The sequence below is a fragment of the Streptomyces roseolus genome (assembly GCF_014649855.1).
In the GTDB taxonomy this organism is placed as follows: domain Bacteria; phylum Actinomycetota; class Actinomycetes; order Streptomycetales; family Streptomycetaceae; genus Streptomyces; species Streptomyces roseolus.
In genome coordinates this window covers 115,344-171,958 of the sequence record NZ_BMTV01000014.1, presented here as the reverse complement: position 1 = coordinate 171,958, position 56,615 = coordinate 115,344, and the positions used below count along the sequence as shown (strand labels likewise).

General features: G+C 72.1%; 51 protein-coding genes and 6 pseudogenes (2 of these 57 cut by a window edge). 20 read left to right on the top strand and 37 right to left on the bottom strand.

Translation table 11 applies throughout. From position 1 onward, the window contains the following. From IE245_RS18675 to IE245_RS18660, 4 genes are all read right to left on the bottom strand, one after another. A protein-coding gene (locus tag IE245_RS18675; protein ID WP_189948951.1) for a 6-pyruvoyl trahydropterin synthase family protein crosses the window boundary here: on the bottom strand, positions 1-288 show its 5' portion. The gene continues 90 nt to the left of window position 1, outside the view; only the first 288 of its 378 coding nucleotides appear in the window; it begins with the start codon at positions 286-288; its stop codon lies off the left edge, out of view. A gap of 55 nt (positions 289-343) precedes the next feature. Next, positions 344-3,028, bottom strand: a complete 2,685-nt coding sequence (locus tag IE245_RS18670; protein WP_229851378.1) for an AAA family ATPase — start codon at positions 3,026-3,028, stop codon at positions 344-346. A gap of 108 nt (positions 3,029-3,136) precedes the next feature. After that, positions 3,137-3,565: a hypothetical protein gene (locus IE245_RS18665; protein WP_189948949.1), complete on the bottom strand. Its 429-nt coding sequence runs from the start codon at positions 3,563-3,565 to the stop codon at positions 3,137-3,139. Positions 3,566-4,314: 749 nt separating this feature from the next. Continuing rightward, positions 4,315-4,704, bottom strand: coding sequence for a hypothetical protein (locus IE245_RS18660; RefSeq protein ID WP_308436619.1), 390 nt, complete (start codon positions 4,702-4,704; stop codon positions 4,315-4,317). A 9-nt stretch (positions 4,705-4,713) separates the two neighbouring features. Here IE245_RS18660 and IE245_RS37735 point away from each other — a divergent pair, with 9 nt between their 5' ends. The 3 genes from IE245_RS37735 (at position 4,714) to IE245_RS18650 (ending at position 10,036) form a co-directional block, all read left to right on the top strand. Then, a complete protein-coding gene (locus IE245_RS37735; RefSeq protein WP_268256567.1) occupies positions 4,714-8,610 on the top strand; it encodes a DUF6531 domain-containing protein in 3,897 nt (1,298 codons plus the stop codon). An 86-nt stretch (positions 8,611-8,696) separates the two neighbouring features. Further along, a complete protein-coding gene (locus IE245_RS38090; protein WP_373305347.1) occupies positions 8,697-9,368 on the top strand; it encodes an RHS repeat-associated core domain-containing protein in 672 nt (223 codons plus the stop codon). After that, entirely contained in the window at positions 9,365-10,036 is a 672-nt protein-coding gene (locus tag IE245_RS18650) for an Lsr2 family DNA-binding protein (RefSeq protein WP_189948946.1), read from the top strand. The genes IE245_RS38090 and IE245_RS18650 overlap by 4 nt, the downstream gene beginning before the upstream one ends. Here the strand turns inward: IE245_RS18650 and IE245_RS18645 are convergent. The 7 genes and pseudogenes from IE245_RS18645 to IE245_RS18615 all read right to left on the bottom strand — a co-directional run. Continuing rightward, positions 10,008-10,961, bottom strand: a pseudogene (locus IE245_RS18645) (transposase); the annotation flags it as partial. The gene IE245_RS18650 and the pseudogene IE245_RS18645 overlap by 29 nt on opposite strands. A 229-nt stretch (positions 10,962-11,190) precedes the next feature. Next, positions 11,191-11,316, bottom strand: a complete 126-nt coding sequence (locus tag IE245_RS37730) for a hypothetical protein (protein WP_268256566.1) — start codon at positions 11,314-11,316, stop codon at positions 11,191-11,193. A 118-nt stretch (positions 11,317-11,434) separates the two neighbouring features. Beyond that, entirely contained in the window at positions 11,435-13,126 is a 1,692-nt protein-coding gene (locus IE245_RS18640) for an RICIN domain-containing protein (protein WP_189948938.1), read from the bottom strand. 394 nt (positions 13,127-13,520) lie between these two features. Then, entirely contained in the window at positions 13,521-13,832 is a 312-nt protein-coding gene (locus IE245_RS18635) for a hypothetical protein (protein ID WP_189948936.1), read from the bottom strand. 133 nt (positions 13,833-13,965) lie between these two features. Continuing rightward, positions 13,966-15,213 (bottom strand): annotated as a pseudogene (locus tag IE245_RS38085) (IS256 family transposase); the annotation flags it as partial. A gap of 139 nt (positions 15,214-15,352) precedes the next feature. Further along, complete coding sequence (locus IE245_RS18620) at positions 15,353-15,739, bottom strand: hypothetical protein (protein ID WP_189948934.1); 387 nt, start codon at positions 15,737-15,739, stop codon at positions 15,353-15,355. A gap of 204 nt (positions 15,740-15,943) precedes the next feature. After that, complete coding sequence (locus IE245_RS18615; protein ID WP_189948932.1) at positions 15,944-16,408, bottom strand: hypothetical protein; 465 nt, start codon at positions 16,406-16,408, stop codon at positions 15,944-15,946. Between the two features lie 904 nt (positions 16,409-17,312). Between IE245_RS18615 and IE245_RS18610 the strand changes: the two genes are divergently transcribed. Then, positions 17,313-17,936: a hypothetical protein gene (locus IE245_RS18610; RefSeq protein WP_189948930.1), complete on the top strand. Its 624-nt coding sequence runs from the start codon at positions 17,313-17,315 to the stop codon at positions 17,934-17,936. Then, positions 17,933-18,070, top strand: a complete 138-nt coding sequence (locus IE245_RS18605; RefSeq protein WP_189948928.1) for a hypothetical protein — start codon at positions 17,933-17,935, stop codon at positions 18,068-18,070. The genes IE245_RS18610 and IE245_RS18605 overlap by 4 nt, the downstream gene beginning before the upstream one ends. 146 nt (positions 18,071-18,216) lie before the next feature. Here the strand turns inward: IE245_RS18605 and IE245_RS18600 are convergent, their stop codons facing one another. The 4 genes and pseudogenes from IE245_RS18600 to IE245_RS18585 form a co-directional block, all read right to left on the bottom strand. After that, positions 18,217-18,576: a hypothetical protein gene (locus tag IE245_RS18600; protein WP_189948919.1), complete on the bottom strand. Its 360-nt coding sequence runs from the start codon at positions 18,574-18,576 to the stop codon at positions 18,217-18,219. 138 nt (positions 18,577-18,714) lie between these two features. Continuing rightward, entirely contained in the window at positions 18,715-19,023 is a 309-nt protein-coding gene (locus IE245_RS18595) for a hypothetical protein (protein WP_189948917.1), read from the bottom strand. Positions 19,024-19,025: 2 nt separating this feature from the next. Beyond that, positions 19,026-19,595 (bottom strand): hypothetical protein, encoded by a 570-nt coding sequence (locus IE245_RS18590; protein WP_189948915.1) that lies wholly within the window; start codon positions 19,593-19,595, stop codon positions 19,026-19,028. 168 nt (positions 19,596-19,763) lie between these two features. Then, positions 19,764-20,009: pseudogene (locus IE245_RS18585) on the bottom strand (transposase); the annotation flags it as partial. Positions 20,010-20,068: 59 nt separating this feature from the next. Between IE245_RS18585 and IE245_RS18580 the strand changes: the two are divergent. The 3 genes from IE245_RS18580 (at position 20,069) to IE245_RS18570 (ending at position 22,578) form a co-directional block, all read left to right on the top strand. Then, on the top strand, positions 20,069-20,554 hold the full coding sequence (locus IE245_RS18580) for an NUDIX domain-containing protein (RefSeq protein ID WP_189948913.1): 486 nt from the start codon (positions 20,069-20,071) through the stop codon (positions 20,552-20,554). Positions 20,555-21,320: 766 nt separating this feature from the next. Continuing rightward, positions 21,321-21,779 carry a P-loop NTPase family protein gene (locus IE245_RS18575; protein ID WP_229851377.1) on the top strand — a complete coding sequence of 153 codons (459 nt, stop codon included), beginning with the start codon at positions 21,321-21,323 and terminating at the stop codon, positions 21,777-21,779. 373 nt (positions 21,780-22,152) lie between these two features. Then, positions 22,153-22,578 (top strand): helix-turn-helix domain-containing protein, encoded by a 426-nt coding sequence (locus IE245_RS18570; protein ID WP_229851376.1) that lies wholly within the window; start codon positions 22,153-22,155, stop codon positions 22,576-22,578. 43 nt (positions 22,579-22,621) lie between these two features. On the opposite strand, the gene IE245_RS18565 is transcribed toward IE245_RS18570, so the two are convergent. The 5 genes and pseudogenes from IE245_RS18565 to IE245_RS38080 form a co-directional block, all read right to left on the bottom strand. Then, the gene (locus tag IE245_RS18565) at positions 22,622-23,149 is read right to left on the bottom strand and encodes a hypothetical protein (RefSeq protein WP_229851375.1); all 528 of its coding nucleotides are present in this window, start codon (positions 23,147-23,149) and stop codon (positions 22,622-22,624) included. 517 nt (positions 23,150-23,666) lie between these two features. Next, entirely contained in the window at positions 23,667-24,053 is a 387-nt protein-coding gene (locus IE245_RS18560; RefSeq protein ID WP_189948909.1) for a hypothetical protein, read from the bottom strand. Positions 24,054-24,525: 472 nt separating this feature from the next. Continuing rightward, positions 24,526-25,281, bottom strand: a complete 756-nt coding sequence (locus IE245_RS18555) for a DUF3560 domain-containing protein (protein ID WP_189948907.1) — start codon at positions 25,279-25,281, stop codon at positions 24,526-24,528. Positions 25,282-25,377: 96 nt separating this feature from the next. Beyond that, positions 25,378-26,061: a hypothetical protein gene (locus tag IE245_RS37060; RefSeq protein WP_229851374.1), complete on the bottom strand. Its 684-nt coding sequence runs from the start codon at positions 26,059-26,061 to the stop codon at positions 25,378-25,380. A gap of 41 nt (positions 26,062-26,102) precedes the next feature. Then, positions 26,103-26,402, bottom strand: a pseudogene (locus tag IE245_RS38080) (LPD29 domain-containing protein); the annotation flags it as partial. A gap of 264 nt (positions 26,403-26,666) precedes the next feature. Here IE245_RS38080 and IE245_RS18545 point away from each other — a divergent pair. Together IE245_RS18545 and IE245_RS18540 are read left to right on the top strand one after the other, a co-directional pair. Beyond that, positions 26,667-27,311, top strand: a complete 645-nt coding sequence (locus IE245_RS18545; protein WP_189948903.1) for a DUF6461 domain-containing protein — start codon at positions 26,667-26,669, stop codon at positions 27,309-27,311. A gap of 91 nt (positions 27,312-27,402) precedes the next feature. Continuing rightward, a complete protein-coding gene (locus IE245_RS18540) occupies positions 27,403-28,653 on the top strand; it encodes a HEAT repeat domain-containing protein (RefSeq protein ID WP_189948901.1) in 1,251 nt (416 codons plus the stop codon). 77 nt (positions 28,654-28,730) lie between these two features. Here the strand turns inward: IE245_RS18540 and IE245_RS18535 are convergent, their stop codons facing one another. Beyond that, entirely contained in the window at positions 28,731-29,789 is a 1,059-nt protein-coding gene (locus tag IE245_RS18535; RefSeq protein ID WP_189948899.1) for a DUF6292 family protein, read from the bottom strand. 1,064 nt (positions 29,790-30,853) lie between these two features. Here IE245_RS18535 and IE245_RS18530 point away from each other — a divergent pair. Beyond that, a complete protein-coding gene (locus tag IE245_RS18530) occupies positions 30,854-31,291 on the top strand; it encodes a hypothetical protein (protein ID WP_189948897.1) in 438 nt (145 codons plus the stop codon). Between the two features lie 586 nt (positions 31,292-31,877). On the opposite strand, the gene IE245_RS18525 is transcribed toward IE245_RS18530, so the two are convergent. From IE245_RS18525 to IE245_RS18510, 5 genes and pseudogenes are all read right to left on the bottom strand, one after another. Further along, on the bottom strand, positions 31,878-32,810 hold the full coding sequence (locus tag IE245_RS18525) for an anti-sigma factor RsbA family regulatory protein (RefSeq protein WP_189948895.1): 933 nt from the start codon (positions 32,808-32,810) through the stop codon (positions 31,878-31,880). Beyond that, on the bottom strand, positions 32,807-33,100 hold the full coding sequence (locus tag IE245_RS18520; protein ID WP_189948893.1) for an STAS domain-containing protein: 294 nt from the start codon (positions 33,098-33,100) through the stop codon (positions 32,807-32,809). The genes IE245_RS18525 and IE245_RS18520 overlap by 4 nt, the downstream gene beginning before the upstream one ends. A gap of 141 nt (positions 33,101-33,241) precedes the next feature. After that, positions 33,242-33,589, bottom strand: a complete 348-nt coding sequence (locus IE245_RS37055; RefSeq protein ID WP_373305346.1) for an STAS domain-containing protein — start codon at positions 33,587-33,589, stop codon at positions 33,242-33,244. 43 nt (positions 33,590-33,632) lie between these two features. Further along, positions 33,633-33,907, bottom strand: a pseudogene (locus tag IE245_RS37050) (SpoIIE family protein phosphatase); the annotation flags it as partial. 122 nt (positions 33,908-34,029) lie between these two features. Then, on the bottom strand, positions 34,030-35,451 hold the full coding sequence (locus IE245_RS18510) for a serine/threonine-protein kinase (protein WP_189948891.1): 1,422 nt from the start codon (positions 35,449-35,451) through the stop codon (positions 34,030-34,032). A gap of 404 nt (positions 35,452-35,855) precedes the next feature. On the opposite strand from IE245_RS18510, the gene IE245_RS18505 reads away from it, so the two are divergent. Then, entirely contained in the window at positions 35,856-36,320 is a 465-nt protein-coding gene (locus IE245_RS18505) for a DUF6003 family protein (RefSeq protein WP_189948889.1), read from the top strand. A gap of 266 nt (positions 36,321-36,586) precedes the next feature. Here the strand turns inward: IE245_RS18505 and IE245_RS18500 are convergent, their stop codons facing one another. Further along, the gene (locus IE245_RS18500) at positions 36,587-37,387 is read right to left on the bottom strand and encodes an erythromycin esterase family protein (protein WP_229851373.1); all 801 of its coding nucleotides are present in this window, start codon (positions 37,385-37,387) and stop codon (positions 36,587-36,589) included. A 4-nt stretch (positions 37,388-37,391) separates the two neighbouring features. After that, a pseudogene (locus IE245_RS37045) lies at positions 37,392-37,688 on the bottom strand (sugar kinase); the annotation flags it as partial. A 267-nt stretch (positions 37,689-37,955) separates the two neighbouring features. Here IE245_RS37045 and IE245_RS18495 point away from each other — a divergent pair. From IE245_RS18495 to IE245_RS18480, 4 genes are all read left to right on the top strand, one after another. Next, a complete protein-coding gene (locus tag IE245_RS18495) occupies positions 37,956-38,366 on the top strand; it encodes a phage holin family protein (protein WP_189948887.1) in 411 nt (136 codons plus the stop codon). Further along, the gene (locus tag IE245_RS18490; RefSeq protein ID WP_189948885.1) at positions 38,363-38,836 is read left to right on the top strand and encodes a DUF3618 domain-containing protein; all 474 of its coding nucleotides are present in this window, start codon (positions 38,363-38,365) and stop codon (positions 38,834-38,836) included. The genes IE245_RS18495 and IE245_RS18490 overlap by 4 nt, the downstream gene beginning before the upstream one ends. Further along, a complete protein-coding gene (locus IE245_RS18485; protein ID WP_189948883.1) occupies positions 38,833-39,099 on the top strand; it encodes a DUF4235 domain-containing protein in 267 nt (88 codons plus the stop codon). The genes IE245_RS18490 and IE245_RS18485 overlap by 4 nt, the downstream gene beginning before the upstream one ends. Positions 39,100-39,268: 169 nt before the next feature. Next, positions 39,269-39,706, top strand: coding sequence for a nitroreductase family deazaflavin-dependent oxidoreductase (locus tag IE245_RS18480; RefSeq protein WP_189948881.1), 438 nt, complete (start codon positions 39,269-39,271; stop codon positions 39,704-39,706). Positions 39,707-39,936: 230 nt separating this feature from the next. On the opposite strand, the gene IE245_RS18475 is transcribed toward IE245_RS18480, so the two are convergent. Together IE245_RS18475 and IE245_RS18470 are read right to left on the bottom strand one after the other, a co-directional pair. Next, the gene (locus IE245_RS18475) at positions 39,937-40,815 is read right to left on the bottom strand and encodes a hypothetical protein (RefSeq protein ID WP_229851371.1); all 879 of its coding nucleotides are present in this window, start codon (positions 40,813-40,815) and stop codon (positions 39,937-39,939) included. A 1,311-nt stretch (positions 40,816-42,126) separates the two neighbouring features. Continuing rightward, the gene (locus IE245_RS18470) at positions 42,127-43,017 is read right to left on the bottom strand and encodes a LysR family transcriptional regulator (RefSeq protein WP_189948879.1); all 891 of its coding nucleotides are present in this window, start codon (positions 43,015-43,017) and stop codon (positions 42,127-42,129) included. A gap of 103 nt (positions 43,018-43,120) precedes the next feature. On the opposite strand from IE245_RS18470, the gene IE245_RS18465 reads away from it, so the two are divergent. Genes IE245_RS18465 through IE245_RS18455 form a run of 3 tightly spaced genes read left to right on the top strand, consistent with a single transcriptional unit; the run spans position 43,121 to position 46,601 of the window. Next, positions 43,121-44,152 carry a DMT family transporter gene (locus IE245_RS18465; protein ID WP_189948877.1) on the top strand — a complete coding sequence of 344 codons (1,032 nt, stop codon included), beginning with the start codon at positions 43,121-43,123 and terminating at the stop codon, positions 44,150-44,152. Beyond that, positions 44,149-45,705, top strand: a complete 1,557-nt coding sequence (locus IE245_RS18460) for a leucyl aminopeptidase (RefSeq protein ID WP_189948875.1) — start codon at positions 44,149-44,151, stop codon at positions 45,703-45,705. The genes IE245_RS18465 and IE245_RS18460 overlap by 4 nt, the downstream gene beginning before the upstream one ends. Continuing rightward, a complete protein-coding gene (locus IE245_RS18455; RefSeq protein WP_189949009.1) occupies positions 45,702-46,601 on the top strand; it encodes a PhzF family phenazine biosynthesis isomerase in 900 nt (299 codons plus the stop codon). Before IE245_RS18460 ends, IE245_RS18455 begins: the two co-directional genes overlap by 4 nt. Before the next feature lie 198 nt (positions 46,602-46,799). Here the strand turns inward: IE245_RS18455 and IE245_RS18450 are convergent, their stop codons facing one another. Further along, complete coding sequence (locus IE245_RS18450) at positions 46,800-48,644, bottom strand: sialidase family protein (protein ID WP_229851370.1); 1,845 nt, start codon at positions 48,642-48,644, stop codon at positions 46,800-46,802. Between the two features lie 807 nt (positions 48,645-49,451). Beyond that, a complete protein-coding gene (locus IE245_RS18445) occupies positions 49,452-50,408 on the bottom strand; it encodes a GlxA family transcriptional regulator (RefSeq protein ID WP_229851369.1) in 957 nt (318 codons plus the stop codon). A 607-nt stretch (positions 50,409-51,015) separates the two neighbouring features. Here IE245_RS18445 and IE245_RS18440 point away from each other — a divergent pair. Then, positions 51,016-51,375, top strand: coding sequence for a hypothetical protein (locus tag IE245_RS18440; protein WP_229851368.1), 360 nt, complete (start codon positions 51,016-51,018; stop codon positions 51,373-51,375). A gap of 152 nt (positions 51,376-51,527) precedes the next feature. Here IE245_RS18440 and IE245_RS18435 read toward each other — a convergent pair whose 3' ends face one another. From IE245_RS18435 to IE245_RS18415, 5 genes are all read right to left on the bottom strand, one after another. Next, a complete protein-coding gene (locus tag IE245_RS18435) occupies positions 51,528-52,652 on the bottom strand; it encodes an endonuclease/exonuclease/phosphatase family protein (RefSeq protein WP_189948870.1) in 1,125 nt (374 codons plus the stop codon). Further along, positions 52,649-53,602, bottom strand: coding sequence for a D-alanyl-D-alanine carboxypeptidase family protein (locus tag IE245_RS18430; RefSeq protein WP_189948868.1), 954 nt, complete (start codon positions 53,600-53,602; stop codon positions 52,649-52,651). Before IE245_RS18430 ends, IE245_RS18435 begins: the two co-directional genes overlap by 4 nt. A 182-nt stretch (positions 53,603-53,784) precedes the next feature. After that, a complete protein-coding gene (locus IE245_RS18425) occupies positions 53,785-55,044 on the bottom strand; it encodes an ATP-binding protein (RefSeq protein ID WP_229851367.1) in 1,260 nt (419 codons plus the stop codon). Then, entirely contained in the window at positions 55,041-55,763 is a 723-nt protein-coding gene (cseB, locus tag IE245_RS18420; RefSeq protein WP_189948866.1) for a two-component system response regulator CseB, read from the bottom strand. Before cseB ends, IE245_RS18425 begins: the two co-directional genes overlap by 4 nt. Before the next feature lie 585 nt (positions 55,764-56,348). Next, positions 56,349-56,615 carry the final stretch of a cellulase family glycosylhydrolase gene (locus IE245_RS18415; RefSeq protein ID WP_189948863.1) on the bottom strand. The gene runs 1,437 nt beyond the window's last position, so the window shows 267 of its 1,704 coding nt (coding positions 1,438-1,704); the start codon falls outside the window, past its right edge — the gene reads right to left on this strand; the stop codon is at positions 56,349-56,351.

The following is a 56,615-nucleotide window of genomic DNA, read 5'->3' as shown; positions in this document are numbered from 1 at the left end:
GTCGAAGATCCACACGGCGAGATTCTCAGCCGAGGGAGAGACATCCCCCCCCCCCATCGCCTCATTCAGATGCCGGTGGTCGAGGGTGTCGTCCATCCATTTCTTGAACGCATCGAGCTCGCGGTAGTCACGGACGAACCCCGCCTCGGTGAGCGCTTCTCGCGGCGCGGACAGCTCCAGGACCACGATGTAATTGTGCCCATGCATCCGGGCGCACTGGTGCCATGCGGGGAGCCGGTCGAGCACGTGGCTCGCGGAGAAGTGGAACTCCTTGGTGATGGTCAGCATGGCCGCACCAGTCTCACACAGCGGTCCTGGGCCGACACTCTCCAGGTCCGGGCCTTCACCGGACGTTCCGTACGGCGCCGAGGACGGCCTGGTTCAGGGGGACGTTCCGGAGGAACCCCTCCTTGAGGCGAGCGTCCGCGATGCCCTCCGCCTTGCGGAGGATCACGGCCCGGGCTCGCGCCAGCAGTGCGTCCGCCTCGGCGTGGTTCCCCGTGGCCCGAAGCACGACGGCCCCCTGGTGGAGCACCTCCTCGGTGCGCAGGGCCGGCATGTCCCCGACCTCGTTGAGCACGCGAAGGGCGTCCCGTACGCAAACCTCGGCCTCTTCCCGGTCGCCCTGCTCCAGCAGGACGCGGCTGCGGAGCGCGAGCGCGGCGATCTCGCTGCGCACCATGCCGCTGCGCCGGGTCTCCAGGATGGTGTCCACGACCAGTCGGGCCGCGCGCTCCCGGGCGTCGGCAGGCGGCACGGCAGCGTCCAGCAACGTCTGGGCGTACAGGTTCCGGACGATCGGGACCAGGTTGGCCAGCCAGGTCCGCTCGGTCTCGGCCCAGGCGCTCTCCATCAGGCGGATGCCCTCCGCGCTGCGGGAGGGGCGCCGGACGAGCAGGTGCGCGAGGAGGGCGGTGTTGTAGGCGTGCCAACCGCTGTCCCCGCCCCGCTCGGCCTCGAGGTCCAGGGCGGTACGGAGGACCTCCTCGGCCTCCGCCTCCTCCCCGAGGGCCGTGTACACCTGGGCGAGGTAGTTGAGCGCTATGGGCCGCTCGGCCTGAAGGGACTCGCCGGCCAGGCGTTCCGTACAGCGGCGCAGCCGCTCCAGGGCCTCGCCGAGGTGTCCGCTGTCGAAGAGCGAGACGCCGAGCTGCATCTCGCCCAGGTTCCGGGCGTGCTGGAGGACGGGGTCGTCCCGGTCGCCGAGTCGCGGGTCGGTGGCATACAGGCGCTCGGCCTCCTGGAGCTGGGCGAGTCCGTCGGAGAGCCGGCGCTTGGACACCTGGCGGCCGTACTCGACCCTGGCGACGAACAGGGCGACGGGGTCCCCGTGCTCCTCGGCCAGATCGACGGCCTCCCTCAGCTTGGCCAGCGAGGGCACGAGTCCCTCGGTCGCCAGCAGGGTCTTGCCGCGCAGGAGTGCGGTGCGGATGCGGAGTCCGGGTGCCGCGCACCGTGCGGCGGCGGCCTCCGCCTCGGCCGCCAGGGCGTCGATGTCCGGACCACCCGCCGACACGCTGTTGCCCCGCCATCTCACCTCCGTGAGGGAGAGCAGCAGCTCGGTGGCCTGGATCAGCATGCGGTCGCGCGTGGGATCGCCCGGGGGCAGTTTCCGGGTCGCGCGGATGGCTTCCTCGCAGTGCTGTTCCGCCTCCGCGAACGACAGTCCCTCGGTGGCCGCCGACTTGGCCAGGGTGTAGTGGGCTTCCGCGGACGCGGCGAGGCAGCCCGGTCCGCCGCGTCGGAGGTGGCCGGCGATCTCGAGGAGCAGTGGCAGCGGTGGGGTGGTGCCGTCCGGGTGCTCCGCCGTGAGGGCGCGGGCGACCGCGGCGTGCCGTGTCCGTGACTGTCCGGGGCTCTGCGTCTCGTAGACGACCCGCCACAGCGCGCCGTGCTGGAACCGGTAGCAGTCCGCCGCTTCGGCCGCCGCCCATGCCGGTGGGGCGGTCAGCTCGATGAGGCCCGTGCCGGCGATACGGCGCAGCCGTTCCATCACGTCGCTGTCGCGGGCGTCCAGGACGCTCGCGACGACCCGCGAGAGGAAGACGCTGCCCTGGGTCGCGGCCACGGCGAGGAGTTCGCGGTCCGCGTCCGAGAGGATCCGCATGCGTGCCTCGACGACCCGCGACAGGCTCGGCGGCAGCTCTATCTCGTCCCCGGCGTCCTGACGCCACTCGTCCAGGCACAGGCGTACGAAGATGGCATGCCCCTCCGTCAGCCGGGCGAGCTTCTCGGAGAAGGAGGGTGGCGCCGTGGGGTGGGTGCTCCGCACGAGCTCGTGGATGGCGTCGGCGGGCAGGCCGCCGAGCCTGCGCCGGGTCAGCACGCCGTCGTCCGCCCAGCGCTGGAGCATCTCCTCGACCATGGCCGCGTGGCCGCCGCCCTGCGCCCCGTCGGTCGTGTGACTGAGCACGAGCCCGACCGGGGCGTCCGCGAGGTGGCGCAGGAGCCGGTCGATCACCAGCATGCTGCTGGGATCCATGTGCTGGACGTCGTCGATGGTCAGCATCACCGGGCCACCCGAACGGGCGAGGTCGAGAACAGCCTCGGTGATCTGCAGCGCCACTCCCTGCTGGAAGGGCTGCAGGCTGTCGAACGGCATCGAGCCCGTGGCCAGCGACGCCCGCGTGACCTCCTGCCCGATGGTGAAGGCAGCGCCGAGGCCGGGCACCATCGTCGACAGCAGCTCGGGCGCGGACTTCACCAGGCCGCGGCGCGTCAGACCCAGGAACTGTCGCAGCGGTCCCGGCTGCCTCACGGTCTGGACCAGCGGGAGCATGAGGTCCACGACAGGGCCGTATACGAGTCCGGGGCCGATGCCCGGATGGCAGCGGGTGCCCACCACCCTCAGGGCCTCGAGACCAGGGTCCGTTTCCGACAGCCGCGCGAACGCGTCGAGCAGGGACGACTTGCCCATCCCGGCGACGCTGTCCAGGACGACCGCCCCGCCACGCCCCGCGGAGAGCCCCTCCGCCAGCGCGCGCAGCTCGGCCATGTGCTCCACACGGTCGACGAACTCGGTCCGCACGACACTCCCCCGTAGCCTCAGCCGACGCAGAACCAGCCTGCCCGAACGAACTCTTCGAAGGACCACCGTAGATCACTTGCCCTCATGACGACTTGCACCAGCACAGTTTCAGTCACATGCGTGCCACCCGGTGGCCGGATGTTTCCGATCATGGCCGGACCGCATGGGGAACGGAGGTGCCCGCAGCCGACGCTCGCCCGGGTGATCCTGCCCGTCCCCTGCGCACCCGCCTGGCCCGCCACCGATTGAATCGATCATGCGAAACGTCATGAGGACCGAAGCCGTGTCCGTCGCACTGGCCTGGTGCGCGATGATCCCGACGGCCTCCCCCGCGACCGCGGACAGCAACGCCCGCACCCACCACATCTCCGGGCCGCAGATCCGCATCCGCCTGGAGAGCCGCAACTGCTGGAACAGCGTCACGGGCTTCTGGGCCGATCCACCCAAGAAGGCGAAGTCGCGCACGATGCGGCTGACCGTGAACAGCGAGCGGTACAGCTCCAAGGAGAAGGCGACGAGGGCCGGCGAGACGATCACCTGCCCCCCGAGGCTGCGGACTTGGAGAATATCCCGTCGCCTCAGGTCAGCGCGGAGCGGATGAGGCTCCTGGGGAAGCATTATCCTAAAATTGGAAATACTCAGCAAATCGCCGCAGGTCAGTGGAAGACCGCGTCTCCTGGAGGGCAAACATTCCGCGCCGGGCCTTACGGGGCTATCGCTCACCGCCCACCCGGCCGAGGAGCTCGCCCCTGAGCACTTCCATGGCCTCGTCGATCCGGGACACGTCCCTGTCGTCGGCACGGCCCGCCGCGGGTCCTTCTCGCCACCACCGTCATCGACCGTCTTCGCAGCGATTTTGATGGCAGCAGGCGCATCGCCCTCGCCTTCGGTGAAGGCGACCGCAAGCGCGACGCTGCTGCCCTCCGGGGCCCCGATCAGCCCCACGACCCGCCCCGCTGGGGCAACCAGGGCCGTCGCGGCCAGCTGCCTCAGGTCCGCCTGGCCGTATCCGTCACAGCGGGCCAGCACGACACCGTCCTGCGCCTGCCGGACCAGATTCCCCGCCACGTGCTCGTCCAGCGCACACCGCAAGCTCCTGGGTTCCCGCTACCGGCCCGCTGGGCCTCCTGCAGCCGCTCCATGGCGGCCGCCAAATCCTCGGGCTTGGCCTTCAGCGACCGGGCCGCGACCTGGATCAACTGCCGCTGTCTGCGCGACTCCAGGTACGCGGGGGCTCCCACATACACCTCGACGCGCCGCAGGCCCTCGACGCCAGGTGTCTCGCGTCAGTGACTCCAGTAGTCGCGGCGGGGCAGTTCGACCCACGCATCGGGAGGTCCGACCACCGCGCGCCTGTCGGTCAGCCGGAGTCCTGCGAAGGCGCAGGAGTAGGCCACAGCGCTGTGCCGGTAGAGGTACGAAGCCACCACCTCCTCGGAGGTGCTGTTCTCGCGCGGGGCCACGCCCGGGTGCAGGTCCCGGCCCTCGGCAATTCCCTGACGGGCGATGCTGCCCTGGCTGCCGCTCTTGGGGTTGGCGTACAGGCCGTAGCAGATCGTGTCGGCGGCCAACCGGGTCAGTACGCCCGGCATTTGCGGCGCGTAACCCCAGGGCTGTGTGACGACGCAGCCGCCCGGCACGGTCGTCACGCCGATGATCTGCAAGCTCTCGTCCATGTGATCGGTGTGGGGTGGCCGAACGTCGACGAGGACGCCTACCGGGACATGGCGGACGCGCTGCGGGAGTTCGCCGGGGACGCGGACGAGGATGCCGGTGCCGCGTTCGGCCACGTGCAGAAGCTGCTCTCCACCGGGCAGAGCGAGTCGCTGAGCGCTCTGGACGAACACTGGTCGAAGGTGCAGGGCAAGCACAAGGACCTCGCGAAGGCTGCCCGTACCGTCGCGGGAGCTCTCGACCGGGTGGCGGACATCATCGTCGCCCGTAAGGCCTTGGCGGTGGGGGAACTGGCCGAGTTGTGCGGCACGGTCGGTATCTCCCTCGCTTTCGCTCCGGTGACCGCGGGTCTGTCGACGCTGCTCGCCGGAGCGAAGATCGCGGCCACCCGTATCGCGTTCAAGCGGATCCTCAAGGAGATGGCGGAGGCGGCCGTCGCGGAGATCGTCGCGACCCTCACCGAGCCCGCGGTCGCCGCGATCGAGAACATCGTCGCCGACCTCGCCATCCAGACGGCGATGAACGCGGCCGGAGTACAGAACGGCTACGACACCGGCCAGACGGTGCAGGCCGGCAAGGACGGTCTGCGGCTCAACTCCGCCGCGGGCGCTTCGGTGCCGGGACCGCGGGGCGGCCCGGAGATCGACCACGACGCGCACCGCAACACCGGAACCCACCTGGCCGGCGTGCAGGTCACCATGCAGAGCGTCTCCAGGAGCAAGCTGGGCAAGGCCAAGTCCCACCATGGTCGGGCCAAGGGGAAGGACTCCCTCACCGCGGTGCTCGACACCACCATCGAGGGGGTCACCGAGAAGCTCACCAAGGCTCTGGACGACCTGGGTGATCACATCGGCAAAAAGGTTCCTGCCGCCCTCACTTCCAGTTCCAGGACCCATAAGAACACCGACGACGACATCCGCGACCGGATCAAGGCGATCCACTCCAAGGACGGCAGGGACACGGACGGTCCGGGCGGCCGCAGGGGAAGCTCCGAGCCCGGTCGCGGGCATGGTGGCCCGGGCGGCGGAAGGGCGAAGCCGGACCGGCTGGACACCGCCAAGGACGACGCGCGGCGCCACAGCGTCCCGCTGGGGAAGAAGAACTGCAGAAACGATCCGATCGACGTCGCCACCGGCGAGATGACGCTGCCGCAGACCGACCTGTCCCTTCCCGGTTCTCTGCCGTTCGTCCTGCGCCGCACACACCTTTCGGAGTACCGGTGGGGCCGCTGGTTCGGGCGCAGCTGGGCGTCGACACTGGATGAGCGTGTCGAGCTGGATTCCGCGTCGCGAGGCGCGATGTGGGCGCGTGAGGACGGGTCCGTGCTCGTCTACCCACGTCTGCCGAGCCCTGAGGACGCCGACGGGGTCCTGCCTGTTGAGGGGCCCCGCCTGGCGTTGGCTTTCGCCGGCCGGGATAACGGTTCCACGACCTACCGCATCCAGGACCCGGTGTCGGGGCTCACGCGGTACTTCACCGGTAGCCCCTACGGGCAGTCCCCCGCCTACTGGCTGAGCGAGCTGGAGGACCGCAACCAGGTGGGCATCACCTTCGTACGGCGAAGCGACGGTGCTCCGACCGGGGTCGTCCACGACGGCGGCTATCAGGCGGTGCTCCGCGTCGAGGACGACCGTGTCACCGGCCTGTCGCTCCAGACCCCCGACACCCTCATCAGCGTGCTGCGTTACGGGTACGACGCGGCGGGCGACCTGACAGACGTCACGAACTCCTCCGGTCTGCCCCTGCGGTCCACCTACGACGAAGCGGGACGGATCACGTCCTGGACCGATCGCAACGGCTCGGCGTTCCGGTACGTGTACGACGAGCTGGGTCGGGTCGTCCGCACCATCGGGCCGGACGGGTTCCTGTCCTCGACGTTCTCGTACGAGCGACTCGCCCGGACAGACGGCCGCATCACTCGCTACACGAACTCGACCGGCGCCACGACCGTCTTCGAGATCGACCAGCGGCTCCGGCTCACATCCGAGACCGATCCGCTGGGGAACACGGCCCGTTTCTCCTTCGACGAGCAGGACCGGCTCCTGACGGAGACCGACGCGCTGGGCCACACCACGCACTTCGAACGCGACACGCAGGGAAACCTCGTCGACCTGGTGGCCCCCGGCGGAGTACGGACCAGCGCCACGTACAACGCGATGCGCCTGCCGGTGGAAGTCACCGAGCGCGGCGGCGCCGTGATCAGGCTCGAGTACGACGACCGCGGCAACCGTACGGCGACCGTCGGCCCTGCGGGGGCGCGCACGGAGTACGAGTTCACCGCTCGCGGACATGTGGCGGGCGTGCGCAACGCGCTCGGCGAGCTGACACGCGTCGAGACGGACAAGGCCGGACTCCCCGTGCGGGTCACGACACCGGACGGGGCGGTCCTGCAATGTGAGCGGGACGCGTTCGGCCGCGTCATCGCCGTCACCGATGCCGTCGGCGGCACGCTCCGCCAGGGGTGGACCGTCGAGGGGAAACCCGCCTGGCGGGAACTGCCGGACGGAACGCGCGAGGAACGGGACTGGGACGGCGAGGGCAACCTGACCCGTCACACGGACCGCATGGGCCGCGTCAGCAGCTACACCGCGCAGCACTTCGACCTTCCCTCGAGCAGCACCACCGCTGACGGCGGCTCCTACCGGTTCCGTCACGACACCGAGCTGCGGCTGACCTCCGTGGTGAACGCGGAGGGCCTGGAGTGGCGGTACCACTACGACGCCGCCGGCCGCCTCGTTTCCGAGACCGACTTCGACGGCCGGACGCTGCTGTACGAGCACGACGCGGCGGGCCGCCTCACCCGGCGCACCAACGGGGCCGGCCAGAGCCTCACGTTCGAGCGCGACGTCCTCGGGCGTGTGGTCCGCATGCGGCACGACGACGGTGCCGAGTCCGTCTTCACGCACGACGAGGCCGGTCACGTCACCGACCTCGCCAACGCCCACGCGCACATCCAACTCACGCGCGACAGGGCGGGAAGGGTCGTCTCGGAGACCGTCAACGGCCGGACGACGGTCTTCGCCTACGACGCCCTGGGCCGGCGCACGCCGTCAGGCGCCACCAGCGACCTCGCCTACGGACCGGCCGGGCTGGCCGCGTACGCCATGGGAGAGCACACCTTCCGCTTCGAGCGTGATCCGCTGGGCCGCGAGACCTCGCGGATCCTGGACGGCCGCCTCGCGCTGCGGCACGGCTTCGACCCCGTCGGACGCGTCACCAGCCAGTCGCTGAGTCTGCCGGACGCCGACCTCCTGCGGCGAGACTTCGCCTACCAGCCGGACGGCGCGCCGGTCGGCATCGACGACAGCGTCACCGGCCGCCGCACGTACACCGTCGACGCCGCAAGCCGCATCACCGCCGTCCACGCGGCGGGCTGGACGGAACGGTACGCCTACAACGCCGCGGGAGACCCGACCCACTCCGCGCTACCCCCGCAAGCTCCCGGGCAGGACACTGCGGGAGACCGCCGCTACGACGGCACCCGCATCACGCGGGCCGGCCGCACCCGTTTCGACTACGACGCCCAGGGCCGCGTCGTCCGGCGGACCACCACCACGCTCAGCGGGAAGTCACTGACGTGGCTCTTCACCTGGGACGCCGAAGACCGCCTCACCCGCGTCCAGACCCCCGACGACAGCACCTGGGAGTACCAGTACGACGCTCTCGGGCGCCGGGTGGCAAAGCACCACACCGACCATGCCGGACACCTCCTCCGATCCGTGACCTACACCTGGGACGGGTCACAGCTCGCCGAGGAGGACGCCCACGGTACGACCTTGGTCTGGGACTACACCGGGCTCAAGCCCCTGGCCCAGCGCGAGGTGAAGAGGGACAGCTCCCAGCAGGAGGTCGACCGGCGGTTCTTCGCCATCGTCACCGACCTGTCCGGCACCCCAGCGAGCTCGTAGCCGGCGACGGCACCCTCGCCTGGCACTCCCGCAGAACAGCCTGGGGAGCAACCCAGTGGAACCGGACCAGCACGGCGTTCACCGCGCTGCGCCACCCCGGCCAGTACTTCGACGCCGAGACCGGGCTCCACTACAACGTCAACCGCTACTACGACCCCGACCTGGGCCGGTACCTCACACCCGACCCCCTGGGGCTCGCCCCTGCCGTCAACCACTATGCGTACGTCCCCAACCCCTTCACCCTGGCGGACCCGCTGGGACTGGCAGGCTGTGAGGCCGACCCCACCTGGGGTGGGCGGGTCACCTTCACCCGTGACCGGCACGGCCGTCCCTACGAAATGAACGCGACGATCACCAGGGACATGCTCGACGAAGGAACCCACGCCTCCCAGAGCCTCCGTCCCCCGGGTTTCATGGGCGGAGACGAGAACCAGGCCCGCGGCCACCTGCTCGCCCGCATGCTCGGCGGCTCCGGGGACACCCTGGACAACCTCTTCACGATCACGCAGAACCCGACGAACAGCCCGGTGATGCGGGACTTCGAGCAGGCGATCTACGACGAGGTGAACTCCCCCACCGGCGGAGTCGTCACTTACAACGTCTACCTCGAGTACACGGACGACAGGAAGGACTCGATGCCCAAGTACATTCAGCTCGAAGCGCTCGACAAGAAGGGGAACATCATCGTCGACGAGTACCTGACGAACCCCGCCCACGAGCAACAGCAGCAGCAGCGACGCCGCCGAGGAGTTCTGTGACCAGCCTCGAAGACCTCACCCGACTCGTTCCGCCCCCGGCGTCCCCGCCCCCCACCGACTGGAACGCTGTCGAAGCCCTCCTGGGAACACGACTGCCGGACGACTACAAGCAACTGGCCGACACCTACGGCCCCGGCGCCTTCTGCGACTTCGTCCGCCTCTACCACCCTCACGGGCCCACCGAGTGGGTGGACCTGACAGGCCCGATGCCCGCACGGCTCCGCGGGCAGCTGGAGACGGACCGGGCCGGCGGCACGTACCCCATGCCCCACGCCCCCGAAGACCTCTTCGCCGTCGGGGTGACCGACAACGGCAACCACCTCTTCTGGATCACCACTCCCCTGGAGGAACCCGACGCGTGGCGCGTGACCGTCAACCAAGCCGACGGTCACGCCTGGTACACCTACGACGGCAACCTCACTTCGTTCCTCGCCTCCCTGCTCAGCGGCCACGTGCATCCGCCGGTCTTCCCTGACGGCCTCCTCGGCAACGGCGCGTTCTTCACCCCGTCACGCCCCGTCGATGAAAGCACCCCGCCCGCGCCCCACCCCACCGGCACCACGAGCCGCGAGGTTATCCGGGAACGGGCCCGTTCCCACGGCTATGACGTACCCGACCGCGGACGCATCCCGGGCCATGTCATCCAGGCGTGGGAACAGGCCCAGTGATTCCTGATGTCGTTTGTCGAGCCGCGAGGGCGGTCGGCGGCGTGAGCTCGTAGCATCGTCCGTCGCGGAAGAGGGCCCAGAGGACGTTGACCCGGCGGCGAGCGAGGGCAAGGACGGCTTGGGTGTGTCACTTGCCTTCGGCGCGTTTGCGTTCGTAGAACCGGCGGGATTCCTCAGACCGTCGGATGCTGAAGAGCGCGGAGGTGTAGAGGACGCGCTGGAGCCGTCGGTTGTAGCGCTGCGGCCGTCGCAGGTTGCCGCTGATCTTGCCGGAGTCGCGCGGGACTGGTGCGACGCCGCCGAAGCCGGCAAGACGGTCGGGGGCGCCGAAGACGGCCATGTCGCCGCCGGTGGCGGCCAGGAACTCGGCACCCAGGATGGTGCCGAGGCCAGGCATGCTGGTAATCACCTCGAAGCGCCGGTGGTCGCGAAACCCGGCCTCGATGAGCTTGTCGAGTTCGGCGACCTGTTCGTTGAGGGCCATCTCTTCCTTCGCCGGAGTGTGCACCATCTGCGCGGTCAGCTTCTCGCCGGGCAGGTCGGTGTGCTGGCGTTCGGCCGCTTCGACCGCGGTCTCGGCGAGCTGGCTGGCGCGGAGAACCTTGCGGTTGCGCAGCCAGGTCTCCAGGCGTCTGGTGCCGAGCCGGCGGATGGCCGCAGCGGTCTGGTAGCCGGTCAGCAAGGTCGGCGGGCCCTTGTTGGTGAGGTCCAGGGCCCGTTCCAGGCCGGGGAAGATGCCAGCCAGCTGAGCCCTCAGTCGGTTGATGGTGCGGGTGCGGTCGACGACCAGGTCTACGCGCCGCCCGGTGAGAATCTTGAGGTCGATGACGGTTGTCGGCGTACGGGCTTTTCTCCTCGGCCTGGTACGAGCGAACGTCCTCAGCTGCCCGGTCGACACGTGGCCGGGGCCAGCCGATAGCCAGCCAGCCTCAGGACAGGGCGGCCGGACCAGGGTGGGGCGTAAGCCCATGATGCAGCGACGCCCGCATGCCGGCGTACGCGTTGAACTGAGGGCGCGGAAGAACCGGGTTGCGAGGCGGTCGGGAGCCGCGGTCGAATCGGGCCGCCTGCGCATCTGCGGCCCGGGCGGGGAGGGATCGGTTCATGGACGGGACGACAGCGCTGGACAACGTGCTGCAGCAGGCACATGTGGTTCAGATCAGCTCGGTGAACGGGGTCGGGACGGGCGGAGAGATCCGGGTGGACCTTTCCGATCCGGCGGAGTCGGCCCAGCTCAGGACGGCCATGGCCGTGGAGTCGCTGCCCGGGTTCCACTGCATGTGCCTCGGGGACGTCCGCTTCGAGGTGTTCGGCCAGGCCGGTGAGCGGCTTGCAGTCGTCGTCCTGCACCACGGGGCGGTGGTGTGGGGGGGCGACGGGCGTCACCCCCCTCGGCGGTCACAGGGTCTTCACGACCCATTCCTGGACGTCAGGCGTGGGGCTGCCCTGGGTCCACAGCGTCAGCCAGACCCCGCTGGCGAGGGAGTTCCCCTTCGGGGTGATGGCCTTGCCCCAGGCGTTGGCCGTGCCGTTGGCGTGGGAGAAGAACTTCTGGACGTCGCTCGCCGGGTTGCACGTCCACAGGGTCAGGAGCGTCCCGTCGGTTCCTGACGCGTTGCCCTGCGGGGTGATGCACTTGCCGCTCGCCTTGTGGACGATGAGACCGTTGTCGTACTTCCAGCGCTGGCCTTCCGATCCTGAGCACGGCCACACTGTGATCGGGGTGCCGTTGGCGGTGCCGTCGCCTTGCGGCGTCGCGCAGACGAAGCCCGGCCGGTTGTGGTTGGCCAGCCACATGTAGCCGCCGGAGTCCGCCTGGCCCGCCTTCGTGTCGATGGAGAACACCACGCGCCTGCCGACACCGCCCGAGTCGAGCGCCTCGTTGAGCCCCCACAACCGGTTGACGCGGCGGTCCCAGGAAAGGCCCTGAGTCAGCCACGGCGCCTGAGAGATGACGTGCGGCGCCTCGCCGGGCTTGGCCTTGTGGATGCAGGCGTACAGCTTGTTGTGCGGGTTCGGCCTGCCCTGGTCGTCCTTCGCGTCCGCGTCCCAGCCCGGCCAGCCGGCCGGGCAGCTTCCGGCCATGTAGTAGCTCGTGCCGTCGGTGGCCGTTCCCTGAATGCCCCACACCGGGGAGGTGTAGCCGGTGGTGTACGCGGACACCTGCTTGGGCGTGCCGGTGCCGAGCTCGGACAGCGGCCAGCGCACGATCCGTGCGCCCGCTCCGCTTCGGTTCTCCGTGGACACCAGGACCGGCGAGGCACCGGACCGGTCGATGCTCAGGGTGCTCATACAAAGGACGCCGTTGGTCGGGCCGCACGCCCGGGGGTTGCCGCCGACGAAGGCGGTGGAGGGGGTGTCGGCCTCGGCTTCGCCGTAGGTGCTGTAGCGCGCCACGAGAGGCAGGGCCCACCGGTGCTGTCGGGCGGAGCTCTTACCGCCCACCAGGCCGGTGCCGCTGCTCGCGGTGTCGCTCATACGCCACATCTTCGTCAGATCGTAGACCTGGAGTTCGACGCCATTGGCGACGAACAGCCGGTCCTCGAGCCAGGCGACGCCGTCGGCGTGCGACAGGTACGTGAGGTTCTTGAAGTTCCCGTTCACCGGCTCGACGAGCGCGATGTGCCCGTAGCCGACCCGGTCCCCGGTCGACTCGGCGATCGTGACCCGGGTGTACTCCTCGTTGGCACTATTGTTGGCGTATTTGCCGTAGTACCAGGACGCGGCGTAGAGCGACCGTCCCTCATAGAGGCCGTTGTCGGTCGCCGCGTGCGCCCCGGCGAAGCCCTGGGGCATCCAGCCGCCGTTGGCGTCGTTGTACCCGGTGAAATCGTCCGCGGAGTCCCAGCAGAAACCGTCGTACCGATACGCGCCGTTCAACCCGGTGCCGTGGCAGAGCTCAGGAATGCCGGTGCGCTCGCCGAGCACCTCGCTGACCGAGCTCGCCCTCGCGACCCCGGCGGCCTCGGCCGAGTCGATGAGAGTGGTCTTGTCTCCGTCGATACGCGTGAGGTTGAACTTCGCCGTGAAGGGCTCCAGACCCGCCGCGGCCTGTGCGGGCTGGACCGGCAGCAGAACGGAGGCGGCCACGGCCGCCCCGAGCGTAAATCGGATGAGGCGCCTACCGCGCCCGAACGTAAGTTTCACCGCAGCAGGATACGAATAGGGGCGCTTCATCCCCGTCGGCGGGCCGCTGAGAGGGGTGCAACATTGTGGCGACAGATGAAGTCGACCCAGGCCAGACCCCCTCACCCCATCTGAACGAGCGGCCCGCCCACGAGACTCGACCAGGTCAGACGGTCTCCCATCACGAGACGGAATGATGTACCTGGCACAACATCGCTCCGCGTCGTAGTAGCTGATCCAGGGGCCCGAACAGCTTGCAACCCGCGCCGACCGCCGCCGCCTGTCGGCGTACGGACTTTTCTCCCCAGCTGCGTACGGATGAACGTCCTCAGTTCCGTCGCGGTGAAGGCAGGGGCGATCAGTCGATCGTCCAGCCGTGTTCCTTGTGGGCGGCGTCGACTTCTTCCTCGCCAAGCCAGGCGAGGCTGAACTGCTGGCCCCGCAGTCGAAAGGTCCCCATTGCCCAGTCGGCAAGCTCCTCGTCGAGCTCGTCAGCGGAGATGATCCCGTCGTCGAAGTCGGGCAGCTGCTGGGTTGGGGCGACGCAGGACAACGCCCACTCGGGAAGTTCTCGCGGATTGCCCCACCGCCTTCGCCAGAAGGGTCCTTCTCTTCGCCACCAGGTGGTGACTCGGATCACGAGCACGCCGATCTGTTCGTCTCCGTCCATGAGACGTGCGGCAGCTCGGCGGTATGGGTCAAGCCGGGCATCGGTCGGTGGCTCCGGCCACTCGCGTCTGAACACACCCTCATTCTTACTGTCGCGCTCCAGGGCAGGTCGGCCTGGAGCGCAAAATTCCTGATCACGCCACGTCTGTATCCCGCTCGATGGCCTGGAGGCGGTTCTTCAGCCGGTAGCTGGGGCCGTTGATGGAGATCACTTCGCAGTGGTGGAGGAGTCGGTCGAGGATGGCGGTGGCGAGGACCTCGTCGCCGAAGACCTGGCCCCATTCGCCGAAGGTCTTGTTCGAGGTCAGGATGATCGAGCCCTTCTCGTAGCACTTGGAGATGACCTGGAAGACCAGGTTCGCCTCGGCTCGTTCGAGGGGTTGGTAGCCGACCTCGTCGACCACGAGGACGCCGGGCCGCAGGTAGGTGCCGAGCTTGTTCGTCAGCCGTCCGGCGGTCTCGGCGGCCTTGAGGTTGCGGACCATGTCGTCGAGGCTGGTGAAGTAGATCGAGTAGCCGGCCCGGCAGGCCGCGACCGCCAGGGCAACGGCGATGTGCGTCTTGCCGACCCCGGGCGGCCCGAGCAGAGCGGCGTTCGTCTTGCCCTCGACGAACGAGAGGGTGGCGAGGTCCTTGACCTTGCGCGGGTCGAGGTCGGGCTGGAAGGAGAAGTCGTACTCGTCGAGCGTCTTGTGGTGCGGCAGCTTGTCGAAGCGGAGGAACGGAGTGAACTCTTCCCAGGCGTTTTCCCAGAGCCGGATGATCGCTGGATACTTCCGGCCCCACGTGTCAGCGAACTCGGCGAACCGTTCGAGTGCGGCCTCCTCGGTCACGGCGGTATAGACCGGTCTGAGGACCTTGGCGATCTTGTCCCAGTCCTGGCGGGCGGCATAGCGGAAGGAGTTCCGCAGCAGGTGGACCACGCAGGTCTGCACGACCGTCTGCGGCCAGACGGTCTGACCGCGTCGGGCAAGGCCCTTGAGGCCGTCGCAGACGAGCATGAGGACGTCGCCCGCGCCGCGGTTCTTGATCTCGGTGAGGATGTGCATCCAGTGCTTGGCGCCCTCGCCGCCGTCTCCGGCCCACAGCCCCAGCATCTCGCGCCGGCCTTCGACGGTGACGGCCAGGGCCACGTAGACCGGCCGGTTGGCGACGGCGCCGTCGCGGATCTTCACGTGGATCGCGTCGATGAAGGCGACCGGATGGACCGGGTCAAGGGGCCGGTTCTGCCACTCGGCCATCCCGTCGAGGACCTTGTCGGTGATCGTGGAGATCGTCTGGCGCGAGACGTCGGCGCCATAGACCTCCGCGAGGTGGGCCTGGACCTCGCCGGTGGTCAAGCCCTTCGCGGACATCGTGCTGGTCAGCACCGACACCCTCGTGGGCTACGTGGTGACAGGAGTTCCCTTCTCCACCATGGTGGCCGTTGGCGTGGCCAGCCGCCGCCACGAGCGACGCAACGACTGGCCCCTTCAAAGCTGAAGCACCCAAGCCCGCCGGGCTCGGTGAGACCAGCGGGGATCAGTGGGCCTTGGACGCCTGATCCCTCCAGCGTCGTGCGGGGTAGGGCCTCGCGCGGAGCGCCGAAGACGTGTCGGCGGCAGCGCGGCGGCCGACCGGATCGCCTGCGCTCTCGGCATCCCGAGCCGGACTGTTCACGGCGAGCTGGCGAACGTGACGACATTCGTGGTGCGGTGGTTGGTCAACCAGGGCCTCCTGGTCGACCTGAGCGCGAACCCGGACGGGACGCTGCACCATCCCGGCCAGGTCGAGGAGGTCTGCCGGCGTGAGGACCTGGCGGACCTGGTCGCCGCCGAGGCCCCGCTCGGACCCGAGCAGGCCGCCGCCCGGCTCGGGGTGCGACGTGCTGACTTCAACCACATGGTTCGGCTCGATGGGTCCGCTCACCGCAGTCGATCGAGGTCCGCTTCGGCACCAGTCGGGCCGGGGCCGTCAACATCGCGCTCTACACCACGGCGTCCGTCGACGCGGTGCCCGCCGAACACCCCGAGGTCGACTGGGAGCAGCTGCGCACCGTGGAAAAGGGCCGGCGCTCCCCTCTCGCGGCACTGTGCCCGTACCGGCGTAAGCCTCCGAGGTCCGCACGCCCGCTCACGCCTGCCCGGCCGCCGGCTCCCACAAGGGTCGGGCACGTCCGGTCCCGCCGCAGTGGAAGCACAGGCCGCCTCCCGACGTGCTGCGGGCACCGACGGTGCCGGCGGCGTGGCGGAAGAGCCGGGTGAGGCCCGCAGCGTGCGCCTCGTGGAGCGGGAACTCCTGCCGTCTGCCAAGGGTGACCTCCAGCGCGACGCCGGGGCCGGTGAAATGGGCCTGCATGCCCCCGGTGACCGCGCGGAGCGTCTCGTTCACCTCGCGCATCGACTCCGCGCCGGACAGCTGCACCCGGGCCGCGAGGACGGTGTCGTCGGCCGCGGCGAAGGACAGCAGCCCGGCCGGACGGGCGAGCGGCCCGACGCGGCCCACGGGGTCGGGGTGGGTGTGGTGGAGCTGGGCCAGGGCGTGCCACAGGTCGCCCGGCAGATCCTGGGGTGCGGTCTCTTCTCGGCTACGTCTCATCGGCCCTGTGTAGGGCCTGCAGATGGCCGGCGGCGCCGGACAGGCCTGCCCGTCCCGCCCTGCGGCGTGGTCACTTCGAGACCGGTCCCGCTGTGCGGCCTGGCGGACGCCGACCGCGCAGCGAGCTTGCACGGTCAGGTCCTCCGGCGGGACCAACCGCGGCCCCTCTCCGGCTCGGGACCTTCCTGCGGCTCCGGCGACGCGGCGGCCTCGAGGCGGGCGGCTTCGGCGCGGGCGACGTCGTCGGCGCGACACAGACCGCACGCCGTCCTGTCCTCCGCCCGGACGGCGGTTCGGTGCACGGTGATCTCCTCCCAGTGCTCGTCACTGGACTTCCGCCCGCACCACCGGCACACCCGACGCTGCGCCTCCCTCAGCGCGGCGCGGCGCCGCTCATCCTCCGCTTCGGCGCGGGTCTCTTGCTCGCGGAAGAGGGCGGTTCCGTCGAGGTCGCCGAGCGGGGCCGTCAGTGTCTGCTCTCCGGTCCATCCTCCTCGTGAGGTGGTGCGCCCGGTACGAGCCGGGCTCTTCACGGAGCTGGGCGGACCGGTCTCACGCGCCGGTGCCTGCGTGGTGCACCGGCGGATTGTGGTCATCCGATCTGATGAGTGGCGTCGTCTGGTCAGCGCGGTGTCACCGGGTGCGGGGCGGACATGCGGGGGGCGAGAGCCGTGCCCGTCTGCCAGCGGTTCGTTCCCGGTCCGGCCCCGGGGGCGAAGGCCGGCCGCCGGCGGCGGGGCGGTCTCCTCACCGCTGCCGGCCCCTGTGCGATCGCCTTGCGGGCCCGGACCTCGGGTCCCGCTCTCTTCCCTGCCCGCGGCCACGCGGCCGTGCGGCCGTGCGGGCACGGGCGTCGGTCGCCGGTTCGGCGTCACACCACACACCTCGAACGAAGGGCACCACCATGTCTGACATCACCAAGATCGTCGGAAAGATCTGGACGGCGGACATCGCCGACGCGACCCGCGTCGGCACCTCCTCCGCCTACCTGGGCATCGCCGGGCGCGAGTTCGTGCTGGACACTCCCGGCTCCGACCTGCAGCAGGGGCAGTACCAGGAGTTCGTCTTCGGCCAGGACGCCAACGTCTCCGAGGCCGAGTACAACGACCCGCGCAAGCCCCAGCTGACCAGCGCCGACCTCGACCGCTACCCCGCCTGCATCCGCTACGCCGGCACCGACGGCTGGTGCCTGGAACGGGCCACCGTCGTCGCCACCGCCGACGGCAAGGAGCACGTCTTCGACAACCTCGACCTGCAGGGCGTCGCCGACAACCGCCGTATCTGGCTGCGCAACGACTACGGAACGGCCCTGTATTTGCGCCGCACCTCCGGCAGCCCCGCCCGGGCACCGGTTCCGGGCAGGGAGGCGGCACGGCCGTCGGCCGGCGGGTGGTGCGGGGCAACGTCGGCCAGGACGGCGCCGTGCACGGCGGCACCGGTGACTTCTGGGTCACCAAGGAAGCCACCGGGCGCTACTCGATCGTCTTCCAGCACCCCTTCCCCTCCGCGCCCAGCGCCACCGCCGTGATCTGGGGCGACGGCTGGTACACCACGGACAACGCCCAGGCCGCCGTCCTGGAAGCCGGCCGCGCCGTGATCGTCACCGGCAACTCCACCGGCGCCCTCAGCGACCGCGGCTTCAGCTTCCAGATCATCGGCTGACCGGCACCGCGGCCTGTCCACCGGTACCACCACGACCCCGTGGGGCCTTGCTTTTCCTCTCCGCGGCAGAGAGCTGCGCCCGGCCGGAGGAAGCGAGATGACCGCCCGTGCCCCGGCGAACCGTTTCGATGCCGGGACCCGGCCCATCAGGTGGTACGGCGGTTTCCGTCGGCGTCGCAGGGCGGCTCGGCCGCCGGGTGGTTGGCGGTGAAGTCGCGCTGAGCCTGGCGCTCGACCTCGGCGATGGCGGTGGGGAGGAAGAGGGCCGAGGCGGGGTGGGACAGGTCCTTCGCCAGCTTCTCGGTGCCGGCCGTGACGGCCCGGAGTTCGGCGGCGGTCGTGGCCGCCTCGGTCTGTGGGTCGCTCTGTTCGATCGTGATCCGGTCCTGAGAGGCCAGCATCTCCAGGACGTCGGCGGTCTGCTCGAATGCCTGCGGGAGGCGGTCGACCAGTGACTTCAGCGCCTGGGTGGCTTCCGACAGAGCGTGCATGTCGTCCAGGAGCACACGGTTGTACTCCTCGATCAGGTCCCACGGGTTCGCCGGAACATGTGCGCTTTGGAGAAGGACCCGTTCGAGGCGATCGCGACGCTGTTCTTCTCCTCGCGTTCGGTCAGCCCGAGTCCCGTTGACCGATCCCGTCCGTCAGTAGTCGGTGAGGTCGACAACCGTGTCGCAGTGCGGATCGTCGGAGGGCTGGTGCAGGTGCTCGTCCGCCAGGAACGCCGGAGAAACCAGGGCTCCGAGCAGACCCGGACCCGTGCGGCTGGTCAGCACGTCCACTCCGCAGGTGCGGTCGCGCTCGGGGGAACGGAAGTAGAGACGCATGTGATCGTCCCCGGTGATGACCGCTCCGATGAGCAGCGGTTTCCACGGCGCGTGCGTGGTGACAAGGGCACGTACGAGAGAGAGCAGCCGATCGGAGGCCGCCTGCTCGTCGTGGGACTCAGGCATGTTCACATTTTGGCCCATGCCGGGCACTTGTTGCCCGGCTGGTTGTGGCAGTACGCCGTAATGACGTCGATCTTCTGGCCTCGGCCTGCGTCGTACTCTCCGTCGGTGGTCTTGCGGGTGTACTGCACGACGACGGTGAACCTCACCTGCCGCGGTCTGGCCACTCCCGTCTCGAACGCGACTCCGTCGTACTCCAGGTGACCGTGGTTGTCGTTGCGGTCCACGCGATCCTTCAGAGCCGCGTGCAGGGTGGAGCACTTCTTGATGTTGTGGCGGTTGGTGAAGTGGTTCCAGCCCAGTGTCGAGTTCCCATAGCGGGTGACGATGTGCCTGCCTTCGGGGTCATCCGTCTGGCACTTCACCCGCTTGTCCCAGGACTGCGCTGCCTCAGGGGCAGCAGCGCCGGCGCTCCCCGACAGCAGCGAAGCGGTGAACGATGCCACAGAGACGCAAGTCATGATCTTTTTCATGGAAGCGATCACATCACCGCCACTGCGAGTCGCGAAGCCCATCTGCCGAAGCACCCCGCAGGAGGACTGAAGATCACTCGGCTGAACCTTGAACACTGCCACCAGCGTCACCTGATAGGTGAACTGGGGAGTGGTCCCGCGCAGACGAACGCCAACGTTCGCGCCGCTGCCCGGCAGAACGCCTCGCGCGGATCGGCTTGGCGGGGCCGGCGCCCAGGGAGCGTCGTGCGGGTGTGGTCACCCGCGCATCCTAGGTTCTGTCGTCAAATGTCACGCCCGCATCAGGAGTGATGCGAGGGTGACGGCGGCTTCGTAGGACTCCGCGTTCTTGTCGTACCGGGTGGCGATGCCGCGCCACTGCTTCAGTCGGTTGAAGCAGCGTTCGACGACATTGCGGCGCTTGTGGGCCTCACGGTCGAAGGCCGGCGGGCGGCCTCCGCGGCTGCCCCGCCTGGCCCGGTTGCCGACCTGGTCGGCACGCTCGGGAATCGTGTGCGGGATACCGCGGCGGCGAAGCCCGAAGTAGCCCCCGGCTGCGCCCCGGTATGGGTCGGGCGCGGCGCTAGGCTCGGCGGATGGCTGACGTGGATGCTGCGGCGCTGGCGTACGACAAGGCTCTGCCTCGTAAACGGGTGGCGGCCGGGGTGCTTTTCTTCGACGACGCGGGCCGGGTGCTGCTGGTCGATCCCGTGTACAAGGAGCCCTGGGAGATCCCCGGCGGGGCGGTCGAGGCGGAGGAGTCGCCCCGGGCCGGCGCCCGCCGCGAGGTCCTGGAGGAACTCGGCCTCGACATCGCCCCGGGCGCGCTGCTGGGAGTGGACTGGACGGCCGCGCGGAGCGGGCGCAGTGAGGGTGTGGTGATGGTCTTCGACGGCGGCCGGCTCTCGCCCGAGCAGGTCTCCGCGATCCGGCTCCAGGCCGAGGAGCTGCGCGGGTACGCGTTTGTCGAGGTCGGATCGGTCGGCGAACGGCTCGTACCGGTGCTCGCGCGGCGGGTCAAGGCGTGTACGCGTGCCCGCGAGTCGGGCCGGACCGCGTATCCGGAGAACGGCTTCGAATAGGCGGAGGGGAGCGGTCGGGCCCGCAGGGCCGCCCACCGCGCGGCACCGGGCGGCCACGGCGCCGCCCGCCGCGCAGCGGCGGAGCCCTCGCTCCCCCGTGCCGGGCGCGCAGCGCCGCTGCGCCGGGGGAAGAACAGCGCCTCGGGCGCGCCCGGCTTCTCGGTGCCGGCCGGGGAGCGTGGAGCCGGAGCGGGCGGTGGCGTGCCCCTGTCGCGCCGTCAGGCGCGGAGCGGGCCCCGTGGGCGTCGTCAGATGCGCGCCGGACCGTCAGGCCCGGCGGCGAGCCGCCGGGCTCCCGTCCTCGGAGAGGGTTGAGCCACGCCTTGCTGCTCCCGCTTGCCGGGAAGGGCGGGGAGAGCGGGTGCGTGTGGGTGGGGCGCTGCCCGGAGGGGGACCCGGCCGGGGGCGCCGGCCCCGGCTGGCGCTGCGCCCCTCCATCCGTACGCGTCCGTCCGCCGCGGGTTGCCGTCTGCGGCGGCGGCTCGACCTCGGCCTGGTCCTGGTCCCCGGCTGGCGCCGACGCTGTGCCCGGAGTGTGCCTGCTCGGTGCATCCCGTACGGCCCGACCAGACCGGACGATACGCCCAAAGAGGGTGGTGAATTAAATTCGCGGTAAAGGCTTTGCGGCCGTTTTTTGGTTGATAATGGGTGCCGTTGATGCACTGGGCTGCGATTCAGAAAAGAGAGGTGACCAGTGAAAAAAGTTGCGTTCTTCGGTCCCCCTGCGAGCGGGAAAACGACGCTCGCGGGAAAAATTGCCGCGCACATGGGAGTCGCGCACACCGACCTCGACGAAATTCTTTTCACCGACGCCGGGGCGCTTCCTCTGGACGAGTTCCGTGCGGCGGCGGCGGAGATCACGGACCGGGAGTCATGGGTGGTCGAGGGGAACTTCTCGAAACTCGCGGACGTGGTGTGGCACCGGGCCGATGCACTGGTGTGGCTCGACCTGCCTCTGCGGCTGGTCGTGTGGCGGATCACGGTCCGCAGCCTGCGGCAGCTCGCCGGGCTCGACGCGAGCGCACAGGCGAAGCGGTTGACCTGGAGCCGGGCCTTCTTCGACCGGCGGTCCCTGCTGCGCACCGCCGTGCGCAAGTACCGGCACAACCGGCCCCGTTACGTCCGTCAGGTCGCCGAGACGGCCGCGCTGGGCGTGCGGGTCGTCCGGCTCCGCAGCGGCCGGGAAGCGGACGCGTGGCTGGCGGAGCAGCTCGGCCGGCGCTGAGCCGGTGAGGGTCCATTCGAATGGCATGGTGCGCTGCGATGTTGAGTGAGTCGCCTCTGGGGTCCGGATACGGGCGAAGCCGGCGGAGGGCCGCCCGAGGGCGACCCGGCACACCGCCGGCTTCTCACTGCCAGATCCCGAAAGACCCTGCCCACTCACCCCGCCTCCACCCCCTCAGGAGACGACAGTGATCCCCCAGGGCCGCCCCGCCGTCAACGAATCCGACATCGCCCAGCTCGCCGGCGTCTCACTCAGCACCTGACGCCGCCAGCACGCCGACGACTTCCGCGCACACATCCCCGACCTCCTCCCCGACAGCCGCAACCACCTCTACGACCGGGCGCAGGTCGAGGCGTGCCTGGCCGGCAAGCCGGTGCCCGCTCTGCCCGAGGAGGAGCACCCCGACGATCTCCTGTCCGCCGGCGAGGTCGCCGAGATCCTGGGCATCAGCACCGGCACCGTCCGCGCCTACGCCACCAGCGGGCACTTCTCCCCCGGCATCACCGTCCACGGCTCCCGGCTGTGGCCGCGCCGCGAAGTCCTGGAGCGCCGGGACAACGCCCCCGGCCGCGGCAAAGGCGGCGGCCGCCGTGCCGGCGAACCCCAAGGCCCCCGCAAAACCCACCCCTACGAGGGGGATCCGCGCCTCGACATCGCACGACAGGCCCTCACCCCGGCCGGCGGCGCGCCCAAGGGACGGGTGGCCGCCGAACTCGCCGCCCTCCACGGCCACACACCCCGCACCTGGGAACGCCTCCTCACCACCGCCGCCACATATCCCGACAACAAGGACGACTGACCAGGCATCCCTTGCCTTCTGTCGCCTGTCGGCGAGCTTGTGGTCAGGATCGCTGGGCGTCTCGCAGCCGTTCGACCTGCCGGCTGATCAGCTCGGTGGGGAACGAGAGGCCCTTGCCCGTGCTGAGCTCGGTGAACGTGGCGATGGTGTTCCCCGTACGGACCACGACGAACTGCTCGTTGCGGTCACCCCACTCCGGTTTCATGGGAATGATCTCGCGGAAGGCCACCGCTTCATCGCCGACCCGAGGAGCTGCCTCCGTTCTCACCGATACCTCGAATCGACCGACATAGCCCTCGCCCTCGTATGACCGGCATGCGGTGAGGGCCTGCTTGAGGGCCGCGAAGCGCCGTGCGGCCTCGCCCTCCTCGTACGAGGCGAGTACTGAGCTTCCACCCATGACGTTCTTCTTCCAGTTGAAATTCTGGAAGACGTAAGCGGTCGATCCTTCGCCGTTACGGGCGTCCAGCAGTGGCTGGCAGGCAGGTACGGATATGGGCGGGAAGGACCGGCCGCTTCCCTTACGGTGTGGTGCGCGATAGCTGTCCTGAGCCGTGGAGGTTGAGCGCATGCCATCGACTCCCTGAGTGACACGGCCGGGGTGCACGTACCCTCGACGACATGGGTGACGTTCTTCCGCTGCTAGCGATCTTTGGTGGTTTGGCCACAGTGCTCGCTGCCCTCGTGTGGCTGGCGCGCCACGTTCGGCGCCGGGGCACAGCGGGCGCGGCAGTCGGTGCGGCCTTGGCCTCGTGGGAGGAAGCATGGCGTGTAACTGCTCACGAGTCCTACTGGGAGATCAAAGCGCAGGCGGAGCGTCAGGCCCCGGTGTTGTCGCCTGACGGTGGCTGGCCGAACAGCCGGCACGAAGCGAGGCCGAGTGGGCGGAGCCGTAGACCTTCTGCATCTGGAGGCCGCAGAGGAAGCATGGGGCTGCGTCGCCGGGTACAGCGATGGCGGCAACGCGGCTGACCGAGCCCGACGTCACTTCAAGGTTCAATGGCACAGGACAGCAGCGTTCTCGGCTGATGGGGAACGTAAGGAGAGCCCGGGCCTCTCCCTCGGGCAGGGGCCCGGTGCCGCAGTTCCTAGAAGGCCGCCATGCCTTCCACGTACCGGTCGAAGACGTAGTAGAAGGCGGATCCGTCCCTGACTCCGGAGGCGGCCACCGTCCATTGGTTCGCCGGCGCCCACCTCAGGTCGTTGCACCCCGTCCGCTGGAAGCAGACGCCAACCCAGGTGCCGCGGTTGGGCATCACGTTGATGTCCGAGCAACGGGTGGTGGTGTAGGCCCATTCCTGCGAACCGGACGGCCAGTTGTTACCCGAGCCGTAGAAGTATGTGGCCCCACCGTAGCAGGACGCCGTGGTCGCGGCACTGGCAGGGACGGTCGCGGTGCCCGTGAGGCCAGCCGCCAGAAGCCCCGCCATTGCGAGGAGCCTGGAGGTACGGGACTTTCCGATCTTGGTAAACACGGATTTCCCTCCCGTTATGTCGGTGTCCTGGCGATAGGGCTGTCCAGGACTGCACGGCAGCTTAGTTGTCCACGCGTCACCCCTAATGACTCTTGGCTGAAACCGGTTGCGGACGGGCTCATTCGCAGAAGTCGCCTCGGCCTTACCGGGTATTCTCATTCCGTTTCTGGACTCGAAGTGAACGTTCCGCCTTCGGTCTCTTCCCGGTCGCCATACCAAGGTGAATATGCTGATGGCGGCCCCCACGCCGTGCGAAGTACGCGAGGGCCGTCCCGGACGCCCGTAGGGAGCGTCACCGTGACCGTACGACGGACCGCCCCCACGCGCCCGTCAGAAAACCCGCAGGACGGCCAATTGGACTCTCGGCCCTCCCCTCGTGCAGGGGTGCCTGCACCGCCGCAGCTGTGCAGGCACCGCGCACAAGGGCGGCGGCCGGACCCGGAATGCCGGGGCCCGGCCGCCGTGCTGCCGGTCAGCTCCTGGCGGCCAGGCGGGCCGTCATGTCCTGGGCGCTCATGCGGCCCGTGATCTCGTCGTACGGGATGCGGTCGTCCCAGGAGTAGGTCCGGGTGCTGCGGTCGATGACGGGCTGGATGTCGGGGCCGCCGAAAACGGTCAGCGAGGCCCTGTTGACCCGGAGGACTTCGTACCAGCGGCCGCGCGAGCGGGCGTAGTCACCCTGGGTGAAGTCGGCCGCGGACCAGAGCTTGACCCCGTCGGCCTCCGCCTTCGCGATGACGGCTCGCCAGTGGGTGATCTCCTCGGCGGTCCCGGTGTGGCGGCGGGTGAGTTCGGCGACGTTCTCCGGCTTGGTGATGTCCCACGAGGAGCCGAACGCCGGCTCGCCGGCAAGGAGCTTCTCCAGTCCACGCAGGGTGGCCTGAAGCTCCTTGAGGCGGCGCAGGGTGCGGGCCGGGTCCTTGCGGTGCTGCTCGTAGGAGGCGGCCGCGGCGGCACGGTGGGTGTAGTGCTCGGCGCGCTTGTCCTGCTCGACGCCCTTGCGCATGCTGCTGTCGATCCGGGCGAGGTCGCGGCGGTGGCGGCGCTCGGAGTGGTGGCCGACGAGGACGGGCTGGCCGAAGGGGATGGCGGAGCCGATGCGGCGGGCCTGGGCGAAGGCGGCCTTGGAGGCGCCGGCCGCCCGGTCGGCGCGCTCGCCGAAGCGCTCGGCGCGGGCCTCGCGGTCGGCTTCGGCCTCGTCGAAGCCGTGGGCGATGTCGTTGCGCACGGTGACGTGGACGGTGTGCCCGGCCGCCCGCAGCGCGTCGGCGGTGGCGTCGAGGTCGGAGCGGTTCGCGGCCTTGTCGCGGGAGTGCGGCAGGCATCAGCAGTCGAGGGTGCGCGACCAGCGGAAGCGGCGGGCCTTGAGGATCCCGGCGGTACCCTCGCCCCGGGCGGTGCCCTCGGCGAGGGTGCCGCCCGCGCGGGTGTGGCGGATCACGATGCCGGTGAAGTCCTCGGGGACGTCGTCCTCGCCGGGATCCTCCTCGACGAGGACCGGGGCGGGAGCGGCGGGAAGGGCCGTGCCGGCGGGCAGGTGCGGAAGGTCGGCGGTGATTGTGATGGCGGCCGCCCGCAGGGCCTCGGCGGCCGCGTGAGCGGCGATCAGCGCGGCTCCGGACTGGTCGTTCTGGCTTGCCTTGACGTACCAGCAGGCGGCCTTGCGGCTCCAGTCGAAGCCGTGGGCGCGCAGGATCGGGGCGGCGCCGTCGCCGAACGTCGTGCCGGTGGCGGTGGTGCCCTCCTCGGCGGTGCAGGCGACGGTGATTCCGGCGGGGGCGCAGGCCTTGGCGGCGGCCGGGCGGCGGGTCTTGCGCGCCGTCTTGGCCGGGGCCTTGGGGGCGGTGGCCTGGGCGGCCGCCCAGCGCTCGGGGCCACGATGTCCTGCGCGATGGAGCGGACCTGGTTCGGGGCCCAGCCCTCGCGCACGGTCTTCCCCTCGACGACGGCGACGCCGTGCATTCCGGCCGCGGTGTCCGGGGCGGCGCCGTCGAAGGCGGCGGACCACAGGGCCTTCGCCTCGGCGAGGACCTCGTCCGAGAAGTCGCGGTGGGTGGAGATGCCGTCCACGAGCGGCTTGCCGGTGAGCTGCTCACCGTCCACGGTCACGGTGAGCTCGTTGTCCGTCTGGACGCAGGACTCGCTGCAGCCGTCCCAGTGGGCGCCGTGGAGCGGGGCGGCGACCTGGTCGACGGCGTCCGTGCCGGGGCCGTCGGACCAGCTGACGGAGATCCAGGCGGAGCCGGTTCCGGTGCCGGTGCGCACGGAGAACTTGGCTCCGGGGAAGGCCGTCTTCAGGCGGCGGCGGAGCTCGGCGGACACGTGCCTGGTCTCGATGTACCGGGTCATGCGGAGGTCTCCCTCACAGGTGAGAACGTGATTTCGGTTCGCGGCCGGCTGCCACCGCCGACCAACGAGACAACTATATAGATTAAAAGACATCGCGTCCACTCCGAAACACGCCGCCGTGAGCAGACCTGCGCCCGGCGAACGCCGCCAGACCGGGCGCGCCCCGCTTCCCGTCCGACGCGACTTCACTCCCAGAAATGCGCACGAACCCGACTGGCAGGGCTGAAGGAAAGCGTGTCGGTGCTGGAAGGCAGACTGCGGTGCATGACTTTGGTGACTGCACACGATTACGCCTGGATCCGTTCCTCCCGGATCTTCTCCGACGCGATGGCCAGCGGATACGGCCTGGCCCTTGTCCGCGGCATCTCCCCCGCCGACGTGCTGCGCCTCATGGAGGCCGAGCCGCAGGGGACGGGCATGGGACTGGGCTCGCTGGTCGAACAGCACCTGGAGCATCGTGACGAGACGGACTACTGGGACGACTCGTTCATCGCGGGTGCGTTCGCCGTTCCGGGCACGGCCGGCGACTGGACGCTCGTCTTCGACTTCAACGGGGGCGTGGGGATGTCCAGGTTCCTCCCGGCCCTGTCGTTGAACGGGCAGGCCGTGTCGCACTCCACCAACGGCGGCAAGCCGATGGACCTCTTCGACTGGTACGTGAACGGTGAGCTGAGGACCGGCTTCGAATGGCCCACGACCAGGTACGGAAGCACCCCCGACGAGCTGGTCCCGGTCATGCGGGAAATCGGCTTCGACCTGGTGAAGGACGAGGAGGGCGCGGGCCCGAGCACCGACACCAAGGCAGCGGTTCTCGCCCTCACCGAACGGCTGACGGGCGTACGGCTGACCGAGGACCTCCTCAAGGGCGCCGAGTACCACTTCGGGCACGTGCCGGAGCAGCCTGCCTGAAGATGGCGAAGACCATCTGGACAGGTACCGACGGCCGCCGGCTCACCTGGACCGCCGAGGCCGTGTCAGTGCCCCCTGCCATCCTTCCTCGATGATCAACGAGTACGAGAAGCTGCTGGTCGGGCTGGACGATGCGGACTGGGCGAGCCTGTCGCACGCCTACCGGTCGGCCGAGGACGTCCCAGGGCATATACGCACCCTGTGCGGGAGCGACGACGAGGCGCGGGAGCAGGCTTTCAGAAGCCTGTTCAGCAGCATTTTTCATCAGGGCAGCCGGTATTCGGCCTCTCCGGTCGCCGTGCCGTTCCTCGCGAGGATCGCCGTCGCGGGGCCCGCGGCCGCCCGCGAGGAGGCAATGTGGCTGCTGACCCGCCTGGCGGTGGACTGGCACGACGAGTACGACGTGACCACCGGCATCAACGTGACCGGATGGCGTGCGGCCGCGGCGGAGGTCGGACCGGAGCAGCTCCTTCCCTGGTACGACGAGGAGGTGGCCGCCGCGACGGACCCCGACAAGCGCGCACGGGCGCAGGAACTGCGGGACTGGGTGGCGGCCGGCAACTCGCCCGACTCGCGGTGGTCGGCGCTTCAGTCCTACGACGCGGTCCTGGCCGAGCTCCCCGGCCTTCTGGTCCTGCTCGATGACGACGACGCCCGTCTGCGGAGCCGGATCGCCTACCTCCTGGCCTGGTTCCCCGAGTTCGTCGCCACCTCCCTGCCCCGCCTGACCACCCTTGCCGCACACGACGAGAACCCGGTCACCGCGGCCACCGCGCTGCTCGCCGCCGGCCTCCTCGGCCCCTCCTCCATGGCCCGGGACATCACCCCGTACCTGGAGGCCGAAGACCCGCTGGTGCGGTGGGCCGCGGCCACCGCCCTCATCCGCCTCGTCGGCCTCGACGAAGCGCCCGCCGACCCCGGCCTGGTCGACCGCGCCGTCGCGGAACTCGCCGCCGCGGCCCGCCACTCGTTCGAACGCGTGACCGACTACTGCGAGGGCGACCTCCACGCCCACATCGAGCGCACCCTTCAGGCCCTTCCGCCCGGCCCGGACCCGGCCGTCGTGCGCGAGACGCTCGACGCATGCCTCCCCCGCGTCGTCTGGGACCACTACGGGTTCCGCACCCGCAGGGCGATCGAGGAACTCTTCCCCACTCCGCAGCCGCACCCCGCGCCCCGCTACGCCGACCTGACAACGGCGCAGCGGCAGCTGCTGGGCGATCTCGCCGGCCACCGGCACGACTGGCTCGTCCGCTCGTCCGCGGACCGGCTGCGGGAGCGCGGTCTTCCGCACACGCAGGAGGCCCTGCAGTCCTTCACCGGTGCGGGCCGCGCGGCCTGAGGCGCCGTCCCCCGCGCCGCGGGTAAGGAGTTTTCAGGAGCAGGAAGGCCGCTCGCCGCGGGCCACCGTGGATTGCGTCAGGGCGCGGGGTGGGGGCGCTTGGTGCCCTTGCGCCTGTCGCGCAGGGCGTCGAGGAGTTCCTCGGGCTCGGGGCGCGGGCCGATGCCGAGGTAGCGGATCCCTTCGCCCTCGGGGGCGGTGTCGGTGTACTTGCCGATCGGGTGGCGTCGGCTGGTGGCCGTTCGCCAGCCGAAGCGGTCGTCCCACACCAGGGCCGGCGCCGGCTGGCCGTCTTCGAGCAGGACGGCGGCGGCGAGTTGGCCGCCCTCTGCCTGCCGGCGCACCTCGACCTGGGCCTGCTGGGCGACGCCGGCCTCGGCGAGAACGTCCGCGACGCGCTGCAGGTAGGGGGTCACGCGGCGGGCGTGCAGTTCCTGCTCGGCGACCTTGAGTGCGCCGCGGTGGGTCGTGGTGGGGTAGCCCAGTCCGAGGGCGGCGCCCTTCGGGTCGAGGCCGGGTTCGGCCTCGACCAGGTCGGCGATCCGCCGGCCGCGCAGGGTGACCAGGCCTGTCTGCGTGGTGGGGAACTTGGTGATGCCCAGGGCCTCGGCGACGGTCTCCACGGTGACGGTGGGATCGGCGTCCAGGAACTCGGCGATCCGCGGCAGGATCTGGTCGCGGGGGATCATGTCGCCGCTCCCCTGGCGGCGGCCGCCGCCGGCGCCGCGGCCGGGGCGCTTGTCCTTGAAGGCCAGGACCAGGCGGCGGGGCCAGTGCTCGGTGCCCTGCGGACCCTCGGGCACCAGGACCATGCCGTCGATCAGGTCGGGGTCCTGCTGCTTGTAGGTGTTCCAGCTGACCGGCTTGACGCCCAGGAGCTCGGCGGCCTCGTGGCGGTCCAGCAGGTCCTCGTCGTCGTCGGTCCGGGGCAGCTCGGGGACGGGCTTGCCGGCGTAGTAGGCCGCGGTCTGCTCCGCGTCCCACAGCTGGGCGCGGGAGGTGGGCGAGCTGATCGGCGCCGGATGCCCTTCCGCGGCGTAGGGCCGGGTGTTGCGGACGGTACCGAGGGACTTGCCCAGGGCCTCGGCCAGGTCGGCCATGGTCTGGACGTACTTCAAGCGTCCGGCGCGGATCATCTTCGTCTTCCTCTGTCAGGGGTGACGGGGTGCGCATGGCACCCCGCCGGCGGGATGGGTCAGGCGGTCGAGGGGTCGGGCAGGCAACGCGAGTTGCACGGCTCTCCGGCCCCGGCGCCGCATCCGTCGCAGGGCCGGGCGGCCGCCTGCAGGAGCGGCTGGAGGTGGGCGAAGGCACTGTCCGCGCCCGGGTGGGGGGGGTGATGCGGCCGGCGGCGATGACGTACAAGGCATGCGGGGCGCGGCCGGTGGTGCGCACCCGGACACCGGCGGTGTCGCCCGGGCCGCAGACGAGGTGAGGGATCGCGAGCGTGCCGCCGGCCGGGACGACGGTGACGCCGGCCGCGGCCAGGAGGCCGGCGAGCCGGGCGAGTTCGGCCGCCGCCGCGCCGGCGGTGGCCGGCCACACCGACACGCCGGCCCCGGCCCCGGTCGCGGACTCGGGCGGGGCCTGGCGGCCGACGGGGAACGTGTCGGGGAAGGACATGAGGCCTCCGAAAGGTGAGTGGGCGCATCCGGTGCCGCGCGGGCTGCCACCACCCGCCATCAAAAAAACATTACCAAGTTTACATCATTATCGGCAAGCGGCGGAGGACCGCCGCACCGTGCCGGGCGGATACACTCGGAAGCGAGATACGCCTCTCGGGTCTCCCGGAGTGTGTGTTTTCGGTTGGCCGGCGCCCTTGCCACCCGCCTCGGCGGAAGTGGGCGCCGGCCGCTTTCGTTGCCGGTGCCAGCGCTGCCGGGACGGGCCGTTCCCGTCCGGGAGAACGGGGCGGCCGCGCGTTCACGCCGTACCGCTGTCTCCCCCTTCGTCCGCGTTCCGGCTCGGCAGAGCCGCGAGCAGGGAGCGTCGCCCCTTGGGGGTGGCGCGGACGGTGTCCCAGTCGATCGCGGGGTCTGCGAGGAGGGTGTCGAGGGTTCCTCGGCGGTAGAGGGCGATGGCGGGGGCGGAGCGGCGGGACTGGTAGCGGCTGCGGACGCGGGTGGTGGCGCGCGGGAAGCCGGAGCGGGTCAGGTGGTCGAGGTCGGCGGCTCGGATGCCGAGGTGCTGGGGCGGCCTGGTGGCGGTCGAGGAGCCGGCCGTCGCGGTGGGCGCGCTGCAGGGCGTCGCGGTCGGTGAAGCGTTCCAGGGCGAGGCCGTCGTAGAGGCGGTGGTGCTTGTACCAGTCGGCGTGGGGGATGTGGCCGGCGCGGGCGAGTTCCCGGATGGTGTCGGCGTCGACCGCGGTGCTGAAGCGTTCGGCGAGCAGGTCGGCGGCGCGGGTGGCGCCCATGTCGGGCAGGGTTCCGGTGGCCGCGCGGATGTCTGCGGCGCGGGCCGCGACGGCGTCGACGGTGGTGGCAGTCCAGCGTCGGCCGTCGTCGGTGTCGGCGGGCGGGATGAGTCCGAGGTCGAGGGCGCGGTCGAAGCGCCACTGCTCGAAGCCCAGGTGGGCGGGCAGCCGCTGGGGAACGTAGTCGGCCTTGGTCTTGGGCATCCGTGGGCTCCTTCGTCGTGATGGTGCCCCCACACAGAACGGGTTCGCCTGAAAGATGGGGTATTGAGCTGTTTTGCGCCAATGGGGTTGGTACCGGGGGTGTTCGGGGCGGGCCGCTGGAACCGCGCTCGCGTACGCGAGGGAGAAGTTCACCCGTGCGGGTGTATGCGACAACGCCCGGAGAAGGTGCGGGTACTTCGTGGGGCGGGGCCGGCCGGCAGGGGCCGCGGGCGGGGCGAGGGAAGCCGGCCGGGCCCGGAGGCGGCATGAAAAGGGCCTGTCCCCCGCCGGGGTGGCGGGGGACAGCCCGGTCGGGCGGCGGGGGACGACCAGTCGGCCCCGGGGCCCGTAGGCAGGGTAGAGCCTGCGGGAAGAGCGGAGTTCAGGCCCAGGTGACGCCGAGGTCGGCGAGGGCGGCGCGGAAGACCGGCAGCAGGGCGGGAGCCATGGTGAAGGCGTGCGTCACGCGGGTTCTCTGTGCCTCCGGCTGGGACTCGGGGCCGGCGGTGCGTCGAGCGGCCGGGACGTTCGGCGGGACTTTCCGGCGCCTGGCCGCGTACCACGTGGAAGGGGGGAGAGGGGCGGCCTTTCGGGGCCGCCCCTGCCGTCACAGGTCGAGGTAGAACCGCACGGTCGTGCCCTCGGCCGTCGTGTGGAGGCGGACCAGATCCGTCACGTAATGGACCAGCATCAGGCCACGACCACCGATCTGGCCCGGCTCGGGGGGCCTGCGGCCCGCGAGGGGGTCGGGCAGGCGGCCTCCGTCGTGGACCTCGCACACGAGCCGGCCGGGCTCCGTCCAGACCGCGAGGGTGCCGCTGCCCCCGCCGTGGACCACGCTGTTGGTGGTCAGCTCGGCCACCGCCAGTTCCAGGTCCATCAGCCGCGCCCCCGCCGCACCCAGCTCCGACGCGCGGGCGACGGCGTAGTGGCGGACCTTGGGAAGGTCCTGTCCGCCGAAGGAGAAGGCGGAGGCGTCCGCCGGGCGTACCAGCGGCTGGTTGTAACGGTCCACCACCGCCCGCCAGTCGTAGGCGTCGCTCGCTTCCTGCCGTCCGTCGCCGTCCATGACGAGCGGGTGGGTGGCCCGTGCGTCCGCCAGCACCTCCGGGGTCAGCGCGGTCTCGTCGTACGGGCACAGAATCGTCACCGCCCGGCCTTCGAACGCGGCGTTGATCAGCGCCTCGTGCTGTGCGCACGCCGGGTACTCGGTCTCGGACCGGCCCGCCCAGACGGGCTCGCCGATGATCCGGACCCGGCCGCCGGGGTGGGCGTCGGCGAAGCCCCGCAGCACCCGGGGGATGATCCGTCCCGGGTTCCGGCCTGCCTCGGTCATGTCGAGGAACAGGATGCCCTCGGCGTCCGCGCCCAGCGCGGTCCTGATCAGCTCCAGATTGGGGCCGGGGACCGCGACGGCCATCGGTTCTCCGTGGGCGCGGCCCTCCGTCAGGAAGGCGGCCGTCCGCCGGACGTACTCGTGCTCGTCGCGGTAGAAGAGGGCGGGGTGGACGAACGCCCCGTCAGTGGTCTCCGAGGTCATCCCGATGTCACCTCGATCCGGTCCAGGTCCGGCCAGAACAGTTCCAGGACCCGTGACAGCTGCGGCGGCGGCGCCTCGATCACGAACCGCCCGTCCGCCAAGTCCATCGCGGTCACGGCGAGCGCCGTGACTCCTGCGACGTCGACGAAGGCCACCTCCGACAGCTCCAGGTAGGAGACGTCCTGGTGATGCCGGGACAGCTCGGTGAGCGCGCGCTCCCAGGAGGGACGCGTGACCTCACTGATCTCTCCGTGGACACGTATGCCGGGACGGTCGGACAACGGGTTCACCTCCAAGGCGGTGTTCTGCGGAACAGCCGCGCCCCACCCGCCTTTCGCACGTCGGGCTCCCACGCCGGAACTCCTTCGATCCGTCAGCCGTCCACCGGCAGTCCGAGCCCGCCACCGGCACAAGAAGGCTCTTCCCGGCCGTCACTGTACCGCCGTCCGCGGACAACCCCGCTCGCCCGGCCGACGACCGGTGCCTACCCGGTGGCGGTGGCGGAGGCGCGATCGGAGTAGAGAGGGAAGATCTGGTCCAGGCCCGCGATGCGCAGCACGCGCAGGGTGGAGTCCGGTACGGCGGCGAGCGCGCAGCCCGGCTCCCGACGCTTCCGCCCGGCTGCGGGCCGCGATCATGGCGGTGATTCCGCTGGAGTCGCGGAACGTCATGCCGGACAGGTCAAGGACGAGTCGTTCCCCCGGTCGCAGGGCGAGGGCGTCGAGTTCCCGGCGCAGCTCGGGCGCGTGGGCGCAGTCCGGATCGCCGACGATCTCCATGACGGGACCGGTCGCGGCGTCTCGGGTGGTGATCTTCAGAAGGCTCATGCGGGGTTTCTCGTGGCGGGGCGGGCGTGCCGAGGGCGAGCAGCGCGGTGTCGTCGTCGAGGCCGTCTCCGAAGTCCTTCAGGAGGCCGGTGAGGGCGTCGGCGAGGGTCTCGGGCGGGTTGCCGGCGTGCGCGGTGGCGAAGGCGAGCAGCGCTTCGTCCCCGAAAAGGCTGGTGCGGTCCGCGCCGGTGCGGGCCTCGGTGAGCCCGTCGGTGTGGAGGAGGGGGTGTCGCCGGGGCCGGTGGTGGTGGCGGTGGTGAAGGGGGCGGAGCGATGCGTTCCCGCAGGCCGTCGGACACGAGGTCAATGACGCGTTCGACGGTCCGGGGGGTCGGCGGGGCGACGATTTGACGCTCCGTCAGGCAGCGTGCACGCCGGGAGCCGCGGCGGTGTCATCGCGCGTGCCTGCCCTTGGCCGGCTTCGGCTTCCCCGGCCGCGTCTCGCCCTTCCGGGGGGCCTGTCCGGCTGATTCCGGACGGGTCGCACGGCCGCGCTGCCGCTCCGAGACGCCGGGAGCCGGCGTTTTCCCCCTGTCGGCCGCCGTGCTCTCGGAGCCGGTGGTCCGCCGGTCTCCGGCGTACGAGGGGGGCCGCGGCGTGGACGCGGGGGCGGCGGCTCCGGCCGACGGAGCGGGCGAGGCGACCGGGGAGGCCGGTTCGATCGTGGCGGGGCGGGGCGGAACCGGCCCGGCGTCCTCCGCCCCGGGGGACGGCCCGCCCGCCGAACCGGTCAGCCCGACGCCGAAGACGGTCAGTGCCGCGCCGGCGGTCACCAGCATTCTGCCGGCCCGGCGGGAGGCGGGCCGATCGGAAGGAGCGCGTGCGGGCAGCGGCCCTCCGTGTGCGGGGGCGGCGGCTTGGATGCCGGTGGCACTCACTGCCGCGCCCGCCCTGTCCGGCCCCGGAACGGCCCGATTCCGCCCGCCGGCTTCGTCCTCCCCGCTCAGGGGCGGAGCCCCGGGCACATCGGCCGCTCCCACGAGAGCCTCCGACGCCAAGGCGGTCAGGGCGCGCTCACAGGCCCGGGCGTCCGGTCGGCGGCTCTCGTCCGCGTCGGTCATGGCTTCGAGCAGTTCGGCGACCGCCGCCGGTATGTCCGGCGGGATGACCGGGGGACGGTTCAGGCGGGCGATCGCGGCCTCCAGCGGCGCCCCGTCGTACTCCAGTTCACCCTTGATCGACTCGATGAGCACCAGTCCCAGGCTGTAGACGTCCGCCGCCGGCCCGGCGCCCCGGCCCAGCACCTGCTCCGGAGCCATGTACGCGGCGGTGCCCACCACCGCGCCCGTCACGGTCCGGGCCGTGGTGCCGAGCAGCCGGGAGATGCCGAAGTCCGTCAGGCGGGGGGCGCCCGCCTCGTCCAGCAGGATGTTGGCGGGCTTGACGTCGCGGTGGACGACTCCGGCCTCGTGCACATGGGCCAGCGCCGAGGCCAGCGCTGCTCCGATGCGGCACGCCTCGGCGGGCGCCAGCACGGCCGCCGCGATCCGCCGGCGGAGCGTCGTGCCCCTGACCAGTTCCATCACCAGGTAGGGCGTTCCGTCGTCCCGGCCGCAGTCGTACACGGTGATCAGGCCGGGGTGTTGCAGCCGGGCCAGCAGCCGGCCCTCGTCGTCGGACCGTTCCTCCGTGCCGGCGACACCGTCCGGGCGGAAGACCTTCACGGCGACCTGCCGTCGCAGGCGCAGGTCCATGCCCTCGTACACGTCGGCGGCGCCGCCGCGGCCCAGCAGGTCGTCGAGCCGGTAGCGGCCGGCCACCACGTGGGCGGTGAGCCGGAGGTCCGGTCGGATCGGCCACGAGCGGACTTTCATCACTGCGCTCCCTGCGTCCTGTTGCCACCTGTCCGTCGTCCGCCCGCCCACGAGTGCGCTGCCGATGGCATACCCGGCCGCGTGGATGCGAGCACCGTGCACGTGTGCCCGCTCAACCGCCGGGCATCCCCTCCCGCACGCGGCCTCGTGGAAAGGAGGGCCGTGCCGTGCAGGGGCCGGAGACGGGCGCCGCCAGGGGCGCCGCTCGCGCTGCCTCCGGCGCGGTGGGCCGTCGGCGCCTCCTACCGGCTGGTGGCGGGCGACCGGCACCGGATGCCGGGCGGGAAGGCGGCGCGCCCGGGAACGGCGCGCCGTGGACGAAGGCGACCGCAGCCGCGATGGCTCGCGCCGGAGGGGGTAGGCGAGGACGACACACGACCCTCGCGTCTACGAAGGAGACGAGCATGACCGACGACGCCCACCTGTTCCTCGTGGACGACCCGGCAGTCCCGCTGGGCGTCTCCGTCACCGCCGCGGGAGACCTGGCGTGCCTGGAGACGCCCGCCGTACGGGCCTGGCTCGACGCGCACGGCGTCACCGCCGCCTCCCCCAACGCCCGGCTGCTGCCGCCGGAGGAGGCGGGCGCCATCCCCGACGGGGCGGAGAAGCTGCCCGTCCCGTTGGACGACGACGAGCTGAACCGACTGCGCCACGCGCTGGTGCCGGGCGCCCTCGCCCGCGTGGAGGAAGAGCTGGTGGCCTACCGCGACTGTGCGGGCGAGCGGGACGCCCTGCTGGCGCGGGCCGCGGCCGCCGGGGTTCCGCCGCACCGCATCGTCGAACTCACCGGTGAGGACCCCCGGACCGTGGCGTCGGTGGCGGCGCAGGGACGGGGCCGTCCGTCGGATCCCGGTCCGCGACAGCGGTGATGGGGGGAGACATGACGACCGAGGAGACGCGTACGAGGCTCCGGCAGGTGGAAGACCGGCTCGGCAAGCGCACCCCGCCACCGATCAAGGGACAGACCCTCCTCCCCCTCCCCCCACCCCGCCCGGGCGGACGACGAGGGGGAGGGACGTGAGGGCCGGGTTCAGCGGGGTGAGGGGCAAGGGGTGCGATCACACGGGGCGGGCTGACGCGGGGCGGGCTGGTCCGCGCACTGTCCGAATCCCGACGTCGAACGCGTACAGCGTGGTCATCCGATGGGTGGCGGCGGCGTGCTGGACGGCCCAGGCTTGCGTGCCGGCGTCAGCGGCTTGCCGGGCCGCTGCTCGAGCAGGGCCAGTGCCCGGCCGGTCCGCTCGGCGAGTTCCTTGCGTTCGGCCGGCGGCTTCGACAGGTAGGCGTCGACGTACGTCTCGGCGTCGGTGGCGGGCCGCAGGCCCCGGTACAGGTCGGCGAGCCGCGGGACGATTCCGGGACGGGCCGCGGTCGCATGGGCGTTCACCCTGTCATACAGCTCGGCACCGGCGCACCCTCCGTCGTCGCCGACGAAGCGGACCGGGTCCTTCGGGTGCTCGACGTTGTACGCGCGCATCCCCTGGAGCAGAGCGCGGTACTCGGCGTTGTTCCACCACCGGTAGGCGCCCTGGAACTCCTCGTCCATGATCTGCTCCAAGTCGCCCTCGCCGCGCAGGAGGTAGGCGTCGAGGCGCAGTCCGGTGCTCCACGGGCCTTCGAGGGCGAAGGCCCGGAAGCCCTTCTCCTCGGCCAGGTACCGCAGGAGCCGGTGCTTGAGGGTGAGGAACTCGTGCGAGCTGTGGGTGGCCTCGCCCAGGCCCACCACCCGGGCGTCGCCGACCATCCGGCCGAACGGGCGAAGGTCGGCCGTGCCTCCGCGGGGCTCGGTGGTGCGCAGCGGGTGGGCCGTCCGGTCGAGTGCCGTCTCCGGGGAGCGGAACGCGTCGGCCTCCTCCGGGCCGGCGGGCACAGCGGCGCCGGCGGAGACCGACACAGCGGGCGGGACAGTGGCGAAGGCGGCCGGGGCGGCGGTCACTTCACACCTCCCATGCGACGTTGGTGACGCCCGCGTCGATGGACGTCGCCCCGGTGTCGGCCCCGAGGAAGCGCAGACCGGGGGTGAGGCGAACGCGGTGCGAGCGGCGTCCGCCGCGCGAGGCGGCGAGGCCGTCCGCGATGACGAGGCCCGTCTCCTGGGAGACGGGCGCCCCCCGACCGCCTCCCAGAAGCGGAAGAGATCGGCCGGGTCGCCCGGGCGGGCGTGGGAAAGGGGTCCGCTGCCTCGCGGCAGCGGGGGGAGGCGGCGCTTGGTGGGAGATGTCGGGTCGGGCCGTCATCCGTCGCGCGTGAGCCTCTTCCCGGCCGCCGGGTGGCGTCCCGTGGGCGTTCCTGGTGGGGCGGCCGGAGCAGCGCAGAGCTCGGTGGTGCCGGGGGGGCGGCGTGCCGGACGGAGGGGGATGAGCGCCAGAGGGCTGGGTAAGCGCGCGCCAAGGCCCTTGTGGGCGGCCGGGAGGGTGTCTCGCGAGGGGTTGCGGAGCACCGTCGGGGCGCGGCGGAGGGGTCTGACCGTACGGAGAGGTTCGTGGAGGGAAGGAGACGATGCCATGAGCGCCGTCGAACGGCAGCCGGGCAGCGGCGACTCGATGGGCGACCTGGTGGGACGCGCGTCCGGGCAGATCTCCGAGTTGGTCCGGGAGGAGATGCGGCTGGCCAGAGCGGAGCTGACACGGAAGGGCAGGCGGTTCGGCCGGGGTGGCGGTCTTTTCGGCGGGGCGGGTCTGGTCGGCTTTCTGGCCCTCCAAGCGCTGATCGCGGCCGGCATCGCGGCACTGGCTCTGGCCTTGCCCGTGTGGGCGTCCGCGCTGGTCGTCGGCGCCGTGCTGGGTGCGGTGGCGACGGTGATGGGCATCGCGGGGCGGAAGCAGATCGAGCGGGCCGTCCCCCCGGTGCCGGAGCAGACCGTCGAGAGCGTCAAGGCCGATGTGGCCGAGATCAAGGAGAAGGCACACCGATGAGCCATCAGAGCGAGGGCGGGGGTTCGGCTCCCACTCCTGAGGAGTTGCGCGTGCGCATCGCGCACACCCGCGAGGAACTCGGCAGGACCGTGGAGGAACTGGCGGCCAGGACCGACGTCAAGGCCCAGGCAAAGGAGAAGGCGGCCGAGGTCAAGGAGATGGTGGCCGAGGCGAAGGACCAGGCGAAGGTGAAGGCGGTCGAGGTCACCGAGCAGGCCAAGGAGAAGGCCGCCGTCCTCAAGGAGCATGCCGCCGAGGTCAAGGAGCAGGCGGTCGTTCGCGCCGCGCTCGTCGGCGACCAGCTTCGCGAGAAGGCGGCGGAGATCGAGGCGAAGGCCCCGAAGACGGTGCGCGACGGCACGGAGCATGCCGCCGCGGCGGCGCGCGACCACCGGGGGGCGGTCCTCGTGGCCGCCGCCGTCGCGGTCGCCGCACTGCTGTTGCTGCGGGGAAACCGGAGGCGGCGATGAAGCGCGTCGAGGCGGTGTACAAGCCGATCGGCATGGCGCTCGGGCTCGGCGGCGGTCTCCTCGCCAGCGCCGCCTTCAGGCGCGTGTGGAAGGTCATGGCCGACGAGGACGACGCACCCGACGCCAAGGACGAGGGCCGGGACTGGCCGGAGATCCTGCTGGCCGCGGCGGTCCAAGGTGCGATCTTCGCGGTGGTCAGGGCTGCCGTGGACCGCTCCGGAGCCATCGCGACCCGCCGGCTGACGGGTACGTGGCCGGCCTGAGGTTCCGCTTCCCCGCCGCCGTGCGCGCCGGAGGCTCCGAGCGGCGTGCGCGGTGGCGGGGTACGTCCGACGTCATCGGGTGGTGGCACCGGCACCGGACGTGGTGAAGTGGGCGGAGTGGCGCGTTCCGGAGAGGCCGGCCGCCACTGGACGACGAGAGGAATGCGGCATGCCGCTCGATGGGGTGTACGAGCCCAGCCCGTCACAGTGGGTGCGGGACCAGGTGGAGTTGTACGAGTCGTCGGGCGGGACCCGGGGAACGACCATGCGGGGCCTGCCGGTGGTACTCGTGACGAGCGTCGGCGCGAAGAGCGGCAGACTCCGCAAGACCCCGCTGATGCGGGTGGAGCACGAAGGCGCGTACGCGCTCGTCGCCTCCAACGGTGGCTCCGCGAAGCACCCCGTCTGGTACCACAACCTCGTCGCCTCGCCCCGGATCGTGCTGCGTGACGCGACGCGGCAGTGGGACATGAGAGCAGGCCTCGTCACCGGCGGGGAACGGCAGGAGTGGTGGGACAGGGCCGTCAGGGCTTTCCCGGACTACGCCGACTACCAGCTCAAGGCCGAGCGGGAAATCCCCCTCTTCGTCGCCGAGCCGATCAACTGACCTGCCGGTATCCGTCGCCCCCTGACGATCCGGGGCGCGGTGGGCGTGAGACGTCGAGGTTTTCAGCGAGGGCGGCCGTCCCCGGGTGCGCGGGAAGCAGAAGACCGCGAGCAAGCGGTACCGGTGGGTCCTGGGGCCATCGCCGGCCCCGTCTCCGGCCGCACCCGCCCACACGTGACCACAACCCCGATCAGGCGAACACGCCTCCACCGCGATGACGCATCAGCTCGTCAGACGCAGGTCAGCTTCGGCCCTGGCAGCATGCCGCCGGTGTACAGGGTCTGGCCGTCGGGCATCCAGTAGCCGAGCTTCGACACCACGGTGGAGCACTCGGGCCCCAGGGAGACGTGGACCGTCACCTTTTCGGGACGGCCGGGCTGGAGCGTGGTGAGGGCGCAGTCGAGCGCGTGCGGGAGGCGGGCCGTCTGCGGGTGGTGGCCGACGAGCGGGTTGACGCAGCGGGGGTCGGTGGTGGAGATGCGTGCGCCGGACGCCTCTTCGCCGATCAGGCCGAACCGGGCGCTGCCGTCGCCGTCCTCGCTGTCCCGGCGGATGGTGTAGGTGAGCGTGGTCGTGGTTGCCCGGCGCAGGGTCGTGCGGTTCACCGTGACGGTGTGGGTGGGTTCTGGCCGGGGGACGGTCAGCGTCAGGGAGGCCTGGACAGTGCCCTGGAGGTCGACGCCGGCGGGTTGTGACTGGATGCGGACGGTGGCGGTGAGGTCATAGGTGCCGGGGCCGGGGTGTTCGGCCGGGCCGGGGAGGGTTCCGGTGAGCGTGTTCCCGGCGTGGCGGGCCGTCCAGGTGCCGGTGGTGCGGCAGCCGTACGTCGTGCGTGAGCCGGCGCGTCCGCAGGAGGCCGGGGCCGAGAGGGTGAGCCGCGGACCGCCGCTGTCCGCGCACAGACCGATCTGGGCGTACGCGCCGTCCACGCCGCGCAGGGTCCCGGCCGGTGCGCAGAGCGTGGCGGGCTCCCCGGCCGCCGGGGCCGGCGGTGCGGCGGGCGGCTCTCCCCGCGCGGGGGCGACCAGCGCGGGGGCGACCAGCGCGAGGAGCGGCAGCGCCGTCACCCCGGTCAATGCTTTCAGGACGATGGTCGGACGGATCGACACGGTGCCCTTTCCGAACCGTTCGGACCGGCCCGGGTCCGGTCTTCTTCTCCGAGGATGAGGGGACACCTCGCTCGACCGTCGGATCCCTCACCGGATGTCCCCCGAGGGCACCAACGGCCGGCCGTCTCGCCGCGGCCCGTCGGAAACCCCGAACGCCCTGGCCCCTCCGTTCGATCCGGAGCCCCGCTACAGCGATCAGATCCCTGGTGGGTCATCAGGAACTGCCCCCGGGCACAGGGCTCGTACGGTCGTGGCGGGGCGGCGTGCAGGACCGCCGCTCCGACGGTCGGCGCCGGTTCCTGTCCCTCCCCGTATCGAAACCGGCGCCCATCACCTGCGGAACACATGGCCGTACCGGCTCCCGCGCGGACAGGCCCCTTCCACCGCGTGTCTGGCGCTCGAACCGCTTCCCCCTCCCACCCCCGGCTGGAACCGCGCCCTCGGGCAGGCCCGGCCGAAGAGTGAGTCAGGTGCTGGAGAGGACGGTGCGCTCGGCGAGGGTCCGCTCCGTGTGCTCCTGGCGTACGTAGGCCCGGCCTGTGTCAGGGGCGTTGTCCCGGGCAGGGTGGTCGGCCTGGAGGGGCCGGCGGTGTGAACGCCGTCGGTGTCCACGCCGAAGGCGGGCAGCGCCGCGACAGTGGTATCGGCGTGGTCCAGAGCGTGTTCGGCCTGGGTCACGGTGGCGCCGCCGCGCAGAGAGTCGAGTTCGGTGGTGCGGGCACGGCGGTCGGCCTCCGGAGCGCCGAGAGCCTGATCCTCTTCGCGTTCGGCAGGAGCCGCGCGATAGGCAGTGCGGTGGTCGAGAGCCGGGGGGTGACGCAGGGCGGCCAGGTCCTCCCCCACCGCCGGCACCGCACCGCCTGCCGCCCATCGGCAGCGATCACGTCGGTCTTCCCCCTCGGACGCGGGTGGCACACGATCGCCGGACGCTTCACCGCCGGCGCCCTCGTTCGGCACCGGCCCCCGTACGGGCCGGTCCGCCCGGACCTGCCCGCCACCACCCGGCCGCCGCTCCCCCGTCACCCGGACGAGTTCTCCGGACATCCGCCCGCGACGCCCTTTTTCGGGAGGTCTGGGTACAGCTCGACGGCAGCTTGGGTATCGATCTCGTCCTGGTCGTCGGCGTACGCCTCACGAAAATTCGCATCTCCGTTCGATGTCCGCGCGGCGTCCGCGGAAAGGGCGGCACGGCGGGCCGGGCGCGGGCCTGCCCCGGGGCGTTGCGCGGGTCCACCGGCCCGTACGGCGCGGTCGGGGCATGCCGCGCAGGACCGGGGCGCGTCGTCGAAGCCCCGCCTGGCGCTCCGGCCGTCATCCCCCGGCCGCGTCCCTGAGGGCGTCGAGCAGCGCGCGCAGGACCGGCTGCTCCAGCGAACTGCGCCGGACCACGGCGTGGATCGCCCTGACGGGTTCGGGGTGGCGGACCCGCCGGACGACGACGCCGGGGTGACGGGCGCTCAGGCCGAGGGCCGGGATGAGGCTGACGCCGAGACCAGCGGCGACGAAGCCCTGGGCGGTCGCGTAGTCCTCCGAGGTGGCCGCGAAATCCGGGCTGAAGCCCGCCGCGGCACAGGCGTCGACGAGCGGAGCGAGACACGGGCCGGGGGGTTCGCTGCCGACCCACGGTTCGCCGGCCAGATCGGCGAGGTCCACCACCCGCTTCGCGGCGAGGCGATGCCCGCCGGGCAGAACGGCTCGGTACGCGTCGTCGAGCAGATGGACGACACGGATGCCCGGCCGCGCGTCGTCCGGCGGCCGGACGACGACGGCCAGATCGGCCTCGCCCTGGATCACCTCCGTCAGAGCGTGGTCCGGATCGGCCAGGCGGGGGTCGATCACCACCCCGGGGTGCTCCTGGCGTACGCGAGCCAGGGCGGGTGCCAGCAGGGTCGGGCCGACGGAGGCGAAGTAACGGAGGGTCAGCCGGCCCTCGCGCCCGGCGCGGAGATCGGCCAGCGCCGTCTCCGCCTCCGCGAGGTGCTCGCTGATGACCGCCGCGTACCGCGTGAGCAGCAGTCCGGCCTCCGTCGGCCGCACGCCCCGGCCGACGCGTTCCAGCAGGGTGCTCCCGGTCTCCCGCTCCAGGGCGGAGATCTGCTGGCTCACGGCGGACGGGGTGTAGCCGAGGTGTGTCGCCGCCGCCGTCACGGAACCGCTGGTGATCACGGCGCGGAGGACCTGCATGCGCCTCACATCAATCATGTAGAGCAGCTTAACGAAAGGGTAGAACCTTTTTCTTGTCCTTCCGAAAGGAGTACGGCACCGTTCAAGACGGCTGACCAAGGAGATGACAGTGGACGGTGTCATGGACAGGACGCGGACGGGGGTGAGGATCGCCCTGCTCGCCCTCCTGTGGGGATCGACGTTCCTCTGGATCGAGGTGGCCCTGGAAGCCCTGGCCCCGACGCAGGTGACGTTCGCGCGGTGCCTGCTCGGGTCGGTGACCCTGCTGGCCATCTGCCTCGGTTCCGGCCGGCTGCTGCCGCGCGGCCGGCCGATCTGGGGCCGGATCGTCGTCGCCGCCTTCTTCTGCAACGCCCTGCCGTTCGCCCTGTTCAGCTTCGGCCAGCAGAGCATCGACTCCGGCATCGCCGGCGTCCTCAACGCGACCACCCCCCTCTGGTCCCTGCTGATCGGTGTGGCCACCGGATCCGAGCGTGGCCTGCGGCCGTCCCGTGTCACGGGGATCCTGATCGGCTTCGCCGGAGTCGTCCTGATCTCGGCGCCCTGGCAGGCGACCGGGGCGGGCGGCCGGGGTGCTCTCGCCGTCGTCGGCGCGGCGGGCAGCTACGCCGTCGGCTTCCTGGTCATGGGCCGGCTGGTCGGCAGGGGGATCCCGACCCTCTCCCTGTCCTCGGCCCAACTCCTCGCGGCCACCGTCCTCACCGCCCCCGCTCTGGCGGCCGGCGGCCCGGCCCCCGTCGACATCACCCCGCGACAGCTGATCGCCGTCGTCGTCCTGGGAGTCGTCGCCACCGGCGTCACCTTCCACCTCACCTACCGGAACATCGCCGCCGAAGGCGCCACCAGCACGGCCGCCGTCGGCTATCTGCTCCCAGTGGTCTCCGTCGCGCTGGGAGTCGTCGCACTCCACGAGGACTTCGGCCTCCGGACCGGCCTCGGCATGGTCGTCGTGCTCGCCGGGGTGGGCCTGTCCCGGCGGGCGCCACGCGTCCCGGCACCGGCCACCGACCGGCATCCGGACACCACGCGCCCCGGCACCGGCCCCCGCGCGGCGCCTGAACACCGCCCGGCACCCCCGGCCACCCCCCATCCCCCGGACCCCCACCGCCCCCGGCCCGGCCTCGCGCCCCAGGAACGAGACGTACGACCGTGACCACCCTGACCGTGTCCACCGCCCCCGCCGCGTCCGTACCGGCCGAATGGCTCGTGATCGGCGTCATCCAGACCCCCGACGGGCCCCGCCCGGCAGCGGGGGCGGCGACGGACGCCACGTTCGGCGGCGAACCGACCGCCCTGCTCGGCGCCTTCGGGGCGACCGGCGCTCCCGGGGAGACGCTCCGCCTGCCCGCCCCCGCAGGAACCAGGCAGAGCACCGGCCCCCTGATCCTCGCCGTCGGTCTGGGGCCCGCCCCGTGCGACCGCCACGGTGACGGCACCGAGGCGCTGCGGCGCGCCGCCGGAGAGGCCGCGCGCACCCTCGCCGGCGCGGACCGGATCGCCCTGGCACTGCCGGCCCGGACCGGTGAGGCCGTGGCGGCGGTGGCCCTGGGGACCCTGCTCGGGGCCTACGCCTTCACCGCGTACCGGACCGCCCGCCCCGCTCCGCCGGTCCGCGAGGCGACCCTCCTCGTGGACGGCGTCCTCCGTACGGTCGCGGAAGCCGCCGTCGGGCGCGCCCGCGTCGTGGCGCAGGAGGTGAACCGCGCCCGCGACCTCGTCAACACCCCTGCCAACGACCTGTACCCCGAGAGCTTCGCCACCACGGTGGTCGCGGCGGGACAGGAACACGGGCCGGACGTCCGGGTGCTCGACGAGCACGCGCTCGCCGCCGGCGGTCACGGCGGCATCCTCGGCGTCGGCCAGGGATCCGTACGGCCCCCGCGCCTGGTACGGATCGCCCACGTCCACCCCCGCGCCACGACGACGCTCGCCTTCGTCGGCAAGGGCATCACCTACGACTCCGGAGGCATCTCGCTGAAGCCCGTCGGCTCCAACGAGATCATGAAGCGCGACATGTCCGGAGCGGCGGCCGTCCTCGCCGCCGTGCTGGCCGCCGCCCGGCTCGACCTCGCCGTCAACGTCACCGGCTGGCTCGCTCTGGCCGAGAACATGCCCTCCGGCTCCGCCCTGCGCCCTGGTGACGTCCTGCGGATGTACGGCGGCCGGACCGTCGAAGTGCTCAACACCGACGCCGAGGGCCGTCTGGTGCTCGCCGACGCCCTCGTACGGGCGGCCGAGGAGCAGCCCGACGCGATCGTGGACGTCGCCACGCTCACCGCCGCGACCCGCTTCGGCCTCGGCGACCACGTCTTCGCGGTGATGGGCGACGACGTCTTGCGCGAACGCGTCCTGGCCGCCGCCCGGAAGGCGGGGGAGCGGGCCTGGCCGATGCCGCTGCCCGAGGAGCTGCGGAGCAGTCTGGACTCGCGGGTGGCGGACATCGCCGACCACGGCGCCCGGATGGGCGGCGGACTGGTGGCCGGTCTCTTCCTGCGGGAGTTCGTCCCGGCCGGCATCCCATGGGTCCACCTGGACATCGCGGGGCCGGCCTTCAACGAAGGCCGCCCCCACGGCCACACGCCCAGCGGCGGCACCGGCTGCGCCGTCCGCACCCTCGTCGAGCTCGCCGCCGACGCGGTGAACGCCGAAGGCCCCGCCCGGCCCCTCTCGCACACCACCCCTCTCCCCCGAACGGAGGACCGGTGAGCATCCTCTACCAGGTCGACGCCTTCACCCCCACTCCCTTCCGGGGCAACCCGGCCGGTGTCGTCCTCGGGGCCGACCACCTCGCCGACGCCCAGATGCTCGCCGTCGCCCGCGAACTCAACAACTCCGAGACGGCCTTCGTCCTGCGCGCCGACGCGCCCGATCACGACGTGCGCGTACGGTTCTTCACTCCCACCACCGAGGTGCCCACGTGCGGACACGCCACCGTCGCCACCCACTTCGCCCGCGCCCTCGAGTACGGACTGCCCTCCGGCACGCTGGTGCAGAAGACGGGCACGGGCCTGCGGCAGCGCGTACGCGTCGACCGTGACGGGGACCGCGTACGGATCCGTATGCACCAGGGAACGGCCGTGTTCGGACCGGAACTGGACGGTCCCCAGGTCGGACAGCTGCTGCGCGCGCTCGGCGCCGCGCCCGGGGACGTCGCCGAGGACGGGCCGGTCCAGGTCGTCTCCACAGGCCACGCCAAGGTCCTGCTCGCACTGCGCGACCGCGCCGCCGTGGACGCCCTGCGGCCGGATCCCGCCGCCCTGACGTCCCTCGGCCGCGCCCTCGGCACCCACGGCTTCTTCGTCTTCACCCGGGCCACCGGTGACGCCCGCCTGCTCACCTGGTCGCGGATGTTCGCCCCCGCGATCGGCATCCCCGAGGACCCCGTGACCGGCAACGGCCACGGCCCCCTCGGCGCGTACCTCCTCCGGCACGGCATCGTGCCCGCGCCGGACGGCCGCCTGTCCTTCACCGGGCGGCAGGGAGCCGCCATGGGCCGCCCCGGAGACGTCCGCGTCGATGTCGCGACCACGGCGTCCGGTGCCCCTGACGTGTCGATCAGCGGCACCGCGGCGACGGTCTTCCGCACGGAACTGCCGGTCTGAGACGAACCCGTGAGGCGCGTCGGCCGTCCCGGGCCGTCATGGGTCCCGCGAGGCCGCGCCGGGAAGGGCCCGCGGGGGTGGGGAGGGCCTGTGGTGGTGGGGAGGCACGACGACGTACGGGACGTCGTGGGCCGGCCCAGCGCTTGGTGGCCGAGAAGCGGCCCTGGCCCCCGCGGGGTCCGACCGGGGGGACGGGCTCTACCAGATGGTCGAGAAGCCGAGACGGAGGCGTTCGTCGTCGGTCGCCACGTCGAGCGAGCCGTTCTTCACGCGGGCGGCCTCGTCCGCGGTCAGCGCGCCCCGGAAGATCCGTACGTCGTCCAGCGTGCCGCGGAAGAGCTGCGCGACCCCGGCCGGCTGGTCCGGGAAGTCGGGCCGGGCGCCGACGTGGATGTTGAACGCGCCCGCGGGGGTGACGTTGCCGTCCGCGGCCGACGTTCCCCGCCGCATGGTGGCGGTGGCCGGAGGGCCGCCGTCGACCGCGAGACGGAGAGTGAGGCCGTCGCGGGTGAGGACCACGTGATGCCATGTGCCGTCGTTGTACGAGGAAGGGAGCGTCACCTCCGTGGAGCCGATGTCGGTGCCGACGGTGGCGCGCAGGACGTCGCCCGCTCCGGGCTCCGCCCGGATCGAGAAGTGCCGGCCCTTCCTCAGCGGGTCGGTGCCCGGCGTTCCGTACGCCCAGACGATCGGCAGCGTGCCGGTGGTGGCCGAGTGCCGGAACCACGCCGTGACGGTGAAGTCCCGGTCCTCGACCCGCAGGGACGGCGAGCAGACGAGTCGCAGGTAGTCGTCCGTGCCGTCGAACTCCATGGCCTTGCCTCTGTGGCGGGCGCCGAGCACCGCCCCGCCGTGAATGAGCGCGTGGTTGCCGGGTTCACCGGGCGGACGTACGCGGGTGTCGGTGGTCCGGGGGCGGCGCAGCTCGGTCACGGCCTCGTCCATGTTCTTCTCGGTGAAGGCCGCGAAGACGAGGCTGCCGTGCGGAACGGTGCCGGCCGTCTCGTACAGGACACCGAGCGAGCCGTCCGGAAGCAGGGTCAGATCGGAGTAGCCGGTGCGGCCGGCCGAGACGAGGGTGCCGGCGGTCCGCCAGGTCTTCCCCTCGTCGTAGGAGGAACGGACGGCCAGTTCGCGCCGGTCCTCCAGCGTGTTCGAGCCCAGTCGCGAGGGCCCCGAGAAGAGCAGCCGGTCGGGCTTGCCGTCGAGGTCCCGGGCGTGCAGCCGCAGCAGCGAGCCGAACGTCGGGGAGGTGTCCAGGTTCGCCACGGGGGTGAAGGGCGCGGTGAAGGAAGCGCCGCCGTCGGCGCTCGTGGTCTCCAGCCGGTGCTCGCCGGTGCCGCAGCGGGTGGGCTCGGAGTTGCGCGCGTTGACGTACACGTCGCCGTCCGTGGTCTCCGCGACCGTCAACTCGGCGGGGAAGGCGGTAGGCGTGTTCAGGCCGGAGGTCGTGGCGCCGAGCGCCCACGTCAGACCGCCGTCGTCGCTGTAGTACAACTGGGCCCCGGCGGTCCTGTCGCCTCCCGCCGTGTGGTCTCCGGGCACGATCAGCCGTCCCCGGTGCGGCCCCCAGACGAGCTGGATGCCGTGACCGGGACCGGTGGACACCCAGCCCCACCCGGACGGCTTCGCCTGCGGCAGCGCGACGCTCGGGGACCAGGTCGCTCCGCCGTCCGAGCTGTGGACCGCGCGGACGGTCCGGGCGAAGCCGACACGGCTCGGCTCGGCCCCGTCACGGTTCCAGTCGCTGCTGGAGTACAGCAGGGTGATCCGGCCGGTGGCCGCGTCCACGACGGGGGCGGGGTTCCCGTGCGCGAGCGCGTCACCCGCGCCGACGAGGACCTGCGGATCCTCCCAGTGCGCACCGCCGTCGAAGGACCTCCTGAGCACGATGTCGGTGTCGCCGACATCGTGGCAGCCGGTCGCGCTCATCCGGGTGCGGCCCTCGGCGAAGGCGAGGAGGACGCCGTCGGTGCTGGTGACGAGGGCTGGAATCCGTGTGCAGAAGTAGTTCTCCCGCGCTTTGAACGGCGTGTTGAGCACGTGCGTCGTGAGGGAAGCCGTAGCCCTCGGGTGGGCCTTCGACGACCTCGTGTGGGCGCTCGACGCCGGCGCGGCCGCGTGCGAGGGAGGTGTGACGGCGAGGGTGACCGCGGCCAGGACGGCGAAGGAAAGGGCGCACACCCACGTGGTCGGTGCGGAGCAGCACGCGCCCGGTGGGCGCCGCTCGGACAGGGACGACACGAAGGAACACCTCGTTACGAAGGAACACCCGCCGGGACGGAACCCCATGTGATCACATGGGCGGGAGCCGTACGGGCGATGCGCTCGGCGTGTTCTCGTCGGACGACGTGTTCCACGCCCGTTCGCCCCGATCCACGGCGCGCCCCGGGGAAGCGTCACGTCGAGTACCGCGCGCCTCACGCCGTCGGGAAGCCGGCGCCCGTCCACGTACCTGCCCGTGCGGCTTGCCGCGGACCTCGTACGGGATGCACGGGCCGGCGCGTGACGGTGGTCGAGGAGTGATCGCACGTGGCCGGGACGAGCCGGCCCGGGTGATCATGGCCGGCCGGGACATCCCCGCGCATCAGCTTTCCCGGGGGTGTCCCGGCGGCATCCGGCTTGCTCGGTCGAGGAGTCGGCCGGTCCGTGGCAGGCCGTGGTCGAGGGGCGTCGCCACGAGGAGGGACGTCGCCACGAGGCACGTGGCGGGGCCGGAAACGTGAGGCGGGGGCGCCGGTGCCCGGCATAGGTTCATCCGGCTCCGGTCGCCCCGCTCCCTCCTCGCCCTCTCCCCTCGCTCTCTCCCCCTGTCCCTCTCCCCCCCTCGCCCTCGCCCTCTCCCTCTCCCTACGGCGTCGACGTGAACGTCCGCCGGTAGGTCCGGGGCGGCACCCCCCGACGGCGCACGAACTGCTCCCGGAGCACCGCCGCGCTGCCGTAGCCGACGCGCCGGGCGATCTCCTCCACGGACAGGTCCGTCGTCTCCAGGAGCTCCTCCGCGCCGCTCAGCCGCAGCTCGCGCAGCCAGGCGTGCGGGGTGGTCCCGGTGGCCGCGGTGAAGCGGCGCGCGAAGGTGCGCCGGCTCATGACGGCCCGGCGTGCCAGCTCCGTGACGGTCAGCGGCTCGTGGAGGTGGGCGCGGGCCCAGGCGAGCACCTCGGCGAGGTGCTCGTCCCGGCCGGTCTCGGGGGCCGGCGCGGCGAGGTACTGGGCCTGCCCCCCGTCACGGTGGGAGGGCAGCACGACGTCCCGGGCGACCGCGTTGGCGAGGGCCGCCCCGTGCTCCCGGCGCAGGAGGTGCGGACAGAGGTCGAAGCCGGCCGCCGCGCCCGCGCCGGTGGCGATCGCGCCCTCGTCCACGTACAGGGCCGTGGCGTCGACCGTGACCTCCGGGTGGCGACGGGCCAGCAGCTCCGCGAACCGCCAGTGGGTGGTGGCCCGGCGCCCGTCCAGCAGTCCGGCGGCTGCGAGCGTGAACGCGCCGACGCAGTGCGCCGCGACCGGCGCGCCGCGCGCGTGGGCGTCCCGGAAGGCGGCGAGCACGGCGGGCCCGGGCGGGGTGCGGAAGTCCGCCCCCGGCAGGGCGATCACCAGATCCGCCGAGGCCGGCCGGTCGAGTCCGTGCGGGACGAAGAGCGGCATCCCGCCGTCCGTGCGCACCGGGCCCGGCCGGTCCGTGCACAGGGCGAGGTCGAAGCCCGGCACCTCCTCGCCGTGCGGGCCGAAGACCTCCGTGACGACCCCGACGGCGAGCAGGCCCACACCGGCGGGCGCATAGGCGACGACGGTGGTGAAGGCGGACACGCGGGCAGTCTGCCACGCCGTCCGCCGCCCCCTCCCCCGGGCCGCCCTCCGGCCGCAGTGGCACGAATCCCGCGATCAGTGGCACCTGTGCCACTCGTCCCCGGTGTACCGCCCCGGAAGGATCGCCCCATGACCACGGACACGACGCACACCACCACCGCGACCGCCACCGCCACCGCCACCGCCACCGACGCGCCGCTCGGCCGGGGTGCCCGCTTCACCGTCCTCGCCACCGGCCACGTGGGCTCCACCGGCCCCGGCGTCGCCGCCGCCGTCTCGTACGTCACGGAGGACGACCGGCACGTGATCTTCGACCCGGGCATGGTGGCCGACGTGGGCGCCATCCTCGACCCGCTCGCCGCACTCGGCCTCGGCCCCGACGACGTCACGGACGTCGTGCTCAGCCACCACCCGGACAACACCCTGAACGCCGGCCTCTTCCCCCCGCGCCCGGGTCCACGACCACCGGGTCGAGTACGTCGGCGACGGGTGGACGAACCGGGACGCCGAGGGCCACTCGACCATGGAGATGTCCCGCCGGCTGCGGAACACCCCGGACACGCTCCGCACCTGACGGCGCCGGTTCATCGAACGTGGCCTGGACGGCTTGTGCGACGACCCCGGGCCCGGCGTCCCACGGAAGATCACCGACGCCGATGTCGAACGGGTCATCGTCAAGACGCTCGGAGAGACTCCGGAGAACGCCACCCACTGGTCGACGAGGTCGATGGCCGCGGCCGCGGGCATGTCCCGGTCGGCCGTCTCGCGGATCCGGCGGCCGTTCGCCCCGGCACCACACCGGGCCCAGACGCCTCTGCTGTCGACCGACCCGCTGTTCATCGGCAAGGCCCGCGACGTCGACGGCTCCACCTCGACCCGCCGGACAAGGCACTGGTGCTCCGCGTGGAGGAGAAGTCGTCGGGTTCGGTCACGACGGCCTGCGCGTGACCGTCCCCGGCGCGCGTAGCCGGAGCCCGGGTCGAGGCGCCGCGCGGACGGGCGTGCACGAGCGCGTCGGTGTCCCGCCCGGAGACGACCGCCGCGCCCGGTCGGCCGGCCCCTCCGGCAGGTCCCGGCGGGCGAGGACGGCGACGGCCGGGCGCCGCGCGACCGGTCGGATCAGGGGCCGGACTCAGGGGGGAGGATGATCCGGGCCGCCACCGGAAGGTGGTCGCTGGCCGTCGCGGGGAGGGTCCACGCCGAGGCGGCCCGGACGCCGCCGCCGAGGAGGATCTGGTCGATCCGGACGGCCGGCAGGCGCGCCGGCCAGGTGAAGCCGAAACCCGCGCCGGCCTCGGTCTGCGCGGAGACGAGACGGCCGGTGAGGGGCCGCAGCGCGCGGTCGTCGGTGGAGCCGTTGAGGTCGCCCATGACGACGACGCGCCGCACGGGCTCGGCCCGCACCTCCGCCGCCAGCAGGCCCAGCGCCTCGTCGCGCGCCCGGGCGGTGAAGCCGGAGGGTCCCACGCGGACGGACGGCAGATGGGCGACGTACACGGCCAGCCGGCCGCCGGGCGCGTCCACCGCGGCCCGCATCGCCCGCGTCCACGGCATGATCGGTACGGCTCGCGCGTCCCGCAGCGGATACACGCTCCACAGGCCCACCGTGCCCTGCTGGAAGTGGTACGGGTGGGTGTCCGCCAGGGCCCGCTCGTAGGCGGGCGCCGTGGCCGGGCTCAGCTCCTCCAGCGCCAGGACGTCCGCCCCGGCGGCCAGCAGGCTCCGCACGGTCCCGGCGGGGTCGGGGTTGGCCTCGTTGACGTTGTGGCTGACCACCGTGAGGTCACCGCCGGGGGACGACTTGTCGGCCAGGACCCCGCCGAAGACCGCCAGCCAGGCCGTCGTCGGCACCAGCAGGGCCACCACCGCCGCCACCGCCGCCCGCCGCAGCAGGGCGGCGGCCACCAGGACGGGGACGGCCGACGCGCTCCAGGGCAGCAGGGTCTCGGCCAGGCTGCTCAGCCGACCGGGCAGCCGGGGAAACAGCCCGTGCCCCGCGACGCCCACCGCGAGGAGGACGGAGCAGCCCGTGACCGCCGTCCCGCGCCGTCGCCACCACCGCCGGTGCGCCGCGGCGTCCGACGCGCCGGGTCCCGGGTCCGGCCGTCCCCCAGCGGGGTCCCCGGTTCCGGGGGCGTGGTCCGGGCGGACCGGCGTGCTGCCCGCCCCGGCGGCGGGGCGGGGCTGCTCCGTCCTGCCGTCCGGTGCCGCGACGGAGGGGTCCGGGCGTGTCGTCGCCGTCATCGCCCCCGGCCCTCCGTCCCGGCGGAGGCCAGCCCGTCGCGGACGGCGGTGAGCAGGCCGCGGCCGGCGTCGACGGCGGCCCGGAGGCCCTCGGCGGGCGTCGTGTTCGCCCGCTGGTGCAGGACGGCGCCCACCAGCAGCCGGGGCGTGCCGCCGACGCGCACCTCGCAGGCCCACAGCAGGTTCCCGCCCGCCGGAGTGCTGGAACCCGTCTTCACGCCGACGACGCCCGGAGTGCCCAGCAGGGGATTGGTGTTGACGATCGTCCCGAGGCCGGGGACGGTGATCTCGCGGGTGGCCACGATCTCCCGGAAGACCGGGTCCTTCATCGCGGCCCGCGCCAGCCGCACCTGGTCGGCCGCGGTGCTCGTGGTCGTCGGCTCGATGCCGCTCGCCCCCGTGTAGACCGTGTCCCGCATGCCGAGCCTCTCGGCGGCGCGCCGCATCTTCGCCACGAAGGCCTCCTGGCTGCCGGAGTCCCACCGGGCCAGCAGACGGGCGACGTTGTTCCCGGAGGGGATCAGGAGCAGCTCCAGGAGCCGGCGCTGCGAGTGGCGCTCGCCCGCCCGCACGGGGACGGTCGACTCGCCGCCGACCCCCACCTCGTGCGCGGCCTGCCGGTCCACCTCGATCAGGGGGCCTTCCTCGTCCGGCCGCAGCGGGTGCCCGTCGAGCACCACGTAGGCGGTCATCACCTTCGCCAGGCTCGCGATCGGCACGGGCCGCCGCCCGCCCCGCTCGCCCAGCGAACCGGTCCCCTCCAGCTCCACGGCGCTCTGGCCGTCGTGCGGCCACGGGAGCGGGCCGATGGCGGAGACCGGCGGCCGCCCGCCGTCCGGTGCCGGAGGGGGTCCTGAGGGGGAGACGACGGCGATGCCCAGGGCCGTCAGCAGAGCCAGGGCCAGCGCACCGCCGGCGAGGCGGTGACGGGGTGTGCGGAGAAGGGACACGGGCTGCCTCCAGGGGCCGCGGTACGGGATCGGTACGGCAGCCAGGCTCCTGGGGGGAGGTCTCCGGCCCGTGGACACCGGAGCGCGGCCCGGGCGCGGGAACCCATCGGTCGTGTATCAGCGGGGCGGCGAGAGGGACACGCGCCGGGGGGCCGGCCGGGGCCCGGCGGAGGAAGCGGGGGTCACGCGTCGGCGGGCGTGCCGTCCTCGGGCAGGCGCAGGGTCGCCACCGCGCCGCCGTCCGGGGCGTTGGCGAAGTCCAGGGCCGCCCCGATCACTTTCGCCTGGCCGGACGCGATCGTCAGGCCCAGGCCGTGCCCGCGTCCCCGCTCGGCCGTGCCCGTGCGGAATCGCTGGGGGCCGTGGGCCAGCAGGTCGGGCGGGAAGCCGGGGCCGTGGTCCCGTACGGTCACCGTCCGGCCGGCGACGACGACCTCCACCGGGCCGGCGCCGTGCCGGTGGGCGTTGACGACGAGGTTGGAGACGATCCGGTCCAGGCGCCGGGGGTCCGTCTCGACCACCGCCGCGTCCTGTCCGGACACCCGCGCGGCGAGGCCCGTCCGCCGCACCGCGTCCCGGACGAGTCCGGCGAGGTCGACCGGTCCCGGCCGGGACCGTTCGGCGCCCGCGTCGAGCCGGGAGATCTCCAGGAGGTCCTCCACCAGATCGCGCAGCACCCGCACCCGGCCCTGGACCAGGTCGGTCACCTCGCCCTCGGGCAGCAGCTCCGCCGAGGTGACCAGGCCCATCAGCGGGGTGCGCAGCTCGTGCGCGACGTCGGCGGTGAAGCGCTGCTCGGTGTCGATCCTCCGCTGGAGGCTGTCGGCCATCGAGTCGACCACGGCCGAGATCTCGGCGACCTCGTCGCCCCCGCGCACCGGCCCGGTCCGGGCGTCGAGGTCGCCCGCCGTGATGCGGCGGGCCGTGCGGGCCACCCGGCGCAGCCGCCGGGCGGGAAGCTCGCTCGCCAGGGCCGTGGCCGGGACGACGACGCCCAGGGTGAGCAGCGAGTACTTCCACATGTGCCGGTCCAGGGCCTGCCGGGTCAGCAGATCGGCGGTCATGTCGACCTCGACCGCGTACAGTTTCCCGCCCTCCCGCCGGGCCGCCCAGAAGACGGGGGCGGGTGGCCCGTTCTCGTAGAACGTGGCCTCGCCGCCGTGCTCGATCTGCCGCAGCAGTGGGTCGGGCAGCTCCCCGGGGGAGGCCAGGGGGCCCTCCTCGCCGGCGGCCGCGGCCTCCTCCAGGGCCTTCTCCAGGGACGCGGTGGCCCTCGCCCCGCCCTCGTTCAGGGACCGCCGCAGCACCGATTCGTGCACCAGGACACCGACCGTCAGCGCCATCGAGGCACAGGCCAGCGCCACCAGGAGGACGATCTTCCAGCGCAGCGAGCGGGGGTGCGGCACCAGGCCGGCGACCGCTCCCCGGCGCCCGCCGCTCACCGCTTCCACTTGTAGCCGAAGCCCCGGACCGTCTCGACGCGCTCGGCGCCGACCTTCTTGCGCAGCCGCTGTACGCACAGGTCGACGACCCGGGTGTCGCCGTCCCAGCCGTAGTCCCAGACCTCGCGGAGCAGGGTCTGACGGTCCAGCACGATCCCGGGGTGGGCGACGAATTCGAGCAGCAGCCGCAGCTCGGTGGGGGCGAGGGCGATCCGCTCGCCGCCCCTGCGGACCTCCAGGGCGGCGGGGTCGAGGGAGAGGTCGCCGAAGACCAGCGGGCCGTCGGGCTCCGGGGGGCCGGCCGGTCCGGCCGCCGGGGGCGCGAAGGCGGCCCGGCGCAGCAGCGAACGGATCCGCGCCACCAGGACGGCGGTGTCGACGGGCTTCACCACGTAGTCGTCGGCTCCGGCCTCCAGGCCGGACACCACGTCGAGGGAGTCGCCGCGCGCGGACATCATCAGGATCGGGTCCGTGGACGTCTCCCGGACGCGTCGGCACAGCCCGATGCCGTCCAGGCCCGGCAGCATCACGTCGAGCAGCAGCAGATCGTGCCGCCCCTCCCGGAAGAGTTCGAGCCCGGTCAGCCCGTCGGCGGCGACGAGCACGCGGTAGCCGTAGCGTTCCAGGGCCATCGCGACGGACCGCCGGATCACCTCGTCGTCCTCGACGAGCAGGACCGTCACGGGCGTCGGCGCGGACGCCGGCACGGAATCAGACATGTGCGTTCCTCGGGCACGGGACCGGGCAGGTCCTCCATCATGCCTCACCCCCGCCGGTCTCCCGGCGGCCCCGAGGCGCCACCGACACGCTCACGACCTGGGACGATACGCGTCCGATACCTCATCGTGCGGTGGCCGACACCCGCCCGAGCCGGTACGGACACGGAGGCGGCGACCCGGCCCTGGGCGGGTGCGGCGTGGAGATTGCCGTGACCACGGCGGTGTCCGCCCACCAGCGACGGCTCGGCCGGCGGTTCCACCGGTCCGTCCCCGCGCAGAACCCCCTCGGCCGGCTCGGACGGAGCGTCCGGACGGTCGGTGAGGCAGGAGGAGGAGTCTCCTCGGAAACGTGACGGTCCGGCCGGCGGGTCTCGCCGGGCATCGTGATGCCGTGGGCTCGTCCTCACGGCCTTCGTCCGGGAGGTGCGTGTTCCCTGGGCGGAGCCCATGCTCGGACGAAGGCCGCTTCCGTGTACGGCTCACACCAGACCGAGCGATCAAGTACGACGCACCGTTCGCCGACGCGCGTCGAAGGTCGGGCCAGGACGGGTCGGGGCGCGGACGCCGTGTCCGCGCCCCGGGAGGTCAGGACGTGGCGCAGGCCGCGCCGTCGAGGGTGAAGGCGGCCGGGGCCGGGTTCGTCGCGCCCTTGGTTCCGATGAAGCCGATGGTGACCGAACCGGACGGAGGGATCGTGGCGGTGTACGAGGCGGGCGTCACCCGGACCGCGCTGCCGGTCTGGGTGGCGGTGCCGCCCCACGCCTGGGCGACGGTCTGCCCGGCGGTGAAGGAGAAGCCGAGCGTCCAGCCCTGGACGGGGGTGGTGCCGGTGTTCCGCAGGACGACCTCGCC

What these genes read in the sequence shown, in the direction of transcription:
- IE245_RS18660 (WP_308436619.1), bottom strand. Translation starts at nt 4,704, where the DNA reads ATGGACGAGAGCTTGCAGATCATCGGCGTGACGACCGTGCCGGGCGGC.
- IE245_RS37730 (WP_268256566.1), bottom strand. Translation starts at nt 11,316, where the DNA reads ATGCAGTGGAACCCGGGCAGCGACTCCACGGCCATGGCCGTCCTGAGC.
- IE245_RS18635 (WP_189948936.1), bottom strand. Translation starts at nt 13,832, where the DNA reads ATGGACGGAGACGAACAGATCGGCGTGCTCGTGATCCGAGTCACCACC.
- IE245_RS18615 (WP_189948932.1), bottom strand. Translation starts at nt 16,408, where the DNA reads ATGAGACGTAGCCGAGAAGAGACCGCACCCCAGGATCTGCCGGGCGAC.
- IE245_RS18610 (WP_189948930.1), top strand. Translation starts at nt 17,313, where the DNA reads ATGTCTGACATCACCAAGATCGTCGGAAAGATCTGGACGGCGGACATC.
- IE245_RS18595 (WP_189948917.1), bottom strand. Translation starts at nt 19,023, where the DNA reads ATGCCTGAGTCCCACGACGAGCAGGCGGCCTCCGATCGGCTGCTCTCT.
- IE245_RS18580 (WP_189948913.1), top strand. Translation starts at nt 20,069, where the DNA reads ATGGCTGACGTGGATGCTGCGGCGCTGGCGTACGACAAGGCTCTGCCT.
- IE245_RS18575 (WP_229851377.1), top strand. Translation starts at nt 21,321, where the DNA reads ATGGGAGTCGCGCACACCGACCTCGACGAAATTCTTTTCACCGACGCC.
- IE245_RS18565 (WP_229851375.1), bottom strand. Translation starts at nt 23,149, where the DNA reads ATGCGCTCAACCTCCACGGCTCAGGACAGCTATCGCGCACCACACCGT.
- IE245_RS18545 (WP_189948903.1), top strand. Translation starts at nt 26,667, where the DNA reads ATGACTTTGGTGACTGCACACGATTACGCCTGGATCCGTTCCTCCCGG.
- IE245_RS18540 (WP_189948901.1), top strand. Translation starts at nt 27,403, where the DNA reads ATGATCAACGAGTACGAGAAGCTGCTGGTCGGGCTGGACGATGCGGAC.
- IE245_RS18535 (WP_189948899.1), bottom strand. Translation starts at nt 29,789, where the DNA reads ATGATCCGCGCCGGACGCTTGAAGTACGTCCAGACCATGGCCGACCTG.
- IE245_RS18525 (WP_189948895.1), bottom strand. Translation starts at nt 32,810, where the DNA reads ATGACCTCGGAGACCACTGACGGGGCGTTCGTCCACCCCGCCCTCTTC.
- IE245_RS37055 (WP_373305346.1), bottom strand. Translation starts at nt 33,589, where the DNA reads ATGGAGATCGTCGGCGATCCGGACTGCGCCCACGCGCCCGAGCTGCGC.
- IE245_RS18510 (WP_189948891.1), bottom strand. Translation starts at nt 35,451, where the DNA reads ATGAAAGTCCGCTCGTGGCCGATCCGACCGGACCTCCGGCTCACCGCC.
- IE245_RS18505 (WP_189948889.1), top strand. Translation starts at nt 35,856, where the DNA reads ATGACCGACGACGCCCACCTGTTCCTCGTGGACGACCCGGCAGTCCCG.
- IE245_RS18495 (WP_189948887.1), top strand. Translation starts at nt 37,956, where the DNA reads ATGAGCGCCGTCGAACGGCAGCCGGGCAGCGGCGACTCGATGGGCGAC.
- IE245_RS18490 (WP_189948885.1), top strand. Translation starts at nt 38,363, where the DNA reads ATGAGCCATCAGAGCGAGGGCGGGGGTTCGGCTCCCACTCCTGAGGAG.
- IE245_RS18485 (WP_189948883.1), top strand. Translation starts at nt 38,833, where the DNA reads ATGAAGCGCGTCGAGGCGGTGTACAAGCCGATCGGCATGGCGCTCGGG.
- IE245_RS18480 (WP_189948881.1), top strand. Translation starts at nt 39,269, where the DNA reads ATGCCGCTCGATGGGGTGTACGAGCCCAGCCCGTCACAGTGGGTGCGG.
- IE245_RS18470 (WP_189948879.1), bottom strand. Translation starts at nt 43,017, where the DNA reads ATGATTGATGTGAGGCGCATGCAGGTCCTCCGCGCCGTGATCACCAGC.
- IE245_RS18465 (WP_189948877.1), top strand. Translation starts at nt 43,121, where the DNA reads ATGGACAGGACGCGGACGGGGGTGAGGATCGCCCTGCTCGCCCTCCTG.
- IE245_RS18435 (WP_189948870.1), bottom strand. Translation starts at nt 52,652, where the DNA reads ATGACGGCGACGACACGCCCGGACCCCTCCGTCGCGGCACCGGACGGC.
- cseB (WP_189948866.1), bottom strand. Translation starts at nt 55,763, where the DNA reads ATGTCTGATTCCGTGCCGGCGTCCGCGCCGACGCCCGTGACGGTCCTG.